The sequence below is a fragment of the Streptomyces sp. PR69 genome, from assembly GCF_026420845.1.
Classification (GTDB): Bacteria; Actinomycetota; Actinomycetes; order Streptomycetales; family Streptomycetaceae; genus Streptomyces.
Map to the genome: position 1 here is coordinate 1 of NZ_JAOWCB010000022.1, position 57,270 is coordinate 57,270.

General features: G+C 71.6%; 51 protein-coding genes (1 of these 51 only partly in view). 21 read left to right on the forward strand and 30 right to left on the reverse strand.

Features of this window, described 5'->3' with window-relative positions:
- Positions 1-115 precede the first annotated feature (115 nt).
- The 7 genes from OF819_RS20300 (at position 116) to OF819_RS20335 (ending at position 9,356) form a co-directional block, all read left to right on the forward strand.
- Complete coding sequence (locus tag OF819_RS20300) at positions 116-1,183, forward strand: serine/threonine dehydratase (RefSeq protein ID WP_267245025.1); 1,068 nt, start codon at positions 116-118, stop codon at positions 1,181-1,183.
- A 575-nt stretch (positions 1,184-1,758) separates the two neighbouring features.
- Positions 1,759-3,636: an FAD-dependent oxidoreductase gene (locus tag OF819_RS29270; protein WP_416370581.1), complete on the forward strand. Its 1,878-nt coding sequence runs from the start codon at positions 1,759-1,761 to the stop codon at positions 3,634-3,636.
- A 1-nt stretch (position 3,637) separates the two neighbouring features.
- Positions 3,638-6,187, forward strand: a complete 2,550-nt coding sequence (nirB, locus tag OF819_RS20315) for a nitrite reductase large subunit NirB (RefSeq protein ID WP_267245026.1) — start codon at positions 3,638-3,640, stop codon at positions 6,185-6,187.
- Entirely contained in the window at positions 6,184-6,531 is a 348-nt protein-coding gene (gene nirD / locus OF819_RS20320) for a nitrite reductase small subunit NirD (protein ID WP_267245027.1), read from the forward strand. The genes nirB and nirD overlap by 4 nt, the downstream gene beginning before the upstream one ends.
- Positions 6,532-6,623: 92 nt before the next feature.
- The gene (locus OF819_RS20325) at positions 6,624-7,556 is read left to right on the forward strand and encodes an oxidoreductase (protein ID WP_267245028.1); all 933 of its coding nucleotides are present in this window, start codon (positions 6,624-6,626) and stop codon (positions 7,554-7,556) included.
- Between the two features lie 87 nt (positions 7,557-7,643).
- Complete coding sequence (locus tag OF819_RS20330; protein WP_267245029.1) at positions 7,644-7,919, forward strand: DUF4287 domain-containing protein; 276 nt, start codon at positions 7,644-7,646, stop codon at positions 7,917-7,919.
- A 276-nt stretch (positions 7,920-8,195) separates the two neighbouring features.
- Positions 8,196-9,356 carry an alkaline phosphatase PhoX gene (locus OF819_RS20335; protein ID WP_267245030.1) on the forward strand — a complete coding sequence of 387 codons (1,161 nt, stop codon included), beginning with the start codon at positions 8,196-8,198 and terminating at the stop codon, positions 9,354-9,356.
- 244 nt (positions 9,357-9,600) lie between these two features.
- Here the strand turns inward: OF819_RS20335 and OF819_RS20340 are convergent, their stop codons facing one another.
- The 7 genes from OF819_RS20340 to OF819_RS20370 all read right to left on the reverse strand — a co-directional run bounded on the left by OF819_RS20340 (position 9,601) and on the right by OF819_RS20370 (position 19,266).
- A complete protein-coding gene (locus tag OF819_RS20340; protein ID WP_267245031.1) occupies positions 9,601-10,701 on the reverse strand; it encodes an ArsR/SmtB family transcription factor in 1,101 nt (366 codons plus the stop codon).
- Between the two features lie 668 nt (positions 10,702-11,369).
- Positions 11,370-14,087, reverse strand: coding sequence for a pyruvate, phosphate dikinase (ppdK, locus tag OF819_RS20345; protein ID WP_267245032.1), 2,718 nt, complete (start codon positions 14,085-14,087; stop codon positions 11,370-11,372).
- 381 nt (positions 14,088-14,468) lie between these two features.
- A complete protein-coding gene (locus OF819_RS20350) occupies positions 14,469-15,173 on the reverse strand; it encodes an HAD family hydrolase (protein ID WP_267245033.1) in 705 nt (234 codons plus the stop codon).
- Positions 15,170-16,318 (reverse strand): ABC transporter ATP-binding protein, encoded by a 1,149-nt coding sequence (locus tag OF819_RS20355; RefSeq protein WP_267245034.1) that lies wholly within the window; start codon positions 16,316-16,318, stop codon positions 15,170-15,172. Before OF819_RS20355 ends, OF819_RS20350 begins: the two co-directional genes overlap by 4 nt.
- A 4-nt stretch (positions 16,319-16,322) precedes the next feature.
- Positions 16,323-17,216, reverse strand: a complete 894-nt coding sequence (locus OF819_RS20360; protein WP_416370582.1) for an ABC transporter permease — start codon at positions 17,214-17,216, stop codon at positions 16,323-16,325.
- On the reverse strand, positions 17,204-18,109 hold the full coding sequence (locus OF819_RS20365; protein WP_267245035.1) for an ABC transporter permease: 906 nt from the start codon (positions 18,107-18,109) through the stop codon (positions 17,204-17,206). Before OF819_RS20365 ends, OF819_RS20360 begins: the two co-directional genes overlap by 13 nt.
- Entirely contained in the window at positions 18,109-19,266 is a 1,158-nt protein-coding gene (locus OF819_RS20370) for an ABC transporter substrate-binding protein (protein WP_267245036.1), read from the reverse strand. Before OF819_RS20370 ends, OF819_RS20365 begins: the two co-directional genes overlap by 1 nt.
- Positions 19,267-19,537: 271 nt before the next feature.
- On the opposite strand from OF819_RS20370, the gene OF819_RS20375 reads away from it, so the two are divergent.
- Positions 19,538-20,290: a GntR family transcriptional regulator gene (locus OF819_RS20375; protein ID WP_267245037.1), complete on the forward strand. Its 753-nt coding sequence runs from the start codon at positions 19,538-19,540 to the stop codon at positions 20,288-20,290.
- A gap of 38 nt (positions 20,291-20,328) precedes the next feature.
- On the opposite strand, the gene dusB is transcribed toward OF819_RS20375, so the two are convergent.
- The 3 genes from dusB to OF819_RS20390 all read right to left on the reverse strand — a co-directional run bounded on the left by dusB (position 20,329) and on the right by OF819_RS20390 (position 23,403).
- Positions 20,329-21,477, reverse strand: coding sequence for a tRNA dihydrouridine synthase DusB (dusB, locus tag OF819_RS20380; protein WP_267245038.1), 1,149 nt, complete (start codon positions 21,475-21,477; stop codon positions 20,329-20,331).
- 233 nt (positions 21,478-21,710) lie between these two features.
- Entirely contained in the window at positions 21,711-21,932 is a 222-nt protein-coding gene (locus OF819_RS20385; protein ID WP_267245039.1) for a hypothetical protein, read from the reverse strand.
- Positions 21,933-22,020: 88 nt separating this feature from the next.
- Positions 22,021-23,403 (reverse strand): glycine--tRNA ligase, encoded by a 1,383-nt coding sequence (locus OF819_RS20390; RefSeq protein ID WP_267245040.1) that lies wholly within the window; start codon positions 23,401-23,403, stop codon positions 22,021-22,023.
- A gap of 175 nt (positions 23,404-23,578) precedes the next feature.
- On the opposite strand from OF819_RS20390, the gene OF819_RS20395 reads away from it, so the two are divergent.
- The 4 genes from OF819_RS20395 to OF819_RS20410 all read left to right on the forward strand — a co-directional run bounded on the left by OF819_RS20395 (position 23,579) and on the right by OF819_RS20410 (position 27,047).
- On the forward strand, positions 23,579-24,691 hold the full coding sequence (locus OF819_RS20395; protein ID WP_267245041.1) for a metal ABC transporter substrate-binding protein: 1,113 nt from the start codon (positions 23,579-23,581) through the stop codon (positions 24,689-24,691).
- The gene (locus OF819_RS20400; protein WP_267245042.1) at positions 24,688-25,557 is read left to right on the forward strand and encodes a metal ABC transporter ATP-binding protein; all 870 of its coding nucleotides are present in this window, start codon (positions 24,688-24,690) and stop codon (positions 25,555-25,557) included. The genes OF819_RS20395 and OF819_RS20400 overlap by 4 nt, the downstream gene beginning before the upstream one ends.
- 4 nt (positions 25,558-25,561) lie before the next feature.
- The gene (locus OF819_RS20405; protein ID WP_267245043.1) at positions 25,562-26,470 is read left to right on the forward strand and encodes a metal ABC transporter permease; all 909 of its coding nucleotides are present in this window, start codon (positions 25,562-25,564) and stop codon (positions 26,468-26,470) included.
- Positions 26,471-26,615: 145 nt separating this feature from the next.
- Entirely contained in the window at positions 26,616-27,047 is a 432-nt protein-coding gene (locus tag OF819_RS20410; protein WP_267245044.1) for a Fur family transcriptional regulator, read from the forward strand.
- 79 nt (positions 27,048-27,126) lie between these two features.
- Here the strand turns inward: OF819_RS20410 and OF819_RS20415 are convergent, their stop codons facing one another.
- Positions 27,127-27,939 carry an isoprenyl transferase gene (locus OF819_RS20415; protein WP_267245045.1) on the reverse strand — a complete coding sequence of 271 codons (813 nt, stop codon included), beginning with the start codon at positions 27,937-27,939 and terminating at the stop codon, positions 27,127-27,129.
- Between the two features lie 32 nt (positions 27,940-27,971).
- Entirely contained in the window at positions 27,972-28,718 is a 747-nt protein-coding gene (gene recO / locus OF819_RS20420; RefSeq protein WP_267245046.1) for a DNA repair protein RecO, read from the reverse strand.
- A gap of 404 nt (positions 28,719-29,122) precedes the next feature.
- Between recO and OF819_RS20425 the strand changes: the two genes are divergently transcribed.
- From OF819_RS20425 to OF819_RS20435, 3 genes are all read left to right on the forward strand, one after another.
- Positions 29,123-30,508 carry a family 2B encapsulin nanocompartment shell protein gene (locus tag OF819_RS20425; RefSeq protein WP_267245047.1) on the forward strand — a complete coding sequence of 462 codons (1,386 nt, stop codon included), beginning with the start codon at positions 29,123-29,125 and terminating at the stop codon, positions 30,506-30,508.
- Positions 30,495-31,904, forward strand: a complete 1,410-nt coding sequence (locus OF819_RS20430) for a SufS family cysteine desulfurase (RefSeq protein ID WP_267245048.1) — start codon at positions 30,495-30,497, stop codon at positions 31,902-31,904. Before OF819_RS20425 ends, OF819_RS20430 begins: the two co-directional genes overlap by 14 nt.
- Positions 31,905-31,975: 71 nt before the next feature.
- The gene (locus OF819_RS20435; RefSeq protein WP_267245049.1) at positions 31,976-33,265 is read left to right on the forward strand and encodes a hypothetical protein; all 1,290 of its coding nucleotides are present in this window, start codon (positions 31,976-31,978) and stop codon (positions 33,263-33,265) included.
- Here OF819_RS20435 and OF819_RS20440 read toward each other — a convergent pair.
- Positions 33,213-33,425, reverse strand: a complete 213-nt coding sequence (locus OF819_RS20440) for a hypothetical protein (protein ID WP_267245102.1) — start codon at positions 33,423-33,425, stop codon at positions 33,213-33,215. The genes OF819_RS20435 and OF819_RS20440 overlap by 53 nt on opposite strands.
- Positions 33,426-33,427: 2 nt before the next feature.
- A complete protein-coding gene (locus OF819_RS20445; protein WP_267245050.1) occupies positions 33,428-33,688 on the reverse strand; it encodes a hypothetical protein in 261 nt (86 codons plus the stop codon).
- Positions 33,689-33,802: 114 nt separating this feature from the next.
- On the opposite strand from OF819_RS20445, the gene OF819_RS20450 reads away from it, so the two are divergent.
- From OF819_RS20450 to OF819_RS20460, 3 genes are all read left to right on the forward strand, one after another.
- Positions 33,803-34,636 (forward strand): helix-turn-helix domain-containing protein, encoded by an 834-nt coding sequence (locus tag OF819_RS20450; protein WP_267245051.1) that lies wholly within the window; start codon positions 33,803-33,805, stop codon positions 34,634-34,636.
- Positions 34,618-34,890, forward strand: coding sequence for a DUF397 domain-containing protein (locus OF819_RS20455; protein WP_267245052.1), 273 nt, complete (start codon positions 34,618-34,620; stop codon positions 34,888-34,890). The genes OF819_RS20450 and OF819_RS20455 overlap by 19 nt, the downstream gene beginning before the upstream one ends.
- 64 nt (positions 34,891-34,954) lie before the next feature.
- Positions 34,955-35,230 carry a hypothetical protein gene (locus OF819_RS20460; RefSeq protein WP_267245053.1) on the forward strand — a complete coding sequence of 92 codons (276 nt, stop codon included), beginning with the start codon at positions 34,955-34,957 and terminating at the stop codon, positions 35,228-35,230.
- A 130-nt stretch (positions 35,231-35,360) separates the two neighbouring features.
- Here the strand turns inward: OF819_RS20460 and OF819_RS20465 are convergent, their stop codons facing one another.
- Positions 35,361-36,053 carry a TerB family tellurite resistance protein gene (locus OF819_RS20465; RefSeq protein ID WP_267245054.1) on the reverse strand — a complete coding sequence of 231 codons (693 nt, stop codon included), beginning with the start codon at positions 36,051-36,053 and terminating at the stop codon, positions 35,361-35,363.
- Positions 36,054-36,258: 205 nt separating this feature from the next.
- A complete protein-coding gene (gene leuA, locus OF819_RS20470) occupies positions 36,259-38,028 on the reverse strand; it encodes a 2-isopropylmalate synthase (protein WP_267245055.1) in 1,770 nt (589 codons plus the stop codon).
- A 296-nt stretch (positions 38,029-38,324) separates the two neighbouring features.
- Here leuA and OF819_RS20475 point away from each other — a divergent pair, with 296 nt between their 5' ends.
- The 3 genes from OF819_RS20475 (at position 38,325) to OF819_RS20485 (ending at position 41,499) form a co-directional block, all read left to right on the forward strand.
- On the forward strand, positions 38,325-39,431 hold the full coding sequence (locus OF819_RS20475) for a M4 family metallopeptidase (RefSeq protein ID WP_267245056.1): 1,107 nt from the start codon (positions 38,325-38,327) through the stop codon (positions 39,429-39,431).
- A 100-nt stretch (positions 39,432-39,531) separates the two neighbouring features.
- The gene (locus OF819_RS20480) at positions 39,532-41,148 is read left to right on the forward strand and encodes an FAD-binding oxidoreductase (RefSeq protein ID WP_267245057.1); all 1,617 of its coding nucleotides are present in this window, start codon (positions 39,532-39,534) and stop codon (positions 41,146-41,148) included.
- An 84-nt stretch (positions 41,149-41,232) separates the two neighbouring features.
- Positions 41,233-41,499, forward strand: a complete 267-nt coding sequence (locus OF819_RS20485; RefSeq protein ID WP_267245058.1) for a protealysin inhibitor emfourin — start codon at positions 41,233-41,235, stop codon at positions 41,497-41,499.
- A 216-nt stretch (positions 41,500-41,715) separates the two neighbouring features.
- Here the strand turns inward: OF819_RS20485 and OF819_RS20490 are convergent, their stop codons facing one another.
- From OF819_RS20490 to OF819_RS20555, 14 genes are all read right to left on the reverse strand, one after another.
- Positions 41,716-42,714: a GTPase Era gene (locus OF819_RS20490; RefSeq protein WP_267245059.1), complete on the reverse strand. Its 999-nt coding sequence runs from the start codon at positions 42,712-42,714 to the stop codon at positions 41,716-41,718.
- An 11-nt stretch (positions 42,715-42,725) separates the two neighbouring features.
- Positions 42,726-43,727 (reverse strand): WxL protein peptidoglycan domain-containing protein, encoded by a 1,002-nt coding sequence (locus tag OF819_RS20495; RefSeq protein WP_267245060.1) that lies wholly within the window; start codon positions 43,725-43,727, stop codon positions 42,726-42,728.
- A 126-nt stretch (positions 43,728-43,853) separates the two neighbouring features.
- The gene (locus OF819_RS20500; RefSeq protein ID WP_267245061.1) at positions 43,854-45,233 is read right to left on the reverse strand and encodes a beta-xylosidase; all 1,380 of its coding nucleotides are present in this window, start codon (positions 45,231-45,233) and stop codon (positions 43,854-43,856) included.
- A gap of 236 nt (positions 45,234-45,469) precedes the next feature.
- Positions 45,470-45,844 carry a cytidine deaminase gene (locus OF819_RS20505; RefSeq protein WP_267245062.1) on the reverse strand — a complete coding sequence of 125 codons (375 nt, stop codon included), beginning with the start codon at positions 45,842-45,844 and terminating at the stop codon, positions 45,470-45,472.
- 299 nt (positions 45,845-46,143) lie between these two features.
- Complete coding sequence (locus OF819_RS20510; protein WP_267245063.1) at positions 46,144-47,499, reverse strand: hemolysin family protein; 1,356 nt, start codon at positions 47,497-47,499, stop codon at positions 46,144-46,146.
- Positions 47,496-47,993, reverse strand: a complete 498-nt coding sequence (ybeY, locus tag OF819_RS20515; RefSeq protein ID WP_267245064.1) for an rRNA maturation RNase YbeY — start codon at positions 47,991-47,993, stop codon at positions 47,496-47,498. The genes OF819_RS20510 and ybeY overlap by 4 nt, the downstream gene beginning before the upstream one ends.
- A 12-nt stretch (positions 47,994-48,005) precedes the next feature.
- Positions 48,006-49,022: a PhoH family protein gene (locus OF819_RS20520; RefSeq protein ID WP_267245065.1), complete on the reverse strand. Its 1,017-nt coding sequence runs from the start codon at positions 49,020-49,022 to the stop codon at positions 48,006-48,008.
- Between the two features lie 217 nt (positions 49,023-49,239).
- Complete coding sequence (locus tag OF819_RS20525) at positions 49,240-50,331, reverse strand: carbohydrate kinase family protein (RefSeq protein ID WP_267245103.1); 1,092 nt, start codon at positions 50,329-50,331, stop codon at positions 49,240-49,242.
- A gap of 217 nt (positions 50,332-50,548) precedes the next feature.
- On the reverse strand, positions 50,549-51,454 hold the full coding sequence (locus OF819_RS20530; protein WP_267245066.1) for a ribonuclease Z: 906 nt from the start codon (positions 51,452-51,454) through the stop codon (positions 50,549-50,551).
- Positions 51,455-51,464: 10 nt separating this feature from the next.
- Positions 51,465-51,824, reverse strand: a complete 360-nt coding sequence (locus OF819_RS20535) for a histidine triad nucleotide-binding protein (protein ID WP_267245067.1) — start codon at positions 51,822-51,824, stop codon at positions 51,465-51,467.
- Between the two features lie 496 nt (positions 51,825-52,320).
- On the reverse strand, positions 52,321-55,710 hold the full coding sequence (locus tag OF819_RS20540) for a S41 family peptidase (RefSeq protein WP_267245068.1): 3,390 nt from the start codon (positions 55,708-55,710) through the stop codon (positions 52,321-52,323).
- Between the two features lie 32 nt (positions 55,711-55,742).
- Complete coding sequence (locus tag OF819_RS20545; RefSeq protein ID WP_267245069.1) at positions 55,743-56,381, reverse strand: hypothetical protein; 639 nt, start codon at positions 56,379-56,381, stop codon at positions 55,743-55,745.
- 107 nt (positions 56,382-56,488) lie between these two features.
- Entirely contained in the window at positions 56,489-57,232 is a 744-nt protein-coding gene (locus tag OF819_RS20550) for a 16S rRNA (uracil(1498)-N(3))-methyltransferase (protein WP_267245070.1), read from the reverse strand.
- Positions 57,229-57,270, reverse strand: the 3' portion of a protein-coding gene (locus OF819_RS20555) for a nitronate monooxygenase (RefSeq protein ID WP_267245071.1). The gene runs 1,080 nt beyond the window's last position; only the last 42 of its 1,122 coding nucleotides appear in the window; the start codon falls outside the window, past its right edge — the gene reads right to left on this strand; the stop codon is at positions 57,229-57,231. The genes OF819_RS20550 and OF819_RS20555 overlap by 4 nt, the downstream gene beginning before the upstream one ends.

The following is a 57,270-nucleotide window of genomic DNA, read 5'->3' on the forward strand; positions in this document are numbered from 1 at the left end:
ACCCGAACGCTATGGCAGCTGACCAGTCCACACGACTGCACGATGCGCCACCCGTCGGGCGGCGCATTGCGTTCGCTTCTTCCTCGGCCTGACCACCCCTCCACAGGAGCACACCGTGCACCAGCTTGCCTACGCCGACATCAAAGCCGCTCACGAACGCATCGCCGACCACATCCGCCCCGTCTCCCTCGCCCGCACCGACCCCGGGGCGATCCCCACAGCCTTCCGCGACCCGGTCGAAGAACGCGACCCCGACCCCTGCGAGGTCTGGCTGGCGCTGGAGTTCATGCAGCACACCGGGTCATTCAAGGCCCGCGGAGCGCAGAACTTCCTTCAGGCCCACCGTGAGGCGGGCACCCTGCCGGAGGCCGGGGTGACGATCGCGTCCGGGGGAAACGCCGGGCTGGCGTGTGCGTGGGCCGCGCGGCAGCAGGGGGTGCGGGCCACCGTGTTCCTGCCCGAGACCGCGCCGCGCGTCAAGGTCGCCAAGCTGCGCGCGTACGGCGCGGACGTCCGCCTCGTCGGCACCGAGTACGCACAGGCCGCAAACGCCTGCGCCGACTTCGCCGCCAGCAGCGGAGCGCTGTCCTCCCACGCCTACGACCATCCGCTCATCGCCGCCGGAGCCGGGACCCTCCTGGACGAGATCCGCCGCCAGATCCCCGGCCTGGACACCGTCGTCGTCGCGGTCGGAGGCGGCGGGCTGTTCGCCGGAGTGGCCGCCGCCGCCCAGCACCACGGCATCCGCACCGTCGCGGTCGAGCCGGAGAACTGCCGCGCCCTCAACGCCGCCGTCGAAACCGGCGACCTCGTCGACGTCACCCCGGACTCCGTCGCGGCCGACTCCCTCGGCGCCCGCCGCGCCTCCGCAATGGCCCTGCACGCAGCACAGCAGGACCTGGTGCACTCCGTGACCGTCCCGGACAGCGAGATCATCCGCGCCCGGCGCACCCTGTGGGACCATCACCGGCTCGCCGTCGAGCACGGAGCCGCCGCAGCCCTGGCCGCACTCACCGCCCCGATCCACAGCCGCCCCGGCCGCGCCCTCCCCGAACAGGCGCGCATCCCGGCCGGCGGCTACCGCCCGCAGAGCGGGGAACGGATCGCCGTAGTCCTGTGCGGAGCGAACACCGACCCCAGCGACCTGGCTCACAAGCCTGATGACGCGGAGCACTTCGCATGAGCGACAGGACAGCTCACCGCGCCCTAGAGGACGGGACCGCCGCCCACTCCCGCACAACGCCACCCGCGTCGTACGGCAACGCCCCGGCCCAATGCCGGCGACCCGTCCTCTCAGGACGGGCCGCTGTGTCATGGTAATAGGACATCAACACAGAGTGAGGCGCTCATGGATGCGAACACACTGAACGAGGCTTTCGCCTTCGTCCAGCGGACGTACCGGCGCGCCCCCTGTGACGGGTGCCGAAGCCTGGAGACATGGGGAACGATCTACGAGCGCGTCGTGATCGTCATGTGCGACAACTGCGGGTGGGCCTCTCGGATCGGCCCTCTGGCAGCTGTATGACATCCCTCGGAGAAGCCCGCTGACCGTCCGATGCTCCGTGCCGTCACTGACAGGCCGACGCGGAGTGAGCTGTACGCCCGGACAGAGCGCCAGCGGCACCAGGCGCGGGAACCAGATACCCAGCCTCGCCTGGGGGCGCCTCACAGCGGTGTGCCGGCGGCGCTGAGCGCAGCGTTCCCCACGGGAAACAATCAGGTGCCAGGCGGGTAACACCGAGGACGCAGGCTGCCTGCATGGGATCGGAGATCGTGGTCATCGGCGGCGGGACCGCCGGAGTGCGCCTGGCACGGCGGCTCGGTGACGCCGGCATGGCCGTCACCGTCCTCGGCGAGGAGACCCACGCCCCGTACAACCGGGTCCTGCTCGCCGAGGTGCTCGCCGGGCGGTACGGCCCCGAGGTGATCGAGCTGCCCCATGCGGGCGTGCGGCGCGGCGTACGGGTCACCGGCATCGACCGGGAGCGCCGTCGGGTGATCTGCGCGGACGGCACGGCCGTCCCGTACGACAGGCTGGTGCTCGCCACCGGCTCCAACCCGGTGCTGCCGCCGCTGCGCGGCATCGGGCCCGGCCTGCCGCAGGGCGTGCACCCCTTCCGGACCCTCGACGACTGTCTGGCCCTGTCCGCCTCCGTACGCCCCGGCACCCGGGCGGTCGTGATCGGCGGCGGTCTCCTCGGCGTGTCGGCGGCCCGCGCCCTGGCCGCGCGCGGGGCCCGTGTGGTCCTCGCCCAGCAGGGCGAACGGCTGATGGAACGCCATCTCGACCCGGCCGCGTCCCGGCTGCTGCGCCTCCATGTGGAGGCGCTGGGCGTGGAGGTCCACACGGAGTGCCGGGTCCGCGGCCTGCGCACCGCGGCGCGGGCGCCCCTGGCCGTGGCGGTCGCTCACGGCGTGCACGGGCGCCCCGGCCCGTCCGCGGACCCGGACGCGGACCCGGACCCGGACGACGGCGCGCTGCTCAGCGCCGTCGAGCTCGCCGACGGCTACGCCCTCGAAGCCGATCTCGCGGTGCTCGCCTGCGGGGTGCGGCCGCGCGTCTCGCTGGCGCAGGACGCCGGGCTGGCAGTCGACCGCGGGATCGTCGTGGACGACGAGCTGCGCACCTCGGACCCGTACATCCACGCCATCGGCGACTGCGCCCAGCACGCGGGCGTCGTGCACGGCCTGGCGGGCCCCGCCCTGGAACAGGCGGACGTCCTCGCCCAGCTGCTGGCACACGAGTCCCGCGTGGCCGGGGCCCGGCCCGCGCCAGCCACAGCCGGCGGCCCGGCGTCCAACGGCGTGCGCCCCGCAGGCGCGGCCGCCCTCTCCCCGCGGACGGCCCAAGCCCCCGACGACCACGCGTCGGGCGACGACGCCGGGGACGCCCCCACCCCGCAGCACACCCCCGCCCCCGGACCGGCCTCCAGCGGCGGACACGTGACCGCCGACAGCAGCGCGCCCCACGACAGGACGTCCACCACCGGCCCCGCACCCGGCGGCGAACCCGACGACGCGCCCACCCCGCGGCCCACCGCAGGCATCGACACCCCCGCCCCCGGACCGGCGTCCAGCGGCGGACGCGTGACCGCCGACAGCAGCGCGCCCCACGACAGGGCGTCCACCACCGGCCCCGCGCCCGGCGGCGAACCCGAGGACGCCCCCTCCCCGCAGCCGCCCGCAGGGGCCGGCGGGCGCGTGACCGCCGGCAGCGGGGCGTCCCACGACGGCGCGTCCACCGCCGAGGACGCGCCCGCGCTTCCCCCGCCTCCCCGCTACACCGGCACCCGCGCGCTCACCCGCCTCACCCTCGCCGCGCTGGCGAGTGACACGGCGGGCGGCACAACCGGCAACACGTCGGGCGACGGCGGCGACAACGCCACCCCCGGCCCCCTCGACCTCGCCGCGTTCGGCGACCCCGTGCCGCAGCCCGGGGACGACGTCGTCCAGCTCGCCGACGCCACGCGCGGCGCGTACCGGAAGGTCGTCGTCCGGGGCGATCGGCTCGTCGGCGGGGTGCTGCTCGGGGACCTCGCCGCCGTCGGCGAACTGGCCCGGGCCTGGGAGGACGACGAGGTCCTCCCCGAGTCCGTGCCCCTGCTCCATCTGCTCACTGACAACGGAGGCCTGTGACATGGCTGAGTCCACCACCCCCACCATCGCGGTCGTCGGCCATGGGATGGTCGGCCAGCGGTTCCTGGAGGCCCTCGCCGAGCAGGGCGTGACCGAGCGGGCGCGCGTCGTCGTGCTGTGCGAGGAGCCGCGGGCCGCGTACGACCGCGTGCAGCTCACCTCGTACTTCAGCGGCCGCACCCCGGACGAGCTGTCGCTCACGGACCCGGAGTTCATCCGGGAGCACGGCATCGAGCTGTACCTCGACGACCCCGCCGAGACCGTCGACCGCGCCGCCCGCACGGTGACGTCCCGCTCCGGCCGCACGATCGTGTACGACACGCTGGTGCTGGCCACCGGCTCGTACCCCTTCGTGCCACCGGTGCCCGGCAAGGACGCCGAGGGCTGCTTCGTCTACCGCACGATCGAGGATCTGCTCGCGATCGAGGAGTACGCCAAGACGGCCCGCACCGGCGTGGTCGTCGGCGGCGGACTGCTCGGCCTGGAGGCGGCGGGCGCGCTCAAGGGCCTCGGGCTCGCCACGCATATCGTGGAGTTCGCGCCCCGGCTGATGCCCGTGCAGGTGGACGACGGCGGCGGGGCGGCCCTGCTGCGCACCATCGAGAACATGGGCCTGACCGTGCACACCGGCGCGGGCGCCCAGGAGGTCACCACCGCCGACGGCGCCCCGCACGGCGCCGTCACCGGAATGAAGCTGTCCACCGGCGCGGAGCTCACGGCGGACCTGGTGGTCTTCTCGGCCGGGGTGCGCCCCCGCGACCAGCTCGCCCGCGACACGGGCCTGGAGGTCGGCGAGCGCGGCGGCATCGTGGTCGACGAGCAGTGCCGCACCTCCGACCCGGCCGTGTTCGCGATCGGCGAGTGCGCGCTGGCCGCCGACGGGCGGGTGTACGGGCTGGTCGCGCCGGGCTACGAGATGGCGCAGACGGCCGCGGCGGCCGTCGCGGCCGTGATCGGGCTCCCGGGCGAGCGCGAGGCCAAGCCGTTCACCGGAGCGGACACCTCCACCAAGCTGAAGCTGCTCGGCGTGGATGTGGCGTCGTTCGGCGACGCCCACGGGGCGGCGGAGGGCTGCCTGGACGTCGTCTACTCGGACTCCCGCTCCGGGGTCTACAAGAAGCTGGTGGTCGCCCAGGACGGCACGCTGCTCGGCGGCATCCTGGTGGGCGACGCCGAGTCGTACGGCATGCTGCGGCCGCTGACCGGCTCGGTGCCGCCGGTCTCACCCGAGCAGCTGGTGCTGCCGACCGGGGCCGGGGCCCCGGTGGCGCTCGGCCCGTCCGCGCTGCCCGACGACGCGGTGATCTGCTCCTGCCACAATGTCACCAAGGGCGAGATCTGCGCCTGCTCCTCGCTGCCCGAGGTGAAGAAGTGCACCAAGGCGGGCACCGGCTGCGGAAGCTGTGTCAAGGTCATCGGCCAGCTGCTGCCGAAGACCGGGGACAAGGGCCTGTGCGGCTGCTTCCCGTACACGCGCAGCGAGCTGTACGAGATCGTCCGCACGCTGCGGCTCGGCTCGTACGCCGAACTCCTCGACAGCCACGGCCGCGAGGAGGCACGGGGCGGCGAGGGCTGCGAGATCTGCAAGCCGGCCGTCGGCTCGATCCTCGCCTCGCTCGGCGGCGGCTACATCCTGGACGGCGAGCAGGCCGCCCTGCAGGACACCAACGACCACTTTCTGGCCAATATGCAGCGCAACGGCTCGTATTCGATCGTGCCGCGCATCCCCGGCGGGGAGATTACCCCGGACAAGCTGATCGTGATCGGCGAGGTGGCGCGGGACTTCGGTCTCTACACCAAGATCACGGGTGGTCAGCGGATCGATATGTTCGGGGCACGGGTGGATCAGCTTCCGGCGATCTGGGCGCGGCTGGTGGACGCGGGCTTTGAGTCGGGGCACGCGTACGGAAAGGCGCTGCGGACGGTCAAGTCCTGTGTGGGGCAGACCTGGTGCCGCTACGGCGTACAGGACTCGGTGCGCATGGCCATCGAACTGGAGCTGCGTTACCGGGGGCTGCGCGCCCCGCACAAGCTCAAGTCGGCGGTCTCGGGCTGTGCGCGGGAGTGCGCGGAAGCGCAGTCGAAGGACTTCGGCGTGATCGCCACCGCCTCCGGCTGGAATCTGTACGTGGGCGGGAACGGCGGCGCGACCCCGCGCCACGCCGATCTGCTGGCCAAGGATCTGTCGGACGCCGAACTGGTACGGCTGATCGACCGGTTCCTGATGTTCTACATCCGCACCGCGGACCGGCTGGAGCGCACCTCGGTGTGGCTGGAGCGGCTGGAGGGCGGCCTGGACCATCTGCGGGATGTGGTCGTGCATGACTCGCTGGGGCTCTGCGACGAGCTGGAGGCGCTGATGGCCAAGCATGTGGCCGACTACCGCGACGAGTGGGCCGAGACGCTGAACGACCCGGACCGGCTGCGCCGCTTCGTCTCCTTCGTCAACGCGCCCGACGCGCCGGACCCGTCCGTGCGGTTCGTGCCGGAGCGCGACCAGATCAAGCCGGACCTGCAGATCCTCACCCTGGAAGGGGTCTCCTCGCGATGACGCTCGAACTCCGTCTCGACGACGACAGCTGGCTGGCCGTGTGCGAGCTGTCCCAGCTCACGCCCGGCCGGGGCATCGCGGCCCTGCTGCCGGACGGCCGCCAGGCGGCGGTGTTCACGGACCGTGCGGGCCGTGCGTACGCGATCGACAACCGCGATCCGTTCACCGGGGCGCAGGTCCTCTCCCGCGGCCTGCTCGGCTCGGCACAGGGCCGCCCGTTTGTGGCGTCGCCGCTGCTCAAGCAGCGTTTCGACCTGGAGTCGGGGCGCTGTCTCGACGACGACGAGGTGACGGTGGAGGTCTTCGCCTGCCGGACCTCGGATTTCAGCCCGTCCGGCGCGTGAGCCCAAGGCGTAGGCTGCCCCTCGCACACGAGCGTCGCACACACCGTCGAAACACACGGCACTGACGTCACCGACGAGCGAGGGGCTCACTCATGGCCGGCTGGAGCGCGGACGACATCCCCGATCAGCGTGGCCGCGTCGCCGTGGTCACCGGGGCCAACAGCGGCATCGGGCTGGTCACGGCCCGGGAGCTGGCCCGGCGCGGTGCACGGGTGGTGCTGGCCTGCCGCAGCGAGGCGCGCGGGCGGGAGGCGGAGCGGCGGATCAGAGCGGAGGCGCCGCGGGCCGAGGCGGAGTTCCGGCAGCTCGACCTGGCGGATCTGTCCTCGGTGCGGGCGTTCGCCGCGGGCTTCCCGTACGACCGGCTCGATCTGCTGATCAACAACGCCGGAGTGATGGCGCTGCCGTACGGGCGGACCGCCGACGGCTTCGAGACGCAGTTCGGGGTCAACCACCTCGGGCACTTCGCGCTGACGGGACTGCTGACGCCCCGGCTGCTGGCGACGCCCGGCGCACGGGTGGTGAGCGTGTCGAGCGGCTTGCACGCGCTGGCCACGCTCGACATGGGGGACCTCAACAGCGAGCGGCGGTACCGGCGCTGGATCGCCTACGCCCGCTCCAAGACCGCGAATCTGCTGTTCATCCATGAGCTGGCGCGGCGGCTGCGGGCGGCCGGCGCCGATGTGGTGGCCGCCGCGGCGCACCCGGGCTACGCGGCCACCAATCTGCAGTCCGCCGGCGCGAGGCTGGAGGGCCGCAGGGGCGTTGAGCGGATCATGGAGCTGGGCAATCGGCTCGTCGCCCAGCCCGCGGAGGCCGGGGCGCTGCCGACCCTGTACGCGGCCACCGCGCCGGGCGTGCGCCCGGACTCGTTCACCGGGCCGCGGCTGGTGATGTGGCGGGGCGCGCCCGCGCCGTCCTGGCGGGCGCGCTGGACGCGCGACGATGTGGCGGGCGAACGGCTGTGGGCGGCGTCGGAGCAGCTGACGAAGGTGGCGTACCAGGGGCTTGGCGGGCCCGCCTGAAGCCCTGGCGCACGCCCCGGGGTGTGGGCGGCGGCCTCGGGGCGCTCGCGTTTGCGGCACCGGGGACCCGGTCCTAGCCTCACCCCCATGAGCAGCGAGAACGCCGCCGGTGCGGCACGCTCGGGCGGCAGGCGGATCACCGGGAAGCTGACCGGCGAGGCGCTGCGCGCGACCACCGGCCGGGACTGGGACGAGTGGTTCGCCCTGCTGGACGGCTGGGGCGCGACCGGGCGCACCCACGCCGGGATCGCCCCCCATCTGGTCGAGGAGCACCAGCTGCCGGGCTGGCACGCCCAGTCGGTGACCGTGGGACATGAGCAGCAGCGGCTGGCAGCGCTGAAGGAGCTGCTGGAAGCGCCGTGACCGACCCGGTCTTCCGCGGAGCAGCGCGGTCGGCGGGGCGGTCGGCGGGGTGAACGGTGCGGCTGCCAGGGCGGGCGTGCCGTCCGGGGAGAGGTCAACACGTATGACGGAGAACAGTGCTTGACGGCGGTCGCCGCCCGCAGGTCACTGCTTGTTGACGTGACGCCAATTCAGCGCTCATAGCTTTCGCTTCAGTCAGCGCTCGTGTCAGCGCGCCGTCCCGCGACGCCGCCCGGCCTCGCGGGACGGCGCTCTCCCCCCATCCTGGAGTGACTAGTGGAACGTCGCAGTTTCCTGCGCGGAACGGTCATCGGCGCCTCGGCCGCCGCCTTCGGCGGCACTCTGTGGCGGGGTGCGGCCATCGCGGACCCGGCCCAGCCCGGAACCGGCCCCTACGGCCCCCTCGCCCCGTCCGACGCCAACGGGATACGCCTGCCGGAGGGTTTCACCAGCCGTGTCGTCGCCCGTACCGGCGAGCGGGTCGGCTCCACCTCGTACACCTGGCACCGCGCCCCGGACGGCGGGGCCTGCTACGCCGACGGCAGCGGCTGGATATATGTCTCCAACTCGGAGGTGAACCCCTCGGGAGGCGCGAGCGCGATCGCGTTCTCCGCGACCGGCGCGATCACCGGCGCCTACCGCATCCTCTCCTCGACCCGGCAGAACTGCGCGGGCGGCAAGACCCCGTGGGACACCTGGCTGTCCTGTGAGGAGGTGGACCGCGGCTATGTGTACGAGACCGACCCGTGGGGCGTGCGGGCGGCGGCGCGGCGTCCGGCCATGGGCCGGTTCAAGCACGAGGCCGCCGCGGCCGACCCCGTACGGAAGGTGATCTATCTGACGGAGGACGTCGGCGACGGCTGCTTCTACCGCTTCACCCCGGACACCTGGGGCGATCTGTCCTCCGGCACGCTGGAGGCGCTGCGGATGGGCTCCGGGACCTCGGGCCCGGTCACCTGGGGCGAGGTGTACGACCCGGACGGACGGCCGACGGCGACCCGCGACCAGGTCTCGGGCGCCAAGCGGTTCAGCGGCGGCGAGGGCTGCTTCTACGCGGACGACACCTGCTGGTTCACCACCAAGGGCGACAACCGGGTCTGGCAGTACAACGCGGCGGCGCAGACCATCGAGCTGGCCTATGACGACTCCCTGGTCCAGGGCGGCTCCGCGCCGCTGACCGGCGTCGACAACGTCACCGGCGCGGCGTCCGGCGATCTCTACGTCGCGGAGGACGGCGGCAATATGGAGATCTGCGTGATCACCCCGGACGATGTGGTCGCGCCCTTCCTGCGCGTCGAGGGGCAGTCCGGCTCGGAGATCACCGGGCCGGCCTTCTCGCCGGACGGCTCACGGCTGTACTTCTCCAGCCAGCGCGGCACGTCCGGCAGTTCGTACGGCGGGATCACCTACGAGGTGACGGGACCGTTCCGCGCGTAGCCGGCCGGCTCGCGGGCCCCGCAGGCTGCGCCCCTGCCGGTCCGCTCACGCACGATCGCTCCGCCCCGGCCCGCCTTGGCGCCGGCCGCCTGGTGACCGGCCGCCTGGTGACCGGTCGCCGCCCGGCGACCGCACGGGCGGCCGGCTTATGACCGGTCCGCTCGCTGCCGATTCGCCGGCAGCCGGACGCCCGCCGTCTGCCCGGTCACCACAGGACGCGGGCCCCGGGGTCCGGCTCCGGCCGTCAGACGGGCGTCCGGGCCGGCAGCCGGGGTCCGGAGGGCGCGAGCCGGGAGGCGGGGGCCTCGGGGCGTACGGACCCCGGCGCATCCGGCCGTACGGCGCCCGGCGTCTCCCCCAGCGCCTCGGGGGTGACGCCGCCCCGCAGCAGCGCCGCCCCCAGGGGGGTGAGCGTATGCAGCACGGAGTTGCCGTGGCGCAGGGTCACCACCAGGCCGGCCTCGCGCAGCACCGCCGCGTGCTGGCTCGCGGAGGCGAGGGACACCCCCGCCCTGCGGGCCAGTTCGCTGGTGGTGCTGCCGCTGCGGATGGCCTGCAGGACGGCGGAGCGGGTGTGGCCGACCAGCCGGCCGAGCGAGGGCCCGCCGGGCTCGTGGAAGGCCGGGGCGCTGCGGTGTGCGACCGGGTAGACGAGGACCGGCGGCAGTGTGGGGTCGCGGTAGACCACGGGCGTCCCGCGGCAGAAGAACGACGGCTGGAGCAGCAGGCCCCGCCCGCCGAGGCGGACCTCGCGGTCGACGGGGTAGTCCGCCTCCAGCACGGGTGCGCGCCAGCGCAGCACGGGCGGCAGGGAGGCGAGGAGTTCGTCGGGGCCGCCGTCCAGCAGCGCACGGCCGCGCACGGCGCGGTCGGCCTCGATCCTGGCCTGCAGATGGGGCCAGTACGGCTCGACGGCGGCGCGGTGGTAGCTGTGCAGCGCGCCGACGAGCCGGGCGAGCGGCTCGGCTCTGCCGTCGGCGAGCGCGGCGAGTCTGCCGGGCAGTCCGGGCACACAGGCGCGGTCGGCGGCCGCCAGGGCCAGCTCGGCGCGCAGCCGGGCGGGCGGGGTGGCACGCAGGGCCTCAAGGCCCGCGTCGAGCCCGTCCCGTGCCTCGGGCGGGGTCAGAAAGTCCGGGAAATAGCCCTTCGGCGGCACCAGCGCGGAGAGCAGCCGTGTTTCACCGTTCAACCGGGCGCGGGTTTCGGACCGCCATTCCCCGAAGACCGTCGCACCGCGCCGGTCCCGCAATCGGTGAAAGCTCAGAATCGTTTCCCACAACACGTCCGGCCTGGACGCCATCCGCACTCTCGCGAGGTCGTCGCCGGTGAAATGGATTCGCAGCACTGAACCCCCACTGTTGCATCCGCTAATCGCCCCGATCCCCGAGTATGCACGCCATCACAGGCCGTCACCACGGAGTTTCGGCCACAGTTGAAACGCCTCGCGGGCCCGGGGTGACAACCGAAAGGCTGTACGACGTCGGGCATGAATCCTTCTGTCACCGATGTGACGTGGCGAAGACCGTGGGGGGCTTTGCGCGTCCGGCGGCGGCTGGCAGAGGGTGCGGCTCCGTGTCCGGCATGGGTAATGGGGCACGGCCGGAGGATGGGGATCCACCGGCCGTGCCCCGCCTGGACTTTGCGCAGCGAATGGCAGAAATTCGATTGCCGTTTCCGCGGTCGGCCGTACGAAATTCAACAGCAGGCGGCGTAAGTCGACCGTAAAGCGCTCGCCGGGACCGCTCGGCGGCGCGGAACTCGGAGCGCTCTCAGCGCAGTTGCCGGCCGTGGCCGTGCGCGGCGCAAGTATGCCCTCTGCACCTTGCCCGGCGGGCAAGCGGAAGACGGGCGGCAGACATGCGGAAGGGGCGGACGCCCCGCACAAGGCGTCCGCCCCTTCCTCTTTCACCCCCCGGAGCCGCCGCGGGAGTGCGGTGAGGGTTTGACCTCCCGGCGGCGGCTCCGGCGTCCTGGGGAAGCGCCCGCAGACGCCTTGGCGGCGTCAGCGAGGCGTCAGCGTGAGTCGCTGCCAAAGGCCCCCGACGACACAGCGGCCGCCCGGCCCGCCTCCAGCCGCGCCACCGGGATCCGGAACGGCGAGCAGGAGACATAGTCGAGGCCGGCCTCATGGAAGAAGTGCACCGACTCGGGGTCGCCGCCGTGCTCGCCGCACACGCCCAGCTTCAGATCCGGGCGGGTGGCGCGGCCCGCTTCGACGGCGTCCCGGACGAGCTTGCCGACGCCGTCCTTGTCAATGGTCTCGAACGGGGAGACGCCGAAGATGCCCTTTTCCAGGTAGGCGGTGAAGAAGCTGGCCTCCACGTCGTCGCGGGAGAAGCCCCACACCGTCTGGGTGAGGTCGTTGGTGCCGAAGGAGAAGAACTCCGCGGCCTCCGCGATCTGGCCCGCGGTCAGCGCGGCGCGCGGCAGCTCGATCATCGTGCCGAGCGCCAGCTTCAGCTCCACGCCGGTGGCGGCCTCGACCTCGGCGATGACGGCCTCGGCCTCCTCGCGGACGATCTCCAGCTCCTGCACGGTGCCGACCAGCGGGATCATGATCTCGGCGCGCGGGTCGCCCTTGGCGTTCTTCCGCTCGGCCGCGGCCTCCGCGATGGCCCGGACCTGCATGGTGAACAGACCGGGGATGACCAGGCCGAGGCGTACGCCGCGCAGGCCCAGCATCGGGTTCTGCTCATGCAGCCGGTGCACGGCCTGGAGCAGCCGCAGCTCGTTCTCATGCGGCTCGTGGCGGGCCTCGGCGAGCGCGACGCGCACCGACAGATCGGTGATGTCGGGCAGGAACTCGTGCAGCGGCGGGTCCAGCAGCCGTACGGTGACGGGCAGCCCGTCCATCGCCTCGAACAGCTCAATGAAGTCCTGCTTCTGCAGCGGCAGCAGGGCCTGGAGCGCCTCGGTCCGCTCGTCGTCGTGGTCGGCGAGGATCAGCTTCTCGACCATCTCGCGGCGCTCGCCGAGGAACATGTGCTCCGTGCGGCACAGTCCGATGCCCTGGGCGCCGAACCGCCGTGCCCGCAGGGCGTCCTCGGCGTTGTCGGCGTTGGCCCGTACGCGCAGCCGGCGCACCCGGTCCGCGTACGCCATGATCCGGTGGACGGCCCCGACCAGTTCGTCGGCGTCGTCGGCGCCGGCGTGCATGCGGCCCTCGAAGTACTCGACGACCGGGGAGGGCACGACGGGCACCTCGCCGAGGTAGACCTTGCCGGTGGAGCCGTCGATGGAGACGAGGTCGCCCTCCTCGATCACCGTGTCGCCCGCGGTCATTCTGCGGCGCTTGGTGTCGACCTGGAGCTCCTCCGCCCCGCAGACGCAGGTCTTGCCCATGCCGCGGGCGACGACGGCGGCGTGGGAGGTCTTGCCGCCGCGGGAGGTCAGGATGCCCTCGGCGGCGATCATGCCGTCCAGGTCGTCGGGGTTGGTCTCGCGGCGGATGAGGATGACCTTCTCACCCGAGCGGGACCACTTGACGGCCGTGTAGGAGTCGAAGACGGCCTTGCCGACCGCCGCGCCCGGCGAGGCGGCGATGCCCCGGCCCAGCAGCTCGGTTTTCGCCGTGTCGTCGAAGCGCGGGAACATCAGCTGCGCCAGCTGCGCGCCGTTGACCCGCTGCAGCGCCTCGGCCTCGTCGATCAGCCCCTGGTCGACAAGCTGGGTGGCGATGCGGAAGGCCGCGCCCGCGGTGCGCTTGCCCACGCGGGTCTGCAGCATCCACAGCTGGCCGCGCTCGATGGTGAACTCGATGTCGCACAGGTCCTTGTAGTGCGTCTCCAGCGTCTCCATGATCTGCATCAGCTGGTCGTACGACTTCTTGTCGATGTTCTCCAGCTCGGCGAGCGGCACGGTGTTGCGGATGCCGGCGACGACGTCCTCGCCCTGTGCGTTCTGCAGGTAGTCGCCGTAGACGCCCTGGTGGCCGCTGGCGGGGTCGCGGGTGAAGGCGACGCCGGTGCCGGAGTCGGGGCCGAGGTTGCCGAAGACCATGGAGCAGACGTTGACGGCCGTGCCGAGGTCGCCGGGGATGCGCTCCTGGCGGCGGTAGAGCTTGGCCCGGTCGGTGTTCCAGGAGTCGAAGACGGAGCGGATGGCCAGATCCATCTGCTCGCGCGGGTCCTGGGGGAACTCCCGTCCCGCCTCGGACTTGACGATCTTCTTGAACCGCTTGACCAGCTTCTGCAGATCGCCGGCGTCGAGGTCGGTGTCGACGGTGACCTTCTTGGCCTGCTTGGCCTCGTCGAGGGCATCTTCGAACAGCTCGCCGTCGACGCCCATGACGGTCTTGCCGAACATCTGGATGAGACGGCGGTAGGAGTCCCAGGCGAACCGCTCGTCGCCGGACTGCTTGGCCAGACCGGCGACCGAGTCGTCGGAGAGGCCGATGTTCAGGACGGTGTCCATCATTCCGGGCATCGAGAACTTGGCGCCGGAGCGTACGGAGACGAGCAGCGGGTTGTCGGCCTGGCCGAGCTTCTTGCCCATGGTCTGCTCAAGGCCGGTCAGATGGGCGCTGACCTCGTCGCGCAGGGCGGGCGGCTCCTCGCCGCTCGCGAGGTAGACCTTGCACGCCTCGGTGGTGATCGTGAAGCCCGGAGGGACGGGGAGACCGAGGTTGGTCATCTCGGCGAGGTTCGCACCTTTTCCGCCGAGCAGGTCCTTGAGGTCCTTGTTGCCCTCGGTGAAGTCATAGACGAACTTCTGATCTTTGTTTTCCGACACGGGTCTCGACTCCTCGAGGACTCGGTGGCTGCCCTGACGGCGAGGAACATACCCAGATCAAAGGCGTCTGGGTACGTCCACTTGCGCGTCATACGGCCTTAACCACTCGTCCGCCAGCAGATCGAAAGTGACTGACGCGTAGTAAGCGGCTTCGAGCTCCCTTCAGCCACCGAAGCACACTTGACTCAAACCAGAGCTAACGCGCTCATATGAGCGCCTCCTCCGGCTTTTGTTTTCAAGACTTGAAGACAGAAGGGGTGGCACCCCGTGCCACCCCTTCTAGATCTGGAGCGAAGGAAGCGACCCCTTGAGATCGCTCATCTGAGCGCAACCCCTATCAAGGGTGGCGAGAATCACGCCGTTTCACGCGTCCCGATTCCATCATCCGGACTCACCGACGGGTGCCCGCAACGCGCCGGAAACACACCGTCCGAGCATCGCCGGATCCACCTCCTCCAGGCTCCCGGCGAAGACCCGCCGGGCCGACGGCGCCACCGGCAGCAGCGACGGCACCACCAGCACCGCGCACCCCGCGGCCTCGGCGGACGCGCTGCCGTCCGGCGAGTCCTCCACCGCCACACAGTCCCCGGGGAGCGCCCCGAACCGCTCGGCCGCCGCCCGGTAGGGATCGGGGTGCGGCTTGGTCCGCACGGTGTCGTCCGCCGACAGCGTGAAGGCGAACGGCACCCCGGCCAGCGCCCCGCCCGCCACCGCATCGACGACGACCCGCGGCGAGGCGCTGACCAGTGCGAACGGCACCCCGTCGGCCTCCAGCGCGGACAGCAGCCGCCGGGCGCCGGGGCGCAGCGGCGCGCCCGCCGCCACCTTGGCGAAGAACGTGGCGGTCAGCTCGGCCGCCACCCGGGCCGCGGACTGCGGGTCCGCCGCGCCTGTCATCCGTACGAGATGGGCGGCGGTGTCCTCGACGGCGCGGCCGACGACCTCGGGGGCGTCGGCGTCGCCGAGGCCGTGGCCGAGGCCGGCCGCGACCTCTTCGGCGGCCTGCCACCACAGGATCTCGGTGTCGACGAGGGTGCCGTCCATGTCGAAGAGGACGGCGGCGGGGCGGGGTTCGGCGGGGCTCACTCGGCGGCCCCGGCAGCCGCACGCTCAACGGCCCCGTCCCCGGCGGCGGCCGTCGCGGGCACGACGAGGACCGGGCGTTCGGCGAGGCCGATCCGGACGCGGGCACCGGGTGCCAGTGCCACGGCGTCCCGGGAGGGCACATCCGCGGTGATCCTGCCGACGCCTTCCAGCTCCGCATGGACGCGGGTGACCGCGCCGAGGAACGAGGCGGAGGCGACGACGGCCTCGCCGTCCGGCTCGGCGGCCACGGTGACGTTCTCGGGCCGGATGAGCACCTCCACGTCCCGTACGGCGGCCGGGGCGTCGCCGTCCACGGGCAGCCGCCGCCCCGCGACCGCCACCGTGCCGCCGCCGGTCAGCAGCCCCGGCAGCCGGTTCATGGTGCCGATGAAGGAGGCGACGAAGGCCGTCGCGGGCCGCTCGTACAGCTCGGCCGGGGCGGCGCACTGCTCCAGCCTGCCCGCGTTGAGGACGGCGACCCGGTCCGCCATGGACAGCGCCTCCTCCTGGTCATGGGTGACGAACACGGTGGTGATGCCGAGGGAGAGCTGCAGCCGCCGGATCTCCTCGCGCAGGCTGAGCCGCACCTTGGCGTCCAGCGCGGACAGCGGCTCGTCGAGCAGCAGCACCCGCGGCTCAAGGGCCAGGGCGCGGGCGAGGGCCACACGCTGCTGCTGGCCTCCGGACATCTGGTGCGGAAAGCGGTCACCGTGGTCGGGCAGCCCCACCAGGCCGAGGAGTTCGGCGGCGCGGGCGCGGCGCCGGGCGGCCGGGACCTTGCGGACGCGCAGCCCGAAGGCGACGTTGTCGCGGGCGCTCAGATTGGGGAAGAGGCTGTACGACTGGAACACCATCCCGGCGTCGCGCCGGTTGGCCGGCACACCGGTGATGTCCTCGCCGTCGAGCAGCACCTCGCCCGCGTCCGGGTGCTCGAATCCGGCGAGCACCCGCAGGGCGGTGGTCTTGCCGCAGCCCGAGGGGCCGAGGAGCGCCATCAGTTCGCCGGGCTCGACGGTCAGATCGAGGCCGTCGAGGGCGACGGTCGGGCCGAACGCCCGGCGCAGCCCGCGGAATTCGACGCGCGCTCCGGACGGCGCGGCGGCGGCCGGGTCCGTCCGCTCGGCCTCGGCGGTGGGGGTGGACATGGTCTCAGGACTCCTTGCGGGAGGTACGGGACGGGGCGGCTGTCGCTGCGGCCGTCCCCGCGCGGGACAGCAGGAGCAGCAGCGCCCAGGTGATGAGCAGGCTGAGGACGGAGACGGCCACCGACATCTTCGCCTGCGAGCCGGAGATGGTGACGATCCACACCGCGAACGGCTCGAAGCCGAGCAGCGAGGCGATGGTGAACTCGCCGAGCACCAGCGCCAGGGTGAGGAACGCGGCCCCGGCGAGCGCGGCGCGCAGATTGGGCAGCAGGACGCGTACGACGACGTACGGCCAGGACGCGCCGCAGTTGCGGGCGGCCTCCACCAGGGTCGGCACATCGACGGCGCGCAGCCCGGCGTCCAGCGAGCGGTAGACGAACGGCAGCGCGAGGACGGTGTACGCGAGGACGAGCACGACCGGGAAGTCCTCGTTCTGCACGGCGAGGAACGTCTGGTACAGGGGCGTGTGCGACAGCTGTTCGGGCCCCCAGCGCAGCACGGTGCTGATGCCGGTGACCAGCGCGATCGGCGGCACCACGAGCGGCAGCATGCACATCACCTCGACGACGGGCCGCAGCCGCGGCGCGCCGAGGCGCACGGCGACCAGCGCGGGCACGGCCAGCAGCAGGGCGAGCGCGATGGTCGCGGCGGCGAGGGCGAGCGACAGCAGCAGGCTGTCGGTGAATCCGTCGGCGGAGAGCAGCGCGGTGTATGCCTCGAAGGAGACGCCCTGTCCCGGCGTGTGCACCGTGAAGACGAACGAGGCGGCGAGCGGGATCAGGAAGTAGCAGGCGGCGAGGGTGAGCACGGCCCCCCGCCAGATGCGGGGCCGTCTGCTCCGGGGCGTCGCGGCCGCCCGTGCCGGGCGGTCGATGGTGGTCGTCGTCATCGCAGCCATCGGGCGCTCCGTCGCTGGAGGGGGAGATAGACCGCCATGACGAGGCCGGCGATCAGGATCATGTCGAGGCTGAGGGCGAGGGCCACGTTCTCCTGTCCGACGAGCACGTTCCCGGACAGCGCGTCTGCGATCTTCAGGGTGACGAGCGGCACCGAGCCGCCGACGAGGGCGGCGGCGGTGGCGTGCGCGGCGAAGGCGCTGCCGAAGAGCAGGACGAAGCCGCCGAGCAGCGAGGGCGCGAGGACGGGCAGGCCGATATGACGCCAGAACTGGCGTCCGCTCGCGCCGGCGTTCTGTGCGGCCTCGCGCCACTGGGGCCGCAGCCCGTCCAGCGCGGGGATGATCACGAGCACCATGAGCGGGGTGAGGAAGTACAGATAGACCACGGCGAGCCCGGTGAAGGAGTACAGATTCCAGCCGAGCGAGGTGAGGTCGGCGAGCTGGGTGACGACTCCGGAGATGCCGAGGGTCGCGATGAACGCGAACGCGAGCGGCACACCGCCGAAGTTGGCGAGCACTCCGGACGCGGTGAGGGCGGCGTCGCGCAGGGCGCGGGAGCGCGAGGTGACGATCGCCTGGGCGATCAGCACGCCGAGGAGCGAGCTGATCAGCGCGGTCAGCGCCGAGAGCTGCACGCTGCCGATCAGGGAGCCGAGGTAGGGCCCCTGGAGCGAGCGGGCGAGATGCTCGCCGGTCAGCGCGGTGGCGCCGGTGTCCGGGTCGGTGCGGGTGACGGCCCCGTACAGCAGCGCGCCGACGGGCAGTCCGAAGCACAGCGCGGTGAAGCAGAGCAGCGGCAGCGCGGCGAGATGCGTACGGGGTCCGCGCCTGGGCCGGCGGCGACTCGATGCGCCGCCGCCGGCAGACGTGGGGGGCTGGGAGAGCGCGGTCATCAGGAGAGGGCCTTGTCCCACTTCTCTGCGAGGTCGGCCTTGGCCTTGTCCAGCTCCTCGGAGGAGGGGAAGGCGGGCGCGTCGGAGACCTTGGGGAGCTTGCCGGTGAAGGTCTTGTCCGCGGTGCCGTCCTCGATCATCGCGGGGAGCAGCACGGGCCGGGCGTACCCCTTGAGCCACAGGTTCTGGCCCTCGGCGCTGTAGAGGAACTCCATCCACAGGCGGGCGGCCGCCGGGTGCGGGGCCTCCTTGTTGACCGCCTGGGAGTAGTACTGGGCGTAGACGCCGTCGCTGGGGACGGCGACCTTCCAGTCGACGCCCTTGTCCTTGAACTGGTCGGCGTACCCGGCGTTGAGGTAGTCCCAGTCGATGCTGATGGGCGTCTCGCCCTTCTCGACCGTGGCCGGGGTGGACTCGACGGGGATGAAGTTGCCGTTCTTCTTCAGCTCGGCGAAGAAGTCGATGCCGGGCTGGATGTCGCCGAAGGAGCCCTTGTTGGCGAGCGCGGCCGCGTACACGCCGCCGAAGGCGGAACCGGACTTGGTCGGGTTGCCGTTGAGCGCGACCTTGCCCTTGTACTCGGGCTTGAGCAGATCGGCGAAGCTCTGCGGGCAGTTCTTGATCCGCTTGGCGTCGCAGCCGATGGAGACATAGCCGCCGTAGTCGTTGTACCAGCGGGCCTCGGCGTCCTTCTGGGAGTCCGGGATCTTGTCCCAGGACTCGACCTTGTACGGGGCGAACAGCCCTTCCTGAGCACCGCTGCGGGCGAAGGCGATGCCGAGGTCCAGTACGTCGGGGGCGCGCTTCTGGCCCTTGCGGGACTTCACGGCGGCGATCTCGTCGGCGCTGGAGGCGTCCGGGTTCTCGCTGTTGACCTTGATCTTGTACTTGGCCTCGAATGCCTTGATGACCTCGCCGTAGTTGGCCCAGTCCGGCGGCAGGGCGATGACGTTGAGCTCGCCCTCCTTCTGTGCGGCGGCGATGAGCTCCTTCATCCCGCCGAAGTCGGCGGCGGAACCGGCGTCCGACGCCTTGACCCCGCCGCTGCCGGCCGCGTCGGCCGTGTCGTCGGGGGCGGCGCCGCAGGCGCTGAGGGACGTGAGGACGGCGGCGGCGCCGAGCAGGGCGGCCGCGCCGCGGCCGGCAGATCTGAACACGGGTCTCTCCCAAGAGCCAAGGGGACGGAACTTGTCTGAACAAGCCGGGTTCAGTTCGCCCGGCGGATCTGGCCGGTTCATGAACGGCGGATGACGCGCCGGGCACGGCTTCCGGAAGACCGAGAACCGTATCCTCCCCGTTATCCAGCGCCTGTCGCCCCTGTCGCCGGCTGTGGCGACAGCACCCCCTCCCCCGGTCTAGGCTGACTGAAAACAGCGCGGTTCACAGATGAACTGCGCACACCCGACCCCTGACACGGAGGGCGAACGCGTGGCGGCATCGCGTTATCTACAGATCGCGGAAGCGCTGCGCCGCTCGATCCTCGGCGGCGAGTACCCGGTCGGCTCCCAGCTGCCCAGCGAGAGCGACCTCGCGGCCCGCTGGTCCGCCTCCCGCGGCACGGTCCGCCAGGCGGTCGCCGTCCTGGCCTCCGAAGGGCTGATCGGCTCCCGCCAGGGCGCGCGCCGCATCGTGCTGCGACGCGAACGCCGCCACAGCTTCGCCGAGTTGAACAGCTTCGCCCAGTGGGCGCAGGGCGAGGGCTATGAGATCTCCAGCCGCATCCTCACCCGCACCCGCCGCCCCGCCACCCCCGCGGAGTCCACCCGGCTGACCCTCCCGCCCGGCGCCGGCATCCTCTACGTGGTCCGTCTGCGCCTCCTCGACGGCGAACCGGCCATGCTGGAACGCACCGCGTACGCGGACTGGGTCGCCCCCGCCGTCGAGGAACTCCCCGACGACTGCGTCTCCATCATGAACAGCCTCGCCGAAGCCCACGGCATCGTCGCCCACTACGGCGACCATCTGATCGACGCGGTCCCGGCAGGCAGCGTCGACGCCCGGCTCCTCCACGTCCGCCGCGGCAGCCCCCTGCTCCGCCAGCGCCACCTGACCTGCACCGCCGCGGGCCGCCCCATCGAATGGACCGACGACCGCTATGTCGCGGGCGCGGTCACCTTCAGCGTCAGCAACTCCGCTGACACCTCCCCGCTGTCCCGCCGGGCGGGCCGTCTGGACGGATAGCCCGTCGCCGGCGCGCCCGGAAGCGCCGCCGGCCCGGCTCAACCGCCCGAGGTGTCCAGTTCCGCGTCCGCCGTGACGCCCGCGCAGTCGTACGGGTCACGCAGCCAGCCGTCCGGCAGCACCACGCGGTTGTTGCCGGACGTCCGCCCGCGCGGGCCGTCCGCGCCGGACGGCCAGGGCTGGTCGAGGTCCAGCCCGGCGAGCAGCTCGCGCAGCTCGTCCAGGGAGGAGGTGACGGCGAGCCGCTTGCGCATCTCGGAGCCGGCCGAGAAACCCTTCAGATACCAGGCCACATGCTTGCGGAAGTCGATGACGCCCCGCGTCTCGTCGCCGATCCACTCTCCCAGCAGCTGAGCGTGGCGCACCATGACGTCCGCGACCTGCCGCAGCGACGGCCTGGCGTACGCGTCCGGGCCCGCGCCCTCGAAGCCCGCCACCAGATCCGCGAAGAGCCACGGCCGGCCCAGGCAGCCGCGCCCCACCACGACCCCGTCACAGCCGGTCTCGCGGATCATGCGCAGCGCGTCGTCCGCCGTCCAGATGTCGCCGTTGCCGAGCACCGGGATCTGAGGCACATGCTCCTTGAGCCGGGCGATGGCGTCCCAGTCGGCCGTGCCGCCGTAGTGCTGCGCCGCCGTGCGGCCGTGCAGCGCGATCGCCGTCACGCCCTCCTCGACCGCGATCCGCCCGGCGTCCAGATACGTCAGATGGTCGTCGTCGATGCCCTTGCGCATCTTCATCGTCACCGGCAGATCGCCCGCGTTCGTCACCGCCTCGTGCAGGATCGCCCGCAGCAGCGGCCGCTTGTACGGCAGGGCGGAGCCGCCGCCCTTGCGGGTGACCTTGGGCACCGGGCAGCCGAAGTTCAGATCGATGTGGTCGGCCAGATCCTCGTCCACGATCATGCGGACGGCCTTGCCGACGGTGACCGGGTCCACCCCGTACAGCTGGATCGACCGCGGGGTCTCGCTCGCGTCGAAGTGGATCAGCTGCATGGTCTTGTCATTGCGCTCCACCAGCGCCCGCGTCGTGATCATCTCGCTGACGAACAGCCCCTTGCCTGCCGAAAACTCACGGCAGAGGGTGCGAAACGGCGCGTTGGTGATGCCGGCCATGGGAGCGAGCACCACGGGCGGCTGCACGGCGTGCGGGCCTATCGACAGCCCGGGGATCGGGGTGGTGGTCATCCGCCCATTGTCCCGCACCGCGGCCGGTGCCCGTGCCGCCGTGTGCCCCGCACCGCCCGCGCCCCTCCCGATCCGGCCGACTGGCGCTCTTCGGCCATAGCCGCCCGAGCGCCTTGACCCTGAATGTCCACCGGTGCTAAGGGCTTAGCGAATTTCGGCCATGGCGCGCGTTGTTGGAATTCGGCCGCCCGCGGACGAGCAGGTTTCGGCCGTCGACGGCCCTCGGGCCGGGGCTATGCCCGGCCCGCGGCCGGGTTGACCGTCGCCTGGTGGGCCTCCATGAGGTGGGCTTCCGCTTTCAGCCAGGGGAGATACGGCAGGAACTGCGCGGCCTTGCGCCAGCCGCAGGTGCCGCAGCGCAGCGTGCGCTGGATTCCGGCCTTGTGGATGTGCACGACGTGTTCGCGGCCGTGCTGGTCCCATCTGCTGAGGCTGGGCCTGAGGGGCGTCGGCATGGTGCCCAGTGTGCAACGAAGCCCCCGGCTCCGTACGCGGAACCGGGGGCTTCGTACGCCGTGCGGCCGCCGTGCGGCGCGTGGGGCGTCAGCAGCCGAGCAGACGGCTGCCCAGGTAGGTCTGGATCTGGTCGAGCGAGACGCGCTCCTGCTTCATCGTGTCGCGCTCGCGCACGGTGACCGCGTTGTCGTCCAGGGTGTCGAAGTCGACGGTGACGCAGAACGGCGTGCCGATCTCGTCCTGGCGGCGGTAGCGGCGGCCGATGGCGCCCGCGTCGTCGAACTCGATGTTCCAGAGCTTGCGCAGGTCCGCGGCGAGGCCCTTGGCCTTGGGCGAGAGCTGCGGGTTGCGGGAGAGCGGCAGCACCGCGACCTTGACGGGCGCGAGGCGCGGGTCGAGGCGCATCACGGTGCGCTTCTCCATGACGCCCTTGGCGTTGGGAGCCTCGTCCTCGTTGTACGCGTCGAGGAGGAAGGCGAGCATGGTGCGGCCGACGCCGGCGGCGGGCTCGATGACATACGGGGTCCAGCGCTCGCCGGCCTCCTGGTCAAAGTACGACAGGTCGGTGCCGGACGCCTGGGAGTGGGCGGAGAGGTCGTAGTCGGTGCGGTTGGCGACACCTTCCAGCTCGCCCCACTCGCTGCCGCCGAACTGGAAGCGGTACTCGATGTCGGCGGTGCGCTTGGAGTAGTGGGAGAGCTTCTCCTTGGGGTGCTCGTACCAGCGCATGTTCTCCTCGCGGAGACCAAGGTCGCGGTACCAGTTCCAGCGCTGCTCCATCCAGTACTCGTGCCACTGCTCGTCCTCGCCGGGCTTGACGAAGAACTCCATCTCCATCTGCTCGAACTCGCGGGTGCGGAAGATGAAGTTGCCGGGCGTGATCTCGTTGCGGAAGGACTTGCCCATCTGCGCGATGCCGAAGGGCGGCTTCTTCCGGGAGGTCTGCTGCACCTGGGCGAAGTTGGTGAAGATGCCCTGGGCGGTCTCGGGACGCAGATAGGCGACGGAGCCGGAGTCCTGGGTGGGGCCGAGGTGGGTGGAGAGCAGCCCGGAGAACTGCTTGGGCTCGGTGAAGGTGCCCTTGTTGCCGCAGTTGGGGCAGTTGAGGTCGGCGAGGCCGTTCTCGGGGAGCTTGCCGTGCTTCTCCTCGTATGCCTCTTCGAGGTGGTCGGCGCGGAAGCGCTTGTGGCACGAGGTGCACTCGGTCAGCGGGTCGGTGAAGGTGGCGACATGGCCGGAGGCCTCCCACACCTCGGTGGCCAGGATCACCGAAGAGTCGATGCCGACCACGTCCTCGCGCGAGGTGACCATGGAACGCCACCACAGGCGCTTGATGTTCTCCTTCAGCTCGACACCCAGCGGTCCGTAATCCCAGGCGGCGCGCTGACCGCCGTAGATCTCACTGCAGGGGTAGACGAAGCCACGGCGCTTGCTCAGGTTGACGATGGTGTCGATCTTGTCGGCGGCCACGGTGCTCTCTTCATTACGACGGCGAACGGACAGAAACAGGGGCGGCGCGTAGCGCCTCGACGGCGAATGCTTCAGATTACCGGCGGCCGCACCCCCCGGATCAAATCGGTGGGGGCCAGAGGCCCCTTGTGACCGTTGTTGACAATCGTTTCCAGTTTTGTTGAAAATGACTTCCATGAACGTACGACGCCGCCTCATACCCGCCGCCGCTGCCGCCGGAGCGATCACGCTCGGGCTGACGGCCCTGACCGCCTGCTCCAGCTCCAGCACCAGCACCACCACGGCCGACGGCAAGGGCGGGGACGGCAAGCTGAAGGTGGTGGCGTCGTTCTACCCCATGCAGTTCCTGGCCGAGCAGATCGGCGGCGACCATGTCTCCGTCACCACGCTCACCAAGCCGGGCGTGGAGCCGCATGACCTGGAGCTCAAGCCCCGCCAGACCGCCGAGCTGAACGAAGCCGGCTACATCCTGTACCTCAAGGGCATCCAGCCGGCCGTCGACAAGGCCATCGGCCAGTCCGAGGCCAAGCACAAGGTCGACGCCGCGACGCTGACCACGCTGGAGAACCACGGCGCCGAGGTCGGCCACGATCACGGCCATGACGAGCACGGTCACGAGGAAGGCGGCCACGAGGAAGGCGGCCACGAGGGCGAGGCGCACTCCGACGCGCACGGCCACGAGGAAGACGGCCACGGCGAGGCGGGCCACGCAGACGAAGACCATGCAGACGAAGGCCACAAGGCCGAGGGCCATGACGACCCCGCTGTCGCCGACCCCCACATCTGGCTCGACCCCGTGAAGTACGCGGAGGTCGCCGAGAAGGTCGGCGAGACCCTCGGCAAGGCCGACCCCGACCACGCCGCCGACTACACCAAGAACGCCGACGACCTGGTCAAGAAGCTCGACGCGCTGCACACGAAGTTCGCGGACGGTCTGAAGAACGCCTCCACCAAGACCTTCATCACCACCCACTCCGCCTTCGGCTACCTCGCCGAGCGCTACGGCCTCACCCAGGAGGGCATCGCCGGCCTCAGCCCCGAGGCCGACCCCTCCCCCGCCCGGATCAAGGAACTCCAGGAGATCGCGGAGAAGGACAAGGTCACCACGGTCTTCTTCGAGACCCTCGCCAGCGACAAGACCGCCAAGACGCTCGCCGCCGACACCGGCCTGAAGACGGACGTCCTCGACCCCCTGGAGGGAATCACGGACAGGTCCAAGGGCGATGACTACATCGAGGTCATGGAAGCCAATCTCGCCGCCCTGAAGAAGGCGCTCGGCGCTAAATGACAGACGTAGTGGAGGCGACGGCGATGAGTGAGCCCGCCATACAGGCCCGGGCGTCCGCGGCGCCCGGCAGCGGGACGCAGCCGCCCGGCAGCGCGGCGGAGACGGAGCCGCCCGTCATATCCGTCCGGGGCGCCCGTGCCAGCCTCGGCGCCCGCCCCGTGCTGCGGGGCATCGACCTCACCGTGCGCCGCGGTGAGGTCGTCGCGCTGCTCGGCGCGAACGGCTCCGGCAAGTCCACGGCCGTCCGTTCCGTGATCGGCCAGGTCCCGCTGGCCGCCGGGGAGATACGGCTCTTCGACGCCCCGCTGCGCCGCTTCCGCCAGTGGTCGCGCCTGGGCTATGTGCCGCAGCGGACCACGGCGGCGAGCGGCGTGCCCGCCACGGTCCGCGAGGTGGTCTCCGCCGGCCGGCTGTCCCGTACGCGGCTGAGCCTGCGGGCCTCCCGCGCGGACAAGGAGGCCGTACAGCGGGTCATCGACCTGGTGGGCCTCGGCGACCGTGCCGGGGACTCGGTGGGCGCGCTCTCCGGCGGCCAGCACCAGCGGGTGCTGATCGCCCGCGCCCTCGCCGCGCAGCCCGATCTGCTGATCATGGACGAGCCGATGGCGGGGGTGGATCTGGCCAGCCAGGAGATCCTCGCCCACACGCTGCGCGAGCAGGTCGCGAACGGCACGACGGTGCTGCTGGTGCTGCATGAGCTGGGCGCTCTGGAGCCGCTGATCGACCGGGCCGTCGTGCTGCGCGACGGCTGTGTGGTCCATGACGGCCCGCCCCCTGAGGCCGTCGGCCAGCACGCCCTGCCCGGCCATGACCACGTACATCCGCATGCGGCCGGCGAGCCGCTCCGCACGGGACTGCTGACTTAGGACCATGGACATCCTCGACACCGCCTTTATGCAGCGGGCGTTCATCGCCGCGATCCTGGTCGGCATCACCGCGCCCGCCGTCGGCGTCTATCTCGTCCAGCGCCGCCAGGCGCTGATGGGCGACGGCATCGGCCATGTCGCCATGACCGGTGTGGGCCTGGGCTTTCTGCTGTCGACCAATCCGATCTGGATGGCCACGCTTGTGGCGGTCGCCGGCGCGATCACCATGGAGCTGATCCGCACCTACGGCCGCACCCGCGGCGACATCGCGCTGGCGCTGCTCTTCTACGGAGGCATGGCGGGCGGCGTGATGCTGATCGAGTTGTCGGACGAGGGCTCGGCCGCCAATCTGTCCAGCTATCTCTTCGGCTCGCTGTCCACGGTCTCCGACGCCGACCTGACGGCGATCTCGCTGCTGGCCGCCTTTGTGATCCTGGTGTCGATCGGGCTGCGGAGGCAGCTGTTCGCGGTCAGCCAGGACGAGGAGTTCGCGCGGGTGACCGGTCTGCCGGTGCGGGCGCTGAATCTGCTGATCGCGGTGACCGCCGCGGTGACCGTCACCGTCGCCATGCGGGTGGTCGGGCTGCTGCTGGTCAGCGCGCTGATGGTGGTCCCGGTGGCGGCCGCGCAGCAGCTGTCGCGGTCGTTCCGGGCGACGTTCGCGGGCGCGGTGGCGATCGGGGTGACCGTCTCGGTGGCGGGCACGGCGACCTCGTACTACCAAGACGTGCCGCCGGGAGCGACCATTGTTCTGTTGACGATCGCGCTCTTCGCCGTGCTCGCCGCGCTGGCGACCCCGCTGGCGCGGCGGCGCGCCCGGGCGGCCGAGGCCGCCGCCGCGGAGGCGGCGGGGCACACGGCCGCGGGGGCTTCCGCGGCCGCGGGGACCTCGGCAGACGACGTCAGGGTCTGAGCCGGCCCCGGTCAGCCGGCCCTGCTCGTTCACGTCAAGGACTGCGCAGGGTCTGGCCAGGAGTCGACAGGCCGACCGGGCGTCTGATGCAACCTGGCACAATTGGCCGGACGTGAGTGAAGAGCGGCGAGGCGAGGAGGCACCTGTGGCGACGGCGCCAAGCAGCGGAAAGGCGGCCCCTGTGCGCGGCCGGTCGACCCGGCAGCGCGCCGCGGTGGCGGCGGCGCTCGACGAGGTCGACGAGTTCCGCAGTGCGCAGGAGCTCCATGACATGCTCAAGCACCGGGGCGACTCGGTCGGGCTGACGACGGTCTATCGCACGCTGCAGTCGCTCGCCGAGGCGGGCGAGGTCGATGTGCTGCGTACCAGCGACGGCGAGTCGGTGTACCGCCGTTGCTCGACGGACGACCATCACCACCATCTGGTGTGCCGGCTGTGCGGCAAGGCCGTGGAGGTCGAGGGCCCGGCGGTGGAGCGGTGGGCGGAGTCGATAGCGGCGCAGCACGGCTATGTGAATGTGGCGCACACGGTCGAGATCTTCGGCACGTGCGCGGAGTGCGCCGCGAAGAAGGAGTGACCTCGGGGCCATCTGCGTAAAGGTTCGCGGGACGACAGGGGCGGGGTGCCGGGCACCCCGCCCCTGGTGCGTCATCCGGTCACTCGGCGGTCTCGTTGGGGATCGCGCCGCCGAAGCGGCGGTCGCGCTGGGCGTACTCCAGGCAGGCGCGCCACAGGTCGCGGCGATCGAAGTCGGGCCACAGCACATCCTGGAAGACCATTTCGGCGTAGCTGCTCTGCCAGATCAGGTAGTTGGAGGTGCGCATTTCGCCGCTGGGCCGCAGGAAGAGATCGACATCCGGCATGTCCGGGTAGTACAGATATTTCTGCACGGTCTTCTCACTGACCTTGGCGGGGTCGAGCTTTCCGGCCCGGACGTCGGCGGCGATGGCCGCGGCGGCGTCGGCGATCTCCGCGCGGCCGCCGTAGTTGACGCAGAAGTACAGGGTCATCGCATCGTTGTTCTTGGTCTGCTCCTGGGCGACCTGAAGTTCCTGGACGACGGACTTCCACATGCGGGGCATCCGGCCGACCCAGCGGATGCGGATGCCCAGTTCGTCCATTTCATCGCGGCGGCGGCGGATGACGTCGCGGTTGAAGTTCATCAGGAAGCGGACCTCGTCGGGCGAGCGCTTCCAGTTCTCGGTGGAGAAGGCGTAGAGGGAGAGGTTCTTCACCCCGATGTCGATGCAGCCCTTGAGGACGTCGAGGACAACGCCCTCGCCGACCTTGTGGCCCTCGGTGCGGGGCAGTCCGCGCTCCTTGGCCCAGCGGCCGTTGCCGTCCATGACGACCGCGACATGGTTGGGGATCAGCTCGCCGGGGATCTTGGGCGGGCGCGCGCCGGAGGGGTGCGGCTCGGGGACCTTGTACTCGCGGCGGGGCCGGCCCAGGATTCCGCGTCGTGCCATGCGGCTCACATCTCCCATTGGTGTGTTGATCGCTACTTCTCGACGTATCGCAGCGAGCGCAGTCCGCGCTCCAAGTGCCAGTGCAGATAGGCGGAGACCAGTCCGCTGCCCTCTCTGACGTACCGCGGCTCACAGGCGTCCGCCGTGGCCCAGTCGCCGGTCAGCAGCGCGCTGAGCAGCCCGACGGCCTCCGCAGAGGGTACGACGCTGCCCGGCGCCCGGCAGTCGCCGCATATGACGCCGCCCGCGGCGACGGAGAAGAACCGGTTCGGCCCGGGGAGGCCGCAGCGGGCGCAGTCCTCGAAGCTGGGGGCGTAGCCGTTGACGGCGAGGGAGCGCAGCAGGAAGGCGTCGAGGACGAGGTTCGGGGCGTGCTCGCCGCGGGCGAGGGTGCGCAGTGCGCCGATGAGGAGGAGGTACTGCTGTACGGCCGGTTCGCCTTCGTGGTCGGTGAAGCGTTCGGCGGTCTCCAGCATGGCGGTGCCGGCGGTGTAGCGGGCGTAGTCGGCGACGATGCCGCCACCGTACGGAGCGATGGTCTCGCTCTGGGTGCACAGCGGGAGTCCGCGGCCGACGAGGTCGCTGCCGCGGGCGAAGAACTGGACGTCGACATGGGAGAAGGGTTCCAGCCGCGCCCCGAACTTCGACTTGGTGCGCCGCACTCCGCGGGCGACGGCCCGCACCCGCCCGTGTCCGCGGGTGAGGAGCGTGATGATGCGGTCCGCCTCACCCAGTTTCTGGGTGCGCAGGACGATGCCGTCATCACGGAACAGGGTCATGGGTCCATTGTCCCGTACGGCATGGGGGCGGCGGACCCGGTCCCGCCTCCCCCGCACCGTGTGCCGTAGCAGCTGCCGCGGGCGGCGACAACATCGCGGAAATGAGTCAGATGAGCGGGAGATCCAGAGAGCCGTCCAGCAGTCCGGGTGACCTGCTCGCGCAGCGATTCGAATGTTTCAGGACTCTTCGGGCTTACCGCCCTCTTGAGGTCATATGACATGGGCAGCAGGATCGGAGCCGTCCAACTCCCGTGCGGATAGCGGACGCACCCGACGGGACTGTCCGTCATGCGCACATGTTCGCGTCCCTGCACATGCATACGCCGTGTGCGCGCCGTCCATGCGCCGCCGCCGTTCCCAGTTCCGGTAAATCCGGTTGATCCGGTAAGGAGACCGAGACCGCCATGACCGATCGGCTCAGCCTCAGCCCCGAAGTCGCACGCCATCTCGCGACCACCAGCAAGACCCGCCCGCAGATGCGCGGCATCACCCCGCGCTATCTGCTGCGCGCCCTGCCCTGGGTGGACATGGACGCCGGTGTCTACCGGGTCAACCGCCGCCGCTCCTTCGTCCTGGGCGACGACCGGATCAGCACCTACACGGACGAGGAGGGCGTCGTCCGCGTGATCCCCGAGGATCTGCGGGAGGTGCCGTATCTGCGGGACGCCGACCCGGCGCTGCTCGCCGAACTGGCCGCCGCCTTCACCGAGGTCTCCTTCCGGCCCGGAGAGGAGCTGGCCGCCGAGGGCGCGCCGGCCGAGCGCCTCTGGGTGCTGGTCAAGGGCCGCGCGGAGAAGCATGTCACCGGCCCGTACGGCGATGACTCGGTGCTCGATGTGATCAGCGACGGCCAGTTCTTCGACCTGGCGGCATGGACCCGCCAGTCCGCCATGCCCGTCCAGGTCAGGGCGGTGACCGCCGGTACGGCCCTGTGTCTGGACCGCGCGGAGCTCGACCGGGTCGCCGACCGGGACGAGACCGGCACATTACGGGCCGCCGTCACCGCCTTCGCCGCCGGGGACGACGCCCCGGCCGGTGCGGAGGTCCCGGTCGACCTGGCCTCCGGCCATGTCGGCGAGCCCGACCTCCCCGGGACCTATGTGGAGTACGAGGACGCCCCGCGCGAGTACCACCTCAGCCTGGCGCAGACCGTGCTGCGCGTGCACAGCAGGGTCGCCGACCTCTACAACCAGCCGATGGACCAGACCCGCGTCCAGGCCGATCTGACGATCCACGCGCTGCGCGAACGCCAGGAGGCCATGATCCTCAACCACCCGGAGTACGGGCTGTTCCACAATGTCGCCCCGGGCCAGCGCGTGCAGACCCGGCGCGGCCGCCCCACCCCTGACGACCTCGACGAGCTGCTGGCGAAGGTCTGGAAGCAGCCCGCCTACTTCATCGCCCATCCGCGGGCGATCGCCGCCTTCGGCCGCGAGTGCACCCGCCGGGGCGTGCCGCCGGTGATCGACACCCGTTTCGGCAGCCCGCTGCTGACCTGGCGCGGAGTGCCGCTGCTGCCCTCGGACAAGGTGCGCATGAACGGGCTGAACGGCACCACCGAGATTCTGCTAATGCGCGTCGGCGAGGAGCAGCAGGGCGTGGTGGGGCTGCGCCCGGCCAAGGTCGCGGACGAGGTGGAGCCGGGCCTGGCGATGAAGAACATGGGCACCGACACCAAGGGCATCACCTCGTATCTGATGACGGCGTACTTCAACGCGGCGGTGCTGGTGGAAGACGCGGTCGCGGTGCTCAAGAACGTCGAGGTGTCTCGTTACTATGACTACGAGTGACCTCCTGGGCGGTCTGGTCCCGCCCACGGCGATTCCGCCCACGGCCGTCCCGCCCACGGCCCTCCCGTCGGCCGTCACGGAAGCGACCGCCGCCGCTCCCCCTGAGGCGACCGCACCACGCCCCTCGCCATCCGCGCCGTCCTCGCCATCCGCGTCCAACGCAACAGGGTTCTCCCCGGAGAAGGCCCGCGAGGACGTCCCGATCCTCCACCGGACGGTCAACGGCCGCCCGCTGGTCTGGCTGGACAACGCCGCCACGACCCAGAAGCCGCGCCAGGTGATCGAGGCCCTGGCCGTCTACTACGCGACGGCCAACTCCAACATCCACCGCGGCGCGCACACCCTGGCCCGCGAGGCCACGGAGGCGTACGAAGGCGGCCGGGCCGCCATCGCCTCCTTCCTCGGGGCACAGTCGCCGGACAGCGTCGTCTTCACGCGCGGCACCACGGAGGCGGTCAATCTGGTGGCGCAGAGCTGGGGCCGCGCCAACCTCGGCCCCGGCGACGAGATCCTGGTCCCGGAGCTGGAACACCACTCGGACATCGTCCCCTGGCAGCGCATCGCGGCCGAACGGCGCGCCCGCGTGGTCCCGGTCCCGCTGCTGCCCGACGGCACGATCGACCAGGACGCCTACGCCGATCTGCTGTCCTACCGCACCCAGCTGGTGGCGATCAGCCATGCGTCGAACACCCTCGGCACGGTCCCGCCCGTACGCGAGATGACGGCGCTGGCCCACCGCTACGACGCCAGGGTGCTCATCGACGGCGCCCAGGCGGTGGCCCATACGCCCGTGGACGTGACCGACCTGGACGCCGACTTCTACGCGTTCTCCGGCCACAAGATCTTCGGCCCCACGGGCATCGGCGCGCTGTACGCCAAACCCGAGGTGCTGGCCTCGATGCCACCCTGGCAGGGCGGCGGCAACATGATCGACTCGGTCTCCTTCGACGAGACGACCTACGCCCCCGACCCGCACCGCTTCGAGGCGGGCACCGGCCATATCTCCGGCGTCGTCGGCCTCGCCGCGGCCCTCGACTGGCTCACCGGCTTCGGCCGCGAGGCGGTCGCCGCGTACGAGGACCAGCTCATGGCGTACGCCGTCCAGTCCCTCGCCACCGTCCCGGGCCTTGAGCTGCTGGGCCCCGCGGCGGACCGGATCGGCGTGCTGACCTTCACGCTGACGGGATTCGACGCGGCGACGATCGCCGACTGGCTCGACAAGGACGGCATCGCCATCCGCGCGGGCCACCACTGCGCCCAGCCGGCCCTCGCCCACTACGGCCTGACAGACGCGGCCCGCGCCTCGCTCGCGCTCTACAACACGGCGGAGGAGGTGGACCAGTTGACGGCCTCGCTGCACGACTTGCAGCACAGCGGCGTCGGCAAGGCCGAATAGCGACGCCGCAACCGTGAACCGGGCAGCGCCATCCCACAGGCACCATTAGTCGGTTGATACTTTTATCCGCCATGGATCAGAGGTGGAACCGGCTGATCGTCGGGGTGGCGCTGCTCGGCCTGGCTTTCGGCGGCTGGAGCCTGTGGACCGGCCTCGACGAGTTGCGGACCCGCGCCCGCAGCCAGGAAGAGATAGCGAAGGCGTGCGGGGGCCTGGTGGACCCGGACAAGGTGCTGAGCCTGCACGGCGGAACGCTGCGCGCACAAGCCCCCGACGATGCGGACGATCGCATCACCGCGCCCGTCACCGGGCCAGACGACTGCGTCGTCTATCGCGTGACGGGGAAAGACAAACTCTTCGGCCTGTTCCAGCTGTCCATACGCCCCAAGCCGAACGAGCGATACGCCCACCTTGTTGGGAACAGCGTCACGGCCCCCTTCGAGAACGAGATACGCGAAGGCACGGACAACCCGGTAGGCGACGCCGACGTCCCGATGGACCACCCCCTCGGTGACGGCCGCCTCGGCAGCTACACACAGGACAGTGTCACCATGAAGGCCGTGTGCGACACACCGGGCGACGGCAAACTCACCTCGGTGTCGGCCACCGCACTGGCGTCCTACGACTCGGAGAAAGTGACGGCCGAGGAGCGCAAGACCCTGGCAGCCCTGGCAAGGGAAGCCGTGCAGAAGGCAGCGGCCCAGCTGGACTGCTCCGCACAGCTCACCCGGCCCCCGAAAAACCTCGATCCGCCGAACCGGCGCCTCGGCGCCGCGACCGCCGCGGACGGCACCTGCGCCTGGTACGCACGTTTCCTGCGCGGTGCCGACCGCGGGAGGCTGCCCGACCGCTTCCTGGCGGCTCCGACCAGCGCACGGGCCTGGACGGAGTCCTGTCTGCTCGCCCTGAGCACGGATGAACTGCGCCGCATATGGCCCGAGCTGAGCCCGTGGCTGCACCGGGACTTCGAGCTAGAGCCCTTTCTCCGGCATCTGCCGTGGTGGATGCAGGCGGAGTCCTTCTTCGGCGACGAAGCGACAGCGGTCACCGCTGAAGGCGTCACTGACCAGACACCGCTCAAACCCGGTACCGCAGGGGAGGTCGGCGGTGCGAATGTCTGGTGGGCCTCTTCCACCTGTCAGGGCCAACCCGCTCTCCATACGCTGACCGTTGCCTACCCCTACGACCGCACCGTGCGGGCGGACCTCTCGGCGGTGTTTCGCGCGTACGTCGACGACGTCACCGCCCGCCGCGGCTGCACGGACGTGAAGTTCCCGTCCGCGTCTGCCTTCGAGGAGGCCCCGGAGGTCAAGGAACCTCCCCGCGGCTCCGGGCGTTCTCGTACGCCGTCTTCGCGCTGATCCGCTCGGCGGCGGTGGCCGGCCGGACCTTCTCCGGCGTGCACACCCACTCCCGGCCGCCGCCCACCGGCCGCAGCCGCAGAGCCTGTCCGGCCTGACCGACGTACCTGCCCACCGTTCCGGTGCGGACGTCCACGACGTATGCGCCTTCGGACGGCATCGTCACTGCGCCGCTCCCCCTTCCCCTGAGAGCACGACCGCGGTGATCGCACGTGCCGTGTCGACGTTGCACCGCCCCAATTCAATGAGCGGGCAGGGGGTGTCCCGGGTGTACGAAGCGAGCTCGACGCGCAGCGACGGCAGCGTAATGCCCGACTGCTGCAAGACTTCACGCAGTCTGTTCACGGTTTCCTCCGCCTCTTCGATGCAATTCACCGAGTGCCGGGAGCGCGGGTTCGGTGGGTTAGGCATGTTCGCGGCCATGGCTTCCCTCTTCGATCCGGTTTCACGTTTCGCAACACAAGGGTGACGCTCCGCAGCTACGCTCAACAGGGGTATGCGCACTACAACGGACGTGTGTCACAAGGGGATTGATCCATGGCCAAGGGTCTGCGGCAGGCGGCGTGGGAATTCTTCGGCGCGGAACTCAAGCGGCGGAGGGAGGCGGCGGGGCTCACGCAATCGGATTTGGGGACGCGGGTGTTCGTATCCGGCGGATACATCGGCCAGTTCGAACAGGCCATCAGGAAGCCGCAGTTGGATGTGGCGCAGCGCATCGATGAGGTGCTGCAAACCGATGGCATTTTCGAGAGGATGTGGCGAAAGCTGATCGACAAGTCGCCGTATGCGACCTATTTCGCCGCGGTCGCGGAGCTCGAAGCGCTGGCGACGAAGATCTGCGAGTTCGAGCCCACGGTCGTTCCGGGCCTCCTCCAGACGAAGGAGTACGCGAGGGCGGTCACACTGGCGAGCAACCCGCTCGCGACCGAGGAGTTTCTCGACGAGACAGTGGACGCACGGACGGACCGCGCAAGGATTCTCAGCGATGCCACCCGCCCCATGTACTGGGCGATCCTGCACGAGACGGCCCTGCGCATCCCGGTGGACGGCCCGGCCGCCATGGCACGGCAGCTCGACCACCTGGTTGCGATGGCCCGCGAGCGCAAGGCGCTGATCCAGGTCCTGCCATTCTCCGCCGGAGCGTACCCAGAGATGGGCAACGGGCTTCGACTGATGGAGTTCGAGGACGCCCCGCCAACCGCCTATACAGAAGCAGTGTTTTCGGGAAATCTGCTGGACGATCCAGCAGTGGTGAAGCGTACTCAGGCCGCTTACGATCTCCTCAGGGCCGCCGCGCTGTCGCCGGAGGCGTCCCTGGCCCTGATCGAGTCGGCGGCGGAGGACTTCAGACGATGCGAGCGTTCGACCTGAGCACCGCCCGGTGGCGCAAGAGCAGCTACAGCGACGGGGACGGCGGCAACTGCGTCGAAGTGGGGTACGACTTCCCGGGCGCGGCCGCCTGGCGCAAGAGCACGTACAGCGACGGGCACGGCGGCAACTGCGTCGAAGTCCTGGACAACGTCCCCGGCGTCGTCCCCGTCCGCGACTCCAAGCTCCCCTCCAGCCCCGTCCTCGTCGTCACCGCCCCCGCCTGGGCCGCCTTCGTCCAGACCCTCAAGGGCTGACCCCGCCACGTCTGCCCGCGCGGCTAGGCTGGCATCGACTCCGGGTAGGGAGAGGACGGACACCATGAGCGCACACGAACCGTGGACCGTCAGCAGCATCAGCGAGGCGCTCGGCAATGCCGAACTGCGGCGGCAGTTCATCGCTGAGATCAACAGCGCTCCTGTTCACGAGCTCAGCCATGTCGCGGCCCGCTGGCAGGTCCGCGCAGAGATGCTCGCCGCCGCGGCTGAGCGAGGCGGTAAGATCCAGGCCTCCGAAGCCCAGGGACGCGAAGTACCGGGCGACCGTGACGTCACCGACAAGATCCTCGCCCTCGCCGAGCAGGCTCGCCGCAGCTAAAGCCGGGGCCCGTCGCGTACGTCGGATGCCGCTCCGGTGCCGCGCCGAAGGGCATGAGTGGTCCGTCGACGTCGAGAAACAGCAGCGGACGCTGTGCAGGGCCGGTCACGTCAGCACGATGGCGACCCGCCTAGAACGGCGCGCGGGCCGAGTCCAGCAGGCGGGTCGTGTCCTCTGGGGGGAGTTGCAGGGCCGCGCCGACCGTCGTCAGGACGTCGCGTTCCGCGGGGATGTAGGGGCCGTCCGCGAGGGCGATGCGGGCACCCTGGAGGAGGATGGATTCGCGGCCCGCGGGGGCCAGGTGGGGGGCCAGGGGTTCGAGGGCCTCGTGGAGTTCGATGGCCAGGGCCGCGCCGCAGGGGCCGGAGTCGGTGATGAAGCGGCCCGTGTCGGCGGCGAGGGCGTCGATGAAGGAGGTCAACTGGTCCTCGGTGCAGTCGTCGAGGCCGGCCGCGCGGACCGTGGTGACCGCCGTTTCGCGGACGGTGCGGGAGGCGGTGCCGCCGGAGGCGAGGACGGCCAGGGCGACGGTGTGCACGGCGTCGCGGAGCATCGCGGAGAAGCGGGTGGTGGTGGGGTGGTCCAGGACGTCCATGCCGTAGCGGGAGCGGCAGGCCGCGCACTCGACGACCGGGCCCGCCGAGCCGCGCGGCAGCAGCGGGACGCCGAGGAGGGTGAAGCGCCGGCGGCCGGTGCGTCTGCGGTAGTTGCGGTCGCCGCCGCAGCCGGGGCAGAAGAACTCTCCGTCGCCGATGGTGTTCCACGAGGTGTGGACTCCGCATACCAGCACTTTTCGGCCGAATAGTCCACGTACTGGCTGCACGTCGCACCTCCGTAACCATCCGGCAACACCGCCGCGTTGACGTGATGTTAGCCACATCCGTGAGGGTGCGTCAGTACCCCGGCCGCAGTACACCGGGGACATGGCCGATTCCCCTCCCTCGCGCTGCCTGTGCAGCGGTGCGCCCCCGGTCGCCCCCTTGCTGCGGGGGAACCGGGGGCGCGGGGCCCGATGAGACCCGAAAGAGCTACTGGCGGGCGGCTCGGTTGACGGCCGAGACCACTGCCTTGAGGGAGGCGCGTGTGGTGTTGGCGTCGATGCCGATGCCCCACAGGACCTGTCCGTCGATGGCGCACTCGATGTACGAGGCGGCCTGGGCGGAGGCGCCCTCGCTCATCGTGTGCTCGGTGTAGTCCAGGACGCGGGCGTCGATGCCGATGGTCTGGAGGGCGTCGACGAACGCGGAGATGGGGCCGTTGCCGGTGCCGGTCAGGCTGGTGTCGACGCCGTCGACGACCGCCTCGACGGTCAGGGTGTCGACGCCGTCGGTGTCGGTGGTGGTCTGGCCGGAGCGCAGCTGGACGCGGCCCCAGGCGCTCTGCGGGTCGGGGTGGGGCAGATACTCGTCCTGGAAGACCGCCCAGATGTCCTTCGGCGTGACCTCGCCGCCCTCGGTGTCCGTCTTCGCCTGGATGATCTTCGAGAACTCGATCTGCATCCGGCGCGGCAGGTCCAGCTTGTGGTCGTTCTTCAGAACGTAGGCGACGCCGCCCTTGCCGGACTGCGAGTTGACCCGGATGACGGCCTCGTAGGAGCGGCCGACGTCCTTGGGGTCGATCGGCAGATACGGAACCGCCCACTCCAGCTCGTCTGCGGTGACGCCGCGCGCGGCCGCGTCCGCCTCCATGGCGTCGAAGCCCTTCTTGATGGCGTCCTGGTGGGAGCCGGAGAAGGCCGTGTAGACCAGATCGCCCGCGTACGGGTGGCGGGGGTGGATCTCCATCTGGTTGCAGTACTCGGAGGTCCGGCGGATCTCGTCGATCTGCGAGAAGTCGATCTGCGGGTCCACGCCCTGCGAGAAGAGGTTCATGCCCAGGGTGACCAGGTCGACGTTGCCGGTGCGCTCGCCCTGCCCGAACAGACAGCCCTCGATGCGGTCCGCGCCCGCCATGATGGCCAGTTCGGCGGCGGCCACGGCGGTTCCGCGGTCGTTGTGCGGGTGCACCGACAGACAGATGTGCTCACGTCGGGACAGATTCCGGGACATCCACTCGAAGCGGTCGGCGTGCGTGGAGGGCGTGGAGCGCTCCACTGTCGCGGGCAGATTCAGGATGATCTCGCGGCCCGCCTCCGGCTGCCAGACGTCCATGACGCCCTCGCAGACCTCCAGCGCGAAGTCCAGCTCGGTGTCGGTGAAGATCTCCGGGCTGTACTGGTAGCCGAAGACCGTCTCATCGCCGAGGATCTTGTCCGCGTACTCCATCACCAGGCGGGTGCCGTCCACCGCGATCTGCTTGATGTCGTCCCTGGAGCCCCGGAAGACGACCCGGCGGAAGACGGGCGCGGTCGCGTTGTACAGGTGGACGGTGGCGCGGTGCGCGCCGCGCAGTGACTCCACCGTCCGTTCGATCAGGTCCTCGCGGGCCTGGGTCAGCACGGAGATGGTCACGTCCTCGGGGATCGCGCCCTCTTCGATGATGGAGCGTACGAAGGCGAAGTCCGTCTCGCCGGACGACGGGAAGCCGACCTCGATCTCCTTGTAGCCCATGCGCACCAGCAGCTCGAACATCTCGCGCTTGCGGGCCGGGGACATCGGGTCGATCAGCGCCTGGTTGCCGTCGCGCAGGTCGGTCGAGAGCCAGCGGGGCGCGACCGTGATCCGCTTGTCGGGCCAGGTGCGGTCCGGGATGTCCACGGCCTCGTACGGCCGGTACTTGTGAATCGGCATCCCGGACGGCTGCTGGGTGCGGGTCGCGTTGGTGATGGGCGTGGGGCGACCGACAGAGGTTTCAGACATTGCGTGGGGCTCCTCGGAGTGTCCGCTGGGACGGCCGACGGGTCGTGATCACCGCAACACCAGACTCCGCGGGGAGGGGGTCGGCCTACGACTACAGGCCCTCGCCGCGGCGGCTAAGGAGAAGCAGCCCGCTACGCATGATGAACGAGCGTAGCCGAGAGACACGCAAGTCGGCGGTCCCGTTCCAGTATGCGGGATGCCTCATGAGTCACGGGCGAACGTAATGAATCACTCCATTTCATCAATCGCTGCGCCGAACGGTGACAGACCGGTGACCCAGTGCCACATTGCGGAGCATGACTGAAACCCAGGCAGCGCTGTTCTGCACCATCGTGCCTCCGCATGTCCTCGACCGGCTGGCCCGCTCGCAGGACCCGGCCCTGTCCGCGCCCGCCCGCCGCACCCTGGAAGCGGACGCCGTACAGCGCACCCGGCGGCAGCTGACGACCGTCGCCGCCCCGGTGGCGGCCCCGGGGACGACCGCCGGCGAAGACGACGCAGACAGGGACACGGGCGCGGACGCGGAGGGCGCGCCCGAGTCCCCGCAGCGCACCGTCCACGACTGCCAGAACGGCACGGACCTGCCGGGCGTCGTGGTCCGCGCCGAGGGGGATGAGCCGGTCAAGGACGCCACGGTCAACCGCGTCTACACCGGTCTCGGCGCCACCTTCGAGCTGCTGCTGAAGGAGTACGGCCGCAGCTCCCTCGACGGCGCGGGCCTGCCGCTCAACGCCAGCGTCCACTTCGGCGACCAGTACGGGAACGCCTTCTGGGACGGCGAGCAGATGGTCTTCGGAGACGGCGACGGCGAGATCTTCCTCGACTTCTCCATCCCGGTCGACGTCATCGCGCACGAGCTGGCGCACGGCCTGACCCAGCACACGGCGAACCTCAGCTACTACGGCCAGCCGGGCGCGCTCAACGAATCCGTCTCCGATGTGATCGGCTCGCTGGTCAAGCAGTACACCCTGGGCCAGACCGCCGACGAGGCCGACTGGCTGATCGGCGCGGGGCTGCTCGCACCGCGCGTCACGGGTGTCGCGCTGCGCTCGATGAAGGCCCCGGGCACGGCGTACGACGACGATGTGCTCGGCAAGGACCCGCAGCCCGCGACGATGGACGACTACGTCCGCACCGGCCGGGACAACGGCGGGGTGCACATCAACTCGGGCATCCCGAACCACGCCTTCTATCTGGTCGCGACGCGGCTGGGCGGCAAGGCGTGGGAGCGGGCGGGGCAGATCTGGTTCGACGTGCTGACCGGCGGGGAGCTGGCCGTGGACGCGAACTTCACGAGCTTCGCCCGGCTGACGGCGGCGGCCGCGGCCGCCCGGTACGGGGAGGGCGCTGAGCACGAGGCGGTGGTGAAGGCCTGGGCGCAGGTGGGGGTGGAGACCGCCTGACGGGTGGGGGCGGCCGCACCCCGGGGTGGGGCTGGGCGCCCCTTGTGTTCACCGCTCAGCCCTATGTCATCGCGATGTCGCGCTCCGTAGCGTCACGGGCATGAGCGAACACACCCGACGCACCGTTCTGCGCACCGCCGCCGCCACAGGGGCGGGGCTGTCTCTCACCGGAGCCGCGGCCGGATCAGGAGCCGCGGCCGCGGCCACAGCCGGGTCCGGGGCCGGGGCCGCCGCGCACGGGCGCCGGCCGCCGCCCCCGCTGGGACCGGTCAGGGCCGGCCCCGACGACCCCCGCTATGAGCACCTGGTCAGCCGCGGCCAGGGCACCCGCTTCAAGGGCAGCCCCGATCTCGTCTATGTCGTCGGCTCGACCCGGCAGGTCGTACGGGCCGTGAACGAGTCGGTCAGGGCGGGCAGGCGGCTCGCCGTGCGCAGCGGCGGCCACTGCTTCGAGGACTTCGTGGACCATCCGGACATCCGCGTGGTCATCGACATGTCCGGGATGACGCAGGTGTACTACGACCCGCACCGGGACGCCTTCGCCGTGGAGGCCGGGGCGACGCTCGCCGAGGTGTACCGCAGGCTGCACCTCGGCTGGGGCGTGACCGTGCCGGCGGGCTGGTGCCCCGAGGTGGGGGCCGGCGGGCATGTGCCGGGCGGCGGCTACGGGCCGCTGTGCCGGCTGTACGGGCTCGCCGTCGACTATCTGTACGCGGTCGAGGTCGTGGTGGTCGACCGGCGCGGCCGGGCCCGCGCGGTGGTGGCGACGCGCGAGGCGGACGATCCGAACCGGGAGCTGTGGTGGGCGCACACCGGAGGCGGCGGGGGCAACTTCGGAGTGGTCACCCGCTACTGGTTCCGGGATCTGCCCTCGCCCCCGGCCACCGTGCTGAGCTTCACCGCCGAGTGGAGCTGGGAGGGCATGGACCGGGAGGCGTTCGCCCGGATGGTGCGGGGCCATGGCCGCTGGGCCGAGCGGCACAGCGGCTCCGGCGCCGCGGAGGCGGCGCTGTACAGCGAGTTCATCCTGTTCCGCAGGCAGCTCGGTGCACACCGGATGGCCGGGCAGGTGGCGGCCGGTCCGGGTACGGCGGAGCGGCTGCTGCGCGGCCATCTGGAGGCGATCGGCGCGGACGGCGGCGTACGGCCCTCGGCGGTGCGGACCCGGCGGCTGCCCTGGCTGACGGCGGCGCTGGAGGGGACGGGCGAGGACGGCAGCGCGTTCAGCCAGAAGATCAAGTCGGGGTATGCGCGGAAGGGGCTGACCGGCCGGCAGATCGAGGCGGTCCATCGCCATCTGACCCGCGCGGATGTGGATGTGCCGGGCGGGATGGTGTCCCTGAACACCTACGGCGGCCGGGTCAACGACGTCGCGCCGTCCGCCACCGCGGCGGCACACCGCGACTCGGTGCTGAAGCTGACCTATATGGCGTCCTGGGAGAAGCCCGAGCAGGAGGCGCGGCATCTGGCGTGGATCCGGGAGTTCTACCGGGATGTGTACGCGGACACGGGCGGGGTCCCGGCGCCGGGGCCGGTCGACGACGGGGCGTTCATCAGCTATCCGGACGTGGATCTGGCCGATCCGCGGTGGAACGCGTCGGGGGTGCCGTGGTCGGAGCTGTACTACAAGGACGGCTACCGGCGGCTGCGGCGGGCCAAGGCGCGGTGGGATCCGCGGGGTGTGTTCCGGCATGCGCTGTCCGTGGAGCCAGTGTGAGTGAGGTGAGGCGGGGTGAGCGGGCCGGTGTGCGTGGCGGCGCTCCGGTGTCGCCGCGCCCCGATTCGTACTAGAACGGGTGCCATGCGTATTCAGGTGAGGCGTACCGGAGGATTCGGCGGGATCGAGCGGTTCGCGGAGCTGGACACCGCGGGCCGCGCCGACGCCGATGAGCTGCAGGAGCTCGCCAGGCAGGTACTGGCCGAGGGCCACCGGACTCCGCCGGTCGGGGTGCCGGACGGGTTCAGCTACCAGATCACGGTGGAGGGGGAGACGGTGTACGCGACGGATCCGCGGTTGTCGGAGGGGGAGAGGCGGCTGATGTCGGTGGTGCTGAAGGAGGGGGCGTAGGGGGCGCGGGGGGGCCGCTGCGCGGGCTTGCTCCCCTGCCCCGCCCCTTCCCGGAACTGAGGGCAAGCCCCCAGACCCCGGTACGGCCTTCGGCCGTGTCCTCAAGCGCCGGACGGGCTGAATTTGGCTGCGCCAAATCCCAGCCCCGTGGGGGCACCCCCGGACGGAGTCTGGGGGAGATTGAGGCGCGGGGGGGCCGGGGGCTTAAGCCCCCGGTCAGAAGCCCAGCTTGCGCAGCTGCTTCGGGTCGCGCTGCCAGTCCTTCGCGACCTTGACATGGAGGTCCAGGAACACCGGCGTCCCCAGCAGCGCCTCAATGTGCTTGCGGGACTTAATGCCGACTTCCTTCAGGCGCTTGCCCTTGGGGCCGATGATGATGCCCTTCTGGCTGGGGCGCTCGATGTAGACGTTGGCGTGGATGTCGACGAGCGGCTTGTCGGCGGGGCGGTCCTCGCGGGGGAGCATTTCCTCGACGACCACGGCGATGGAGTGGGGCAGCTCGTCCCGTACGCCTTCCAGCGCGGCCTCGCGGATCAGTTCGGCGACCATGACCTGCTCGGGCTCGTCGGTGAGATCGCCCTCGGGGTAGAGGGCCGGGCCCTCCGGCAGCAGCGGGATCAGCAGATCGGCGACCAGCTGGACCTGCGTGCCCGCCCGTCGCCCGCCACCGCCCTTGTCCGAGGAGCTACGCTCCACACCTTCCTTTGCAGAGACGGGGACGATCTCGGCCCACTCGATGCCCAGCTCCTTGCCGAGCCGGTCGATCGCGATGAGCTGCTCGGCGAGGGTCCTGGAGTCGACCAGGTCGGTCTTGGTGACGACGGCGACCTTGGGGGTCTTCTTGATGCCGGCCAGCTCCTTGGCGATGAAGCGGTCGCCGGGGCCGATCTTCTGGTCGGCGGGCAGGCAGAAGCCGATGACGTCGACCTCGGCCCAGGTGGTGCGTACGACGTCGTTGAGCCGCTCGCCGAGCAGCGTGCGCGGCTTGTGCAGGCCGGGGGTGTCGACCAGGATCAGCTGCGCGTCGGGGCGGTGCACGATGCCGCGCACGGTGTGCCGGGTGGTCTGCGGCCGGTTGGAGGTGATCGCGACCTTCTGGCCGACCAGAGCGTTCGTGAGGGTGGACTTGCCCGCGTTGGGGCGGCCTACGAAACAGGCGAAGCCGGCCCGGTGCGGACTGTTGTTCTCTTCAGTGCGAGCGCTCATGGCGCCCATTGTCCCCGATGTCAGACCCCCGGGCGTACACGCGGCCTGCCGGGCCGGGCGCCGCGCCGGGCTCTGGCCCATACGACGGCGGCCACCGCGAGCGCCGCCGTGAGGAGGAGCACGACGAGCCAGGGCAGGGCGAAGAAGGACGCCGTGGCCGACTCGCGCACGTCGCGCGCGGCAGCCGTAAGCCGGACCTCGCCCCATTCGAGCTGGGGCGCGTCCGTCCAGCGCTCGGTCAGCCGGATCTTCTGGCGGGGCAGGAGTTCTGCGGGGATCTTCGTCAGCTCGCGGTCGAGCAGGTCGCGGCCGAAGAGTCCCTCGGCCTTCAGGGCCACCGTGGGGTTGAGGGTGACGTTGCCGCTGTTGTGCAGGGTGTACGAGATGAGCACGCTGCTCTCGCCGGCGCCGGGCACCAGGGGCTTGTCATGGGTCAGGGTGACGTCCTCGACGGCCAGCGCGGGCACGGTGGGGCCGCCGACCCGCAGATAGACGCGGGCCCCGACGGCCTGCTGGACGCCGACGTCCACGGCCGGGCCGCCGTCACGGCCGCCGTCACCGGCCGGGGCGATGCGTTCGTCGAGGGCGACGAGTGCGCCCGCGTGGTCGCCGGGCTCGGCGTCGTCGGGGACGGCGATGGTGTACGGCACGGTGACGGAGCCATGGGCGGGGACGGTGATCCGGTCGCGTTCGGGCGTGGCCCAGGCTCCGATGCCGCGCTGCTTCTCCTGCCGGGTGCGTACGGCGAAGCCGCCGTCGCGTGCCGTGTTGTAGGCGTCGGCGGCGTACAGCCGGAAGGTCAGGGGCGCGGCGGTCTTGTTGGCGACGGTCACCTCGTCGGAGACGGCGGCGCCGGGGTCGGCGGAGAGATAGAAGTACGGTCTGCTGCCCAGTTGGGAGGCGGCGGGATAGACGGACCAGTTGCCGTTGTCGGCGGCGTGTGCGAGGACGCCCGCGGCGGGGAGCCCGAGGGGAAGGAGTGCGAGCAGGGCGGCGAGCAGGAGAACGTACGCCTTGCGCATGCGTCCCTCCGGGGCCGTGGCGGGCCGGCCGCCGGGCGCAGGGTGCGCCCGGCGGCCGGCCCGACGATGCGGTTCACGCGGGAATCCAGGTGCAGGTGCCAGGTGCAGGTGTTCAGGTGCAGGTGTTCAGGTGAGGGTGAGGGTCAGCACCGCGGAGTAGCCGCCGGGTGCGGTGAACGCCGGCACGTCGAGCGAGAGACCAGCGTCAACGGTGAACTCGCCGCCGGACAGTGCGCCGTTGGGAGTGGTGGCCAGCGTCGCGCCGGCCGAGCCGACCGGTCCCGAAGAGCCCGCGGCGCAGGTGCTGGGGCTGCCCGGCTTGGTGGCGCAGGCCGGGGTCCAGCTCAGCGCGCCCGCGTCGATCTTCGCGCCGCCGGGTCCGGAGAAGTCGGTGACCTTGCCGGTCAGCGACCAGCCCGCGGGGCCGCCGCGGAAGTCCTTGACGGTCACCGTCTGGAGGTCGCCGGTGGACGCGCCGCCCGCGCCGAAGTCGACGGCGGACAGCTCGACGGTGTCGCCCGCCTGGGACATGGTCAGGACGCCCGCGGCGACGGAGGCGGTGAGCCGCTGGCTGTTCTCCGGCAGCGGGGTGTCCTCGATGACGGTGTAGGCGGCCGGGCCCGCGCCGGTGTCGGGGTTCCAGGCGTCGCCCTCGTACGCCACGATGCCGGTGGTGTCCGGGTCGCTGACCTTGAGCGAGGCGCTGAAGCTGCCGTCCGCACCGGCCGTGACGGTCATGGTGTCGGCGGTGTCGGCGTCCCCGGCCCGGCCGGCGACGGTGATGTCCGCGTGCGGGGTGAACTTTGTGCCGGTGACGGTGACCTGGTCGCCGGGTTTGCCGGAGGCGGCGGCGAGCTGGATGGCGCGCTCGTTGGCGCCGGGCTCGTCGGTCGCGTCGATGGTCTCGGAGACGGGGGCGGGCGGGTTGGTCACGGTGCAGGGAGTGTCCAGCTCCATGATGTAGCTGGTGTGGATGTTGTAGTCGCCGGGCGAGAGGGTGATCGAGCCGGGTTCGGTGACCGTGAACGTGCCGGTCATCGAGAACGGCGGGAACTCCCCCTTGCCGGGGACGGGCGGGTTCTTCTTCGGGCCCGCGACGGTGACGTCGCCGGTCTGCGCGCCGCCGAGGGTGACCTTGCCGGTGGGCGTCATGATGTCGGCGGGCAGCGCCAGATCGACGGGGTTGCTGGCGGCGGGTTTCGTGACGGTGTACGTCACGGTGACGGTGTCGCCCACCGTGGGGGCGGCGTTGTCGACGGTGATCTCGGCGGTCGTGGTGCCGTCGATCGGCGGGATGCCGGCGATCGGCGGCGGTACGCAGTGCGTGTCGAAGTCCACCGGTGCGGAGGCGGTCTCCAGGGCTGCGGCGGGCGTTGCGGCGAGCGGGCCCGCGCCGACGATCAGTGCGGCCGCGCCCAGCGCGGCGCCCCACCGCCGCCGTACGGAACGCCTGACGCCTCCGGGCGGCGCTGCGGCCCTGCGGGGTCCGGGGGTGGCTGAAGGCATGACTGCCCCCTTCTGACTGCCTGGTCCTGATGGGTGCGGACGCGGCGGCTCTTCCGCGGCGGCAGAGGGCCATTGACGGGCGGGGGCGGTGAGAAGTCAATGGAATCGAAATGCACCGACTGATGGCCCATCAGACACTGTCAAGATCCCGTGAGCGTTCCGCGGGGACGCTGTGGACCGCGCAGCTACGAAGCTACGAAGGGGGCCCGCCACACCAGGGTGCGGCGGGCGCTGTTTCAGTCGGACGTGCCCGCGGGCGTCGAGGACGTCAGCGTGCCGTCGGGGGCCGCCAGGAAGACCGGGGTGTCCGGGCCGCCGAGGTCGCGGACGGCGGCGCGGTCCTCGGCGGAGGGAGCCTGCGCGGTGGAGACGACGGCCGCCGCCTCCAGCGACCGCGCGCCGCTCGCGACGGCCATCGCCACCGCCGTCCGCAGCGCGGAGAGCTTCAGCGAGTCCAGCGCCACCGTCCCTGCGACATAGGTGCGGCCGGTCTCGTCCCGTACGGCCGCGCCCTCAGGCACGGCGTTGCGGGCGCGGGCGCTGCGGGCCAGGGTGATGATCTTGCGGTCCTCGGGGTCGAGGCCGGTGCTCTGGTCGGTGCTCTGCGTCATGGACCGAGCATAGATCGGCAACGCGTACGCGAGCGGCGAGGCCCCGTGGCCGGGAACCTCGCCGCCCAAACGCTCTGGCTCAGGTGGGACTCGTCGGCGGCGGTCGGGTCCGCCTTCCAGCCGTCCGGCAGGTCCTTGACCTCCAGCGTGGCCGCCTTCAACTGCGCCGCGGTCAGCGCGGCCGCAGGCTTCGCCGCTCAGCCCGCCACTGGATAAAGCGAGCCTCGGCGGCCCTCCGGGCTCGTCAGCCACTGGAGTTTCTCCGCCGTGCCCGTCTCCGGCGGTCAGACCGTGCGGCGTCAGGGCCGGTCGGGGCCGGGGCGCTGCGCGTTCACTCCCCCGCTCCCCCCTCCATACTGGTCCTGGGCGGCCGCCGGCGGCTCCTGGCCGACGGGTTCGGCGAGCACCGTGACGATCTTGTTGCGGCGGCCGGCCGGGGACTCGGCGGTCAGCCGCAGCGCCCGCCCGCCCGGCAGGTCCACCACCGCGGACGCTCCGGCGATGGGGACCCGGCCCAGCGCCTTGGCGAGCAGCCCGCCGACCGTCTCCACGTCCTCGTCGTCGAACGCGTCAAGGCCGTACAGCTCGCCGAGGTCGCCCAGGTCGAGCCGGGCGGTGACGCGGAAGCGCCCGCCGCCCAGCTCCTCGACCGGCGGCAGCTCCCGGTCGTACTCGTCAGTGATCTCGCCGACGATCTCCTCAAGGATGTCCTCGATGGTGACGATGCCGGCCGTGCCGCCGTACTCGTCGATGACGACGGCCACGTGGTTGCGCTTCTGCTGCATCTCGCGCAGCAGATCGCCGGCGTTCTTGGTGTCGGGCACGAAGACGGCGGGCCGCATCGCCGTGGCGACCAGATCGGCCTCCGCCTCGCGGTTGATATGCGTCTTGCGCACCAGATCCTTGAGATAGACGATGCCGACGACGTCGTCCTCGTTCTCCCCGGTGACGGGGATGCGGGAGAAGCCGGAGCGCAGCGCCAGCGTCAGCGCCTGCCGCACGGTCTTGAAGCGCTCGATGGAGATGATGTCGGTGCGCGGCACCATCACCTCGCGCACCAGGGTGTCGCCCAGCTCGAAGACGGAGTGCACCATGCGGCGCTCCTCGTCCTCGATGAGCTGCTCCTGCTCGGCGAGGTCGACCATCGCCCGCAGCTCGGCCTCGCTGGCGAACGGGCCCTTGCGGAAGCCCTTTCCGGGCGTGAGGGCGTTGCCGATGAGGATCAGCAGCTGCGGGACCGGGCCCATGACCCGGGCGAGCGGCAGCAGGATGTACGCGGACGCCGTGGCCGTGTTCAGCGGGTGCTGGCGGCCGATGGTGCGCGGTGACACGCCGACGGCGACGTACGACACCAGGACCATCACGGCGATGGCGACCAGCAGCGCCGCCCAGGTCTCGGCGAACTCCTCCAGACAGACATAGGTGACCAGCACGCCCGCCGCCATCTCGCAGGCGACCCGCACCAGCAGGGCGACATTGAGATAGCGGGTCGGGTCGGCGGCGACCTGGGCCAGTCTGGCCGCGCCGCGCCGCCCGGAGCGTACGGCCTCGGCGGCGCGGAAGCTGGAGACCCGGGCGATGCCCGCCTCCGCGCAGGCGGCCAGCCAGGCGACGACGACCAGCAGGACGGCGCCGAAGATCAGTTGACCGGTCATGACACGGTGGGCGCGGGGGACGGGCCGGTCAGGCCCTTCTCCGCCCGCCAGCCGTCCACGATCGCCGCCTGGAGGCCGAACATCTCGGCCCGCTCGTCGGGCTCCTCGTGGTCGTAACCGAGCAGATGCAGCACTCCGTGGACGGTGAGCAGCTGGAGCTCCTCGTCCATGGAGTGCTGGGTGGGGGCCTGCTCACCCTGCCGCTTGGCGACCTCAGGGCAGAGCACGATGTCGCCGAGGAGCCCCTGAGGGGGCTCCTCGTCGTCCTTGGCCGGCGGGCGCAGCTCGTCCATCGGGAAGGACATGACATCGGTGGGACCGGGCAGATCCATCCACTGGACGTGCAGCTGTTCCATGGCCTCGGCGTCCACAACGATCACCGAGAGCTCGGAGAGCGGGTGGATGCGCATCCGGGCGAGCGCATAGCGGGCGATCTCGAGGATCGCCTGCTCGTCGACCTCGGTGCCGGACTCGTTGTTGACGTCGATCGACATGGTGCTGTGCGTCTACTTCCCGTGGGTCCCGTGCGGCGTGCCATTGCGGCTGTCGTACTTCTCGTACGCGTCGACGATACGGCCCACGAGCTTGTGCCGTACGACGTCATGCGAGGTGAGCCGGGAGAAGTGGACGTCGTCGACGCCGTCGAGGATCTCCTGGACCTGGCGCAGTCCAGACTTGGTGCCGCCGGGCAGGTCGATCTGGGTGATGTCACCCGTGATGACGATCTTCGAGTCGAAGCCGAGCCTCGTCAGGAACATCTTCATCTGCTCGGGGTTCGTGTTCTGCGCCTCGTCCAGGATGATGAACGCGTCATTGAGCGTCCTGCCGCGCATATACGCCAGGGGAGCGACCTCGATGGTGCCCGCGGCCATCAGCCGGGGGATGGAGTCGGGGTCGAGCATGTCGTGCAGCGCGTCGTACAGCGGACGCAGATACGGGTCGATCTTCTCGTAGAGCGTGCCGGGCAGGAAGCCGAGCCGCTCGCCCGCCTCGACGGCGGGCCTGGTCAGGATGATCCGGTTGACCTGCTTGGACTGCAGGGCCTGGACCGCCTTGGCCATGGCGAGATAGGTCTTTCCGGTGCCCGCGGGGCCGATGCCGAAGACGACGGTGTGCTTGTCGATGGCGTCGACATAGCGCTTCTGGTTGAGCGTCTTGGGGCGGATGGTCCGGCCGCGACTGGAGAGGATGTTCTGGGTGAGGACCTCGGACGGGGTCTCCACCGCCGCTCCCCCGGTCTCGTCCTTCAGCATGGCGATGGACCGTTCCACGGCGTCCTCCGTCATCGGCTGCCCGGTGCGGAGCACGAGCATCATCTCGTCGAACAGGCGCTGGATCAGTGCGACTTCCGTGGCGTCGCCCACCGCGCTGATCTCATTGCCCCGCACATGGATGTCGGCGTGCGGGAAGGCGTCCTCGATCACGCGGAGCAGCGCGTCGCCCGAGCCGAGCACGGTCACCATCGGATGCTTGGCGGGTACGGTGAAGTGGGCTCGTACCTGATCTGTGGGTGTCTGAGTCATGGGCCGGCTCTCTGGCCTGCGCATACCTCCTGTTGCAGGGTTCTCGCCTGTCGACAACCTCTGGAACTCCAAGCCTACGACGCCGCGCTGACAAGGCCGAGACCTTTTCCCGGGCCCATGTGCGGTCCAGGGCCCATCTGCGGTCCGGGGCCACGTGCGGCCCGGGCCCATCTGCGGTCCGCGGCCTTCGCCGAACGCCGGGGGCCGGGGCCGGACGTCAGGCCGAGCGGCGGAAGCCGATGGTGGGGACCGCCCGGCGCAGCGGCCAGGGCCGGGCGGGGGCCGGGAGCAGGGCCCGCAGGAAGGCGTAGCGGCGCAGCGCGGCCGGGTCCTGGTCGGGGACGTCCTGGACATGGCTCCACCAGGCCGCGATCTCGGACCAGCCGGGTGCGGAGAGTGACCCGCCGAACTCCTGGACCGACAGCGCGGCGGTCAGCCCGGCGAAGGCGAGCCGGTCGGCGAGCGGCCAGCCCGCGAGGGTGCCGGTGACGAATCCGGCGACGAAGACGTCGCCCGCGCCGGTCGGGTCCAGGGCCTCCACCGCGATGGCGGGGACCTGGGCGCTCTCGCCGGTCGCTCCGTCCACCGCGTACGCGCCCTTGGCGCCGAGTGTGACCACGGCGACGGGGACCCGTTCGGCCAGGGCGTGCGCGGCGGCCAGGGGGCACTCGGTGCGTGTGTAGCGCATCGCCTCCTCCGCGTTGGGCAGGAACGCCTCGCAGTGTTCGAGGTCGGCGAGGTCGTCCGGGTCCCAGCGGCCGGTGTCGTCCCAGCCGACGTCGGCGAAGATCCTCGCCCCCTTGCGGGCGGCCTGGGAGATCCATTCGGCGCGCCCGGGGGCGAGCGAGGCGATCGCTGCGCGGGCGCGCGGCGGGCAGTCGGGGGCGGGCTCGGGGGGCGGCGCCTCATGGCCGTGGGAGACCATCGTGCGCTCTCCCTCGTACGCCATGGAGACGGTGACCGGGGAGTGCCAGCCGGGGACGGTGCGGGAGAGGGAGAGGTCGATGCCCTCGCCCTGCTCCAGGGCGTCCCAGCAGTATTCGCCGTAGTGGTCGTCGCCGAAGGCCGCGGCCAGGGAGGTGCGCAGGCCGAGGCGGGCGAGCGCCGTGGCCATGTTGGCGACGCCGCCGGGGCTGGAGCCCATGCCGCGCGCCCAGGATTCGGTGCCGCGCACGGGTGCGCTGTCCAGTCCGGTGAAGATGATGTCCAGGAAGACGTTGCCGGTGAGGTAGACGTCGCAGGCCGGGTCGGCGGGCGTCCGCAGGGCGGCCAGCGGGTCCAGGCAGCCGGGGCGGCCCACGGGCGTCAGATGCTCCCGGCCCCCGAGCTCCGCCCGGCCCCTGGGGTCCACCCGGTCTCCCGGCTGCTCTCCGTGGTGAGTGGTCACCGTACGCGCTCCAGAAAAGTGGTGCAGATCAGGCCAGTGTGCCCGATCGGGGGCCCTGCGGTCCTGTGATGCAGCGGATGCAGGGGCACGGACCGTCGACGGCGGGTCGCCGCGGGCCGTCGCGGGCCGTCGCGGGCCGTCAGACCCGCTTGGGCACGGGGATGCGCGTCAGATCCCTGGCGACGGTCAGCTCGCCGTCGAACCCGGCGGCGCGGGCCTGACGGGCGAACTCCTCGGGGTCGCTGTAGCGCTGCGAGAAGTGGGTGAGCACAAGATGGCGCACGCGTGCGTCGCGGGCGGCCATGGCGGCCTGTCCGGCGGTCAGATGGCCGTGCTCCGCGGCCAGTTGCCCGTCCTCGTCGAGGAACGTCGACTCGATGACGAGCATGTCGCAGCCTTCCGCGAGGGCGTGGACGCCGTCGCACAGCCGGGTGTCCATCACGAAGGCGAACCGCTGGCCCCTGCGGAACTCGCTGACGTCGTCCAGGGTGACGCCCCGCAGCTCCCCTTCACGCTGGAGCCGTCCCACATCCGGGCCCGCGATGCCGTGCTCCGCGAGCCTCTCGGGGAGCATGCGGCGGCCGTCGGGCTCGATCAGCTTGTATCCGTACGACTCGACGGGGTGGGAGAGCCTGCGCGCCTCAAGGGTGTACGGGGCGGTGGCGACGAGCACCCCGTCGGCGGCGACGGGAGCCTGGCTCAGCCGCACGGTCTCGCGGTAGGCGGTGGCGTACCGCAGCCGGTCGAAGAAGCGCTGTCCGCTCGCCGGGTAGTGGGCGGCGATCTCGTGCGGGACCCGGTCGAGGTTGATGCGCTGGATCACGCCGGCGAGGCCGAGGGAGTGGTCGCCGTGGAAGTGCGTGACGCAGATCCGGTTGATGTCGTGCGCGGCGACCCCGGCCCGCAGCATCTGGCGCTGGGTGCCCTCGCCGGGGTCGAAGAGGATGCCTTCGCCGTCCCAGCGGAGCAGATAGCCGTTGTGGTTGCGGTGGCGGGTGGGCACCTGGCTGGCGGTGCCCAGGACGACCAGTTCTCGTACGGACAATGCGGGCCGCTTATCCAGGAGGCCACTCGAGGCCGCGGCCGCCGAGGAGGTGGGCGTGCGCGTGGAACACGGTCTGGCCTGCGCCGCTGCCGGTGTTGAAGACAATCCGGTAGCCGACTCCGTCGACCTTCTCCTCCGCGGCCACCTCACCGGCCTCACGCAGCACATCGGCGGCGAGCTGCGGTGCGGCGGAGGCGAGGGACGCGGCGTCGGCGTAGTGCGCCTTGGGGATGACGAGGATGTGAGTGGGGGCCTGCGGGTTGATGTCGCGGAACGCGACGGTCGTCTCGGTGTCCTTGACGATGGTGGCGGGCACCTCCCCCGCGACGATCTTGCAGAACAGGCAGTCCGCCTGCGGCTCTCCCGCCATGGTGGGGATCCTCCTCGCGTAGGTCTTCGGCCCCTGCATCGTATCGGGGCCGATCGGCGCTCCGTGCCGCGCCGTTCCCCGGCCGCGGCCCCGGGAATGGACAGGCGTGTGGACCGCCGTGGCCGCCGGCGCCGAGCCTTCGGCGCTCCGTGCCGCATTGCTGCCGGCCGCTCGCGGCCCAAGGTGTGGCCACCTGTCCACGCCCAGGCGACACCAAGCCGCCACGAACCAACCGCCGCGCCCCTTCCAGCGCTCCGCGGCCCAGCGCATGGACACCCTTGTCCACACCGGCACCCCGCCGAGGCTTCTGCGCTCCGTGCCGCGCCGCGCCGCTTCCGGCCGCGCCGCGGCCCAGGCCATGGACCGCCGTGGCCGCCGGGGGCACAGTCTGCAAGCCCCCGGAAGGGCCCCGCAGAGCTGCGGCGCGAAGCTGCCGCTGGGCGGGGGTGCGGGGCGGCAGCCCCGTATGCGTCCCTCCCCCCCCAGGGGCGGAGGGCTACGGCAGGGGCGGGAGCTCCGGTGGGGATTTGGCCGGGTGGGCGGCGAGGGCCGCGAGGGCCATGCGGACCGCCTCGTCCAACTGGGGGTCGCGGCCCGCGACATGGTCCTGCGGGGCGGCGACGACCTCGACGTCCGGGTCAACGCCGTGGTTCTCCACGCCCCACCCGGAACCCTCCAGCCAGAAGGCGTACTTGGGCTGGGTGACCAGCGTGCCGTCCACCAGGCGGTAGCGGCTGTCGATGCCGATGACGCCGCCCCAGGTGCGTACGCCGACGACCGGCCCGATGCCAAGCGCCTTGATCGCCGCGTTGACGATGTCGCCGTCCGAGCCGGAGAACTCGTTCGCGACGGCCACGACGGGCCCGCGCGGCGCGTCCTGTGGATAGCTGAAGGGCCGCATGCCGCGCGGCGCGTCCCAGCCGACGACGCGGCGGGCGAGCTTCTCGACGACGAGCTGCGAGGTGTGGCCGCCGCGGTTCTCCCGCACGTCGACGATCAGCCCTTCCCGCGCCACCTCGATCCGCAGGTCGCGGTGGATCTGCGCCCACCCGGGGGCCTGCATGTCCGGCACGTGCAGATAGCCGAGGCGGCCGGCGGACTTCTCGTGCACATAGGCCCGCCGGTCGGCCACCCAGGCGTGGTACCGCAGCGGTTCCTCGTCGGCGAGCGGCACGACGACGGCGTGCCGCAGTTCGCCGCCGCCGGCCGGGGAGACGGTGAGCTCCACCGGCTTGCCTGCGGAGCCGACGAGCAGCGGCCCCGGCCCGGCGGTGCGGTCGACCGGGACGCCGTCCACCGCGACGATCGCATCCCCCGCGCGCACCGCGACGCCCGGCGCGGCGAGCGGCGAGCGCGCGTGCGGGTCGGACGTCTCGGAGGGCAGGACCCGGTCGACGCGCCAGAGCCCGTCCTCCCCGCGGGAGACGTCCGCGCCGAGGAGCCCCTGTCTGCCCGCTCGGTCCCCGCCCCACACACGCGGGGTGACATACGCGTGGGAGGTGCCCAGTTCGCCCTGCACCTCCCACAGGACGTCGATCAGGTCGTCGTGGGTGGCGATGCGTCCGAGCAGGGGCCGGTAGCGGTCCAGTACGCCGTCCCAGTCGACTCCGCCCAGGTCGGCGCGCCAGAAGTTGTCCCGCATCAGCCGTCCGGCCTCGTCGTACATCTGCCGCCACTCGGCGGCCGGGTCGAGCGTGCTGCGCACCCGGGTCAGATCGACGGTGATATGCGTGTCGCCGTCCTCGTCGCGTGCGGCCCTGCGGTCGCTGGGGACGACCTTGAGCTTGCCGTCGGTGTGCAGGAGCACCCGCTTGCCGTCGCCGCTGACGCTGAAGTGGGAGGCGTCGGAGGCCAGTTCCTCGACGTCCTGCCGGACGAGGTCGTACCGCTCCAGCACGGTGTTCGGCCCGGGGTCGTCGGGGGTGGCGCGCGTCGCGCCGAGGACGCCGCGCAGCGGGTGGCGGAGCCACAGCAGCCCGTCCTTGGCGGCGCGCAGCGTCGAGTAGCGGGCGGCTTCGACGGGGAACGGCACGATGCGGTCGGCGAGTCCGTCGAAGTCGACGCGGGTGGCGGGCGCGGACGTGACGCCGCCGCCGTTCTCGCCGCCGGTGCCGGTGCCAGGGTCGGCGCCGGGGCCGCCGCGGGCTCCGCCGTCGTCCGCCCCATCGGCCGGGGCGTCGGCCTGAGCCGCCTTCTCGGGGGTGTCGCCGTCGAAGGCGCGGCCGTGCCGCTGCGGCCCGAACGGCGAGGGCGTGGCCGCCGCCAGCGTGATCAGGTGCGGGCGGCAGCCGCCGACGAAGGCGAGGTCGAAGACATGTGTGTCATAGACGGGGTCGAAGGCCCGTTCCGACAGGAAGGCGAGGTGCTTGCCGTCGAGGGTGAAGGCCGGCTGGAAGTCGGCGAAGCGCAGCGGCGTCGCCTCGCAGACGCCCAGATCCGCGGTGTTGGCGAGTCGGATCTGGCGCAGCGGGGAGGGGCCGGGGTGCGACCAGGCCAGCCAGGCGGAGTCCGGCGAGAACGCCAGTCCGTTCGCCTCCCCGTGCTCGCTGCGGTCGACTTCGCGCACCTCGCCCGTCTCCCGCTCCACGAGCAGCACGCGCCCGTCGTGGGAGGCGACGGCGGCATGGCGGCCGTCGGGCGACATCGCCAGGCTCAGCACACGGCCGAGGCGGCCCGCCGCGAGCCTGCGCGGCGTCGCGCCGGGGGCGACTCCGGTCGCGGGGGCGAATTCGAGGGCGTCCTCCCCTTCGGCGTCGGTCACCCAGACGACGTGTTCGTCGCCGCCCGCGCGGAAGGTGCGCGGCAGCCTGCCCCGTACTCCGGGCCGGACGGCGAGGGCCCGCGCCGGGCCTTCGCGGTGGGTGACCCAGTGGATGGCGCCGCGGATCTCCACCGCGCTGCCCCGGCCGGTGTGGTCGGGGGAGGCCGCGCCGAGGTGGTGCTCCGCCCGGATGGGCCGGGGGCGCAGATCGATGCGCTGACCGCCGAGCCGTACGGGGATCCGGGAGGGCGCGGCGCCGAGGTTGTCGAGGCTGTCGGGGCCGTCGGGGCCGTCGGGGCTGTCGGGGCTGTCGAGGCTGTCGAGCAGCCAGAGTTCACCGGCCGCGCAGTACACGACGCGGCGGCCGTCCGTGGCGGCGTGGCGGGCGTAGTGGCCGCCGAGTGGGGTGTGGCGGCGCAGCCGCGAGCCGTCGGGCAGGGAGGAGTACACCGCTCCGACGCCTTCGTGGTCGGAGAGGAAGGCTATGCGGTCGCCGACCCAGAGGGGGTACTCGATATTGCCGTCGAGCCGCTCGTGCACGCGCGCGTACGTCACTTCGCGGCCACCGTCGGCAGCGGCGTCGGCATCGGCGTCGGCGTCGGGCGGTTCCTGCAGCCAGAGTTTGCCGGCCGTGCCGCCCCGGTACCGCTTCCAGTAGGCCGCCTCCCGGCCCATCGTGACCGACAGCAGCAACGTCCGCGGCCCGTACGCCACATCGCCGACAGGCCCGTACGGCAGCTCCTCCGCGGGCCCGCCGTCCAGCGGCACCGCCCGTGCCCGGCTGCGGCGCAGGGACGCCTGCCCATGGGTGGTGACGGCGAGGACGCGGCCGTCGGGGGTCCAGCCGCGGACGGAGGTCTTCCAACTGCCCCAGTACGTCAGCCGGGTGGAGGGGCCGCCGTCGAGCGGGGCGACATGCACCTCGGGGGCGCCGTCGCGGTAGGACGTCCAGGCGACGTGTCTGCCGTCGGGCGAGATCCTGGGATGGTTTACGGGCATGTTGTCCGCGCTCACGCGCCATGCGCGGCCGCCGTCGAGCGGTGCCGCCCAGACGTCGTCCTCCGCGGTGAAGACGGCCGACTCGCCGTGGAGATGCGGGTACCGGAGGTAGCCAGGGTGCGTCACAGGGTCACCCTAGGCATCGGAGGGCCACGCGGTCAGGCGTTTGGATCACTTGGCCGGAGACCGCCGACGAGGGTGGGCGTCGGGGCGGTGTCCGGGGTGACGGTCACGGTGACCGTGACGGCCGGGGTCGGGGGCGGCGGGGGTGTGGGCGTCGGGGTCGGGGCTGGCGTCACGGTCGTGGTGACCGTGGACGGAGGCCGCGTCGGCCGGGGGTCCGGCGGTGGCGGGGTCACCGTCGCCGTGGCCGTGGCCGTCGGCTGTGCGCCGCAGTCGCCGAGCATGGTGGCCTCGAAGACGGTCTTGCGGTCCACCTTGGCCATCAGATCGCCATGGACGCACCGCCCTTCGATCTCCCGGGTCACCTTTCCGGTGATCGTGATCCGCTGCCCGGAACCAGTCTCGCCGCGGCAGTCGACGGTCACCGGCACGGGAGGCGAAGCCGAGGGGGCGGCGCTGCCGATGATGCCTGGACGCGCCTTTCCCGTGCAGCTCAGCCAGCGCACGTCGAAGCGCAGTCGCTCCAGGGTGCTGGTCGCGGTCTTGTCGGTGGTGACGGCCGCGGCGACGGCGCTCAGCCCGCCGGAGGAGGCCGGCTCGCACCCCGTCGCGGCGATCCCGGCCACCGCCGCGGCGACGCCGATCGCGACGCGTCGTCCTGTCGAGGACCCCATGCACGGCAGGGTGCCAGGTGCCGGAGTGCGGGGAAAGCAGCCTTCGCGCCGTGTCCGGAGTGGCGCGGGGGCGCGGGGGCGCGAGCCAGGCAGCCGGCGGGCGCGGGTCAGGACCAGCGGCCCGTACGGCCGAGCAGCAGCGCCGTGGCGGCCGTTCCCGCCGTCGAGGTGCGCAGGACGGTGCGGCCCAGGCGGTACGGCTTCGCCCCCGCTTCCGCGAAGAGGGCCAACTCCTCGGGGGAAACGCCTCCTTCGGGTCCGACGACCAGCACGATCGAGCCCTCGGCGGGCAGTTCGGCGGCGGCCAGGGGCTGTGCGCCCTCCTCGTGGAGGACGGCCGCGAAGTCCGCGGCGGCGAGCAGCGCCGCGACCTGCTTGCTGCTCGCGGCGTCCGCGACCTCGGGGAAGCGGAGCCTGCGCGACTGCTTGCCCGCCTCACGCGCGGTGGTGCGCCACTTGGCCAGGGACTTGGCGCCGCGGTCGCCCTTCCACTGGGTGATGCAGCGGGCCGCCGACCAGGGCACGATCGCGTCCACGCCTGTCTCCGTCATGGTCTCGACGGCGAGTTCGCCGCGGTCGCCTTTGGGGAGGGCCTGGACGACGGTGATACGGGGCGCGGGCTCGGGCTCCTCGGGGAACTCGACGGGCTCCACGATCAGCCGGTCCTTGCCCTCGGTCCGCAGGACCCTCCCGGCCGCGCCATGGCCCCTGCCGTCCGTGAGCACGACATCCTCGCCCGGCTGGAGCCGCTTGACGGACACGGCGTGGCGTCCCTCGGGTCCGTCGAGGGTCAGAACCGAGCCCGGTCCCACCCCGGCGAGGGATTCGACGACGAAGACGGGCGCGGTCATCGCGTCACGCTCCCAGCACTCCCAGCGCTCCCGGCGCT

Excerpts from the sequence above, each read along its gene's own strand:
- OF819_RS20455 (WP_267245052.1), top strand. The coding sequence starts at position 34,618 with ATGCGAGCGTTCGACCTGAGCACCGCCCGGTGGCGCAAGAGCAGCTAC.
- OF819_RS20510 (WP_267245063.1), bottom strand. The coding sequence starts at position 47,499 with ATGACCGGTCAACTGATCTTCGGCGCCGTCCTGCTGGTCGTCGTCGCC.
- OF819_RS29270 (WP_416370581.1), top strand. The coding sequence starts at position 1,759 with ATGGGATCGGAGATCGTGGTCATCGGCGGCGGGACCGCCGGAGTGCGC.
- OF819_RS20405 (WP_267245043.1), top strand. The coding sequence starts at position 25,562 with ATGGACATCCTCGACACCGCCTTTATGCAGCGGGCGTTCATCGCCGCG.
- OF819_RS20445 (WP_267245050.1), bottom strand. The coding sequence starts at position 33,688 with ATGGCCGCGAACATGCCTAACCCACCGAACCCGCGCTCCCGGCACTCG.
- OF819_RS20325 (WP_267245028.1), top strand. The coding sequence starts at position 6,624 with ATGGCCGGCTGGAGCGCGGACGACATCCCCGATCAGCGTGGCCGCGTC.
- OF819_RS20355 (WP_267245034.1), bottom strand. The coding sequence starts at position 16,318 with ATGTCCACCCCCACCGCCGAGGCCGAGCGGACGGACCCGGCCGCCGCC.
- OF819_RS20475 (WP_267245056.1), top strand. The coding sequence starts at position 38,325 with ATGACTGAAACCCAGGCAGCGCTGTTCTGCACCATCGTGCCTCCGCAT.
- OF819_RS20505 (WP_267245062.1), bottom strand. The coding sequence starts at position 45,844 with ATGACGCAGAGCACCGACCAGAGCACCGGCCTCGACCCCGAGGACCGC.
- OF819_RS20520 (WP_267245065.1), bottom strand. The coding sequence starts at position 49,022 with ATGACTCAGACACCCACAGATCAGGTACGAGCCCACTTCACCGTACCC.
- OF819_RS20330 (WP_267245029.1), top strand. The coding sequence starts at position 7,644 with ATGAGCAGCGAGAACGCCGCCGGTGCGGCACGCTCGGGCGGCAGGCGG.
- OF819_RS20400 (WP_267245042.1), top strand. The coding sequence starts at position 24,688 with ATGACAGACGTAGTGGAGGCGACGGCGATGAGTGAGCCCGCCATACAG.
- OF819_RS20395 (WP_267245041.1), top strand. The coding sequence starts at position 23,579 with ATGAACGTACGACGCCGCCTCATACCCGCCGCCGCTGCCGCCGGAGCG.
- OF819_RS20490 (WP_267245059.1), bottom strand. The coding sequence starts at position 42,714 with ATGGGCGCCATGAGCGCTCGCACTGAAGAGAACAACAGTCCGCACCGG.
- OF819_RS20365 (WP_267245035.1), bottom strand. The coding sequence starts at position 18,109 with ATGACCGCGCTCTCCCAGCCCCCCACGTCTGCCGGCGGCGGCGCATCG.
- OF819_RS20495 (WP_267245060.1), bottom strand. The coding sequence starts at position 43,727 with ATGCGCAAGGCGTACGTTCTCCTGCTCGCCGCCCTGCTCGCACTCCTT.
- OF819_RS20460 (WP_267245053.1), top strand. The coding sequence starts at position 34,955 with ATGAGCGCACACGAACCGTGGACCGTCAGCAGCATCAGCGAGGCGCTC.
- OF819_RS20360 (WP_416370582.1), bottom strand. The coding sequence starts at position 17,216 with ATGGCTGCGATGACGACGACCACCATCGACCGCCCGGCACGGGCGGCC.
- OF819_RS20385 (WP_267245039.1), bottom strand. The coding sequence starts at position 21,932 with ATGCCGACGCCCCTCAGGCCCAGCCTCAGCAGATGGGACCAGCACGGC.
- OF819_RS20480 (WP_267245057.1), top strand. The coding sequence starts at position 39,532 with ATGAGCGAACACACCCGACGCACCGTTCTGCGCACCGCCGCCGCCACA.
- OF819_RS20415 (WP_267245045.1), bottom strand. The coding sequence starts at position 27,939 with ATGGCACGACGCGGAATCCTGGGCCGGCCCCGCCGCGAGTACAAGGTC.
- OF819_RS20550 (WP_267245070.1), bottom strand. The coding sequence starts at position 57,232 with ATGACCGCGCCCGTCTTCGTCGTCGAATCCCTCGCCGGGGTGGGACCG.
- dusB (WP_267245038.1), bottom strand. The coding sequence starts at position 21,477 with ATGACCACCACCCCGATCCCCGGGCTGTCGATAGGCCCGCACGCCGTG.
- OF819_RS20425 (WP_267245047.1), top strand. The coding sequence starts at position 29,123 with ATGACCGATCGGCTCAGCCTCAGCCCCGAAGTCGCACGCCATCTCGCG.
- leuA (WP_267245055.1), bottom strand. The coding sequence starts at position 38,028 with ATGTCTGAAACCTCTGTCGGTCGCCCCACGCCCATCACCAACGCGACC.
- OF819_RS20485 (WP_267245058.1), top strand. The coding sequence starts at position 41,233 with ATGCGTATTCAGGTGAGGCGTACCGGAGGATTCGGCGGGATCGAGCGG.
- OF819_RS20545 (WP_267245069.1), bottom strand. The coding sequence starts at position 56,381 with ATGGGGTCCTCGACAGGACGACGCGTCGCGATCGGCGTCGCCGCGGCG.
- nirD (WP_267245027.1), top strand. The coding sequence starts at position 6,184 with ATGACGCTCGAACTCCGTCTCGACGACGACAGCTGGCTGGCCGTGTGC.
- OF819_RS20435 (WP_267245049.1), top strand. The coding sequence starts at position 31,976 with ATGGATCAGAGGTGGAACCGGCTGATCGTCGGGGTGGCGCTGCTCGGC.
- OF819_RS20535 (WP_267245067.1), bottom strand. The coding sequence starts at position 51,824 with ATGGCGGGAGAGCCGCAGGCGGACTGCCTGTTCTGCAAGATCGTCGCG.
- OF819_RS20440 (WP_267245102.1), bottom strand. The coding sequence starts at position 33,425 with ATGCCGTCCGAAGGCGCATACGTCGTGGACGTCCGCACCGGAACGGTG.
- OF819_RS20500 (WP_267245061.1), bottom strand. The coding sequence starts at position 45,233 with ATGCCTTCAGCCACCCCCGGACCCCGCAGGGCCGCAGCGCCGCCCGGA.
- OF819_RS20450 (WP_267245051.1), top strand. The coding sequence starts at position 33,803 with ATGGCCAAGGGTCTGCGGCAGGCGGCGTGGGAATTCTTCGGCGCGGAA.
- nirB (WP_267245026.1), top strand. The coding sequence starts at position 3,638 with ATGGCTGAGTCCACCACCCCCACCATCGCGGTCGTCGGCCATGGGATG.
- OF819_RS20430 (WP_267245048.1), top strand. The coding sequence starts at position 30,495 with ATGACTACGAGTGACCTCCTGGGCGGTCTGGTCCCGCCCACGGCGATT.
- recO (WP_267245046.1), bottom strand. The coding sequence starts at position 28,718 with ATGACCCTGTTCCGTGATGACGGCATCGTCCTGCGCACCCAGAAACTG.
- ybeY (WP_267245064.1), bottom strand. The coding sequence starts at position 47,993 with ATGTCGATCGACGTCAACAACGAGTCCGGCACCGAGGTCGACGAGCAG.